The 57,671-nt window shown below is 43.2% G+C and carries 44 protein-coding genes (1 of these 44 only partly in view); 23 read left to right on the top strand and 21 right to left on the bottom strand.

Features of this window, described 5'->3' with window-relative positions; all coding sequences use genetic code 11:
- The first annotated feature begins 417 nt into the window (after positions 1–417).
- The 5 genes from K6Y31_RS08510 (at position 418) to K6Y31_RS08530 (ending at position 5,956) form a co-directional block, all read left to right on the top strand.
- Positions 418–2,091: an ABC transporter substrate-binding protein gene (locus K6Y31_RS08510; RefSeq protein ID WP_233052363.1), complete on the top strand. Its 1,674-nt coding sequence runs from the start codon at positions 418–420 to the stop codon at positions 2,089–2,091.
- Between the two features lie 113 nt (positions 2,092–2,204).
- The gene (locus tag K6Y31_RS08515) at positions 2,205–3,182 is read left to right on the top strand and encodes an ABC transporter permease (RefSeq protein WP_232799569.1); all 978 of its coding nucleotides are present in this window, start codon (positions 2,205–2,207) and stop codon (positions 3,180–3,182) included.
- Positions 3,183–3,214: 32 nt separating this feature from the next.
- Complete coding sequence (locus tag K6Y31_RS08520) at positions 3,215–4,159, top strand: ABC transporter permease (RefSeq protein WP_233052364.1); 945 nt, start codon at positions 3,215–3,217, stop codon at positions 4,157–4,159.
- Positions 4,149–5,015, top strand: a complete 867-nt coding sequence (locus tag K6Y31_RS08525) for an ABC transporter ATP-binding protein (protein WP_233052365.1) — start codon at positions 4,149–4,151, stop codon at positions 5,013–5,015. The genes K6Y31_RS08520 and K6Y31_RS08525 overlap by 11 nt, the downstream gene beginning before the upstream one ends.
- On the top strand, positions 5,012–5,956 hold the full coding sequence (locus K6Y31_RS08530) for an ABC transporter ATP-binding protein (RefSeq protein ID WP_233052366.1): 945 nt from the start codon (positions 5,012–5,014) through the stop codon (positions 5,954–5,956). Before K6Y31_RS08525 ends, K6Y31_RS08530 begins: the two co-directional genes overlap by 4 nt.
- A gap of 101 nt (positions 5,957–6,057) precedes the next feature.
- Here K6Y31_RS08530 and K6Y31_RS08535 read toward each other — a convergent pair whose 3' ends face one another.
- Positions 6,058–7,743, bottom strand: coding sequence for an ABC transporter substrate-binding protein (locus K6Y31_RS08535; protein WP_233052367.1), 1,686 nt, complete (start codon positions 7,741–7,743; stop codon positions 6,058–6,060).
- A gap of 558 nt (positions 7,744–8,301) precedes the next feature.
- On the opposite strand from K6Y31_RS08535, the gene K6Y31_RS08540 reads away from it, so the two are divergent.
- The 5 genes from K6Y31_RS08540 to K6Y31_RS08560 all read left to right on the top strand — a co-directional run bounded on the left by K6Y31_RS08540 (position 8,302) and on the right by K6Y31_RS08560 (position 13,082).
- Positions 8,302–9,318 carry an amino acid ABC transporter substrate-binding protein gene (locus K6Y31_RS08540; protein WP_233052368.1) on the top strand — a complete coding sequence of 339 codons (1,017 nt, stop codon included), beginning with the start codon at positions 8,302–8,304 and terminating at the stop codon, positions 9,316–9,318.
- Positions 9,319–9,373: 55 nt separating this feature from the next.
- Positions 9,374–10,561 carry an amino acid ABC transporter permease gene (locus K6Y31_RS08545; RefSeq protein WP_233052369.1) on the top strand — a complete coding sequence of 396 codons (1,188 nt, stop codon included), beginning with the start codon at positions 9,374–9,376 and terminating at the stop codon, positions 10,559–10,561.
- A 1-nt stretch (position 10,562) separates the two neighbouring features.
- Positions 10,563–11,645, top strand: a complete 1,083-nt coding sequence (locus K6Y31_RS08550; protein ID WP_233052370.1) for an amino acid ABC transporter permease — start codon at positions 10,563–10,565, stop codon at positions 11,643–11,645.
- 26 nt (positions 11,646–11,671) lie between these two features.
- The gene (locus tag K6Y31_RS08555) at positions 11,672–12,400 is read left to right on the top strand and encodes an amino acid ABC transporter ATP-binding protein (protein ID WP_232799759.1); all 729 of its coding nucleotides are present in this window, start codon (positions 11,672–11,674) and stop codon (positions 12,398–12,400) included.
- Between the two features lie 115 nt (positions 12,401–12,515).
- The gene (locus K6Y31_RS08560; RefSeq protein ID WP_233052371.1) at positions 12,516–13,082 is read left to right on the top strand and encodes a glutathione S-transferase family protein; all 567 of its coding nucleotides are present in this window, start codon (positions 12,516–12,518) and stop codon (positions 13,080–13,082) included.
- A 94-nt stretch (positions 13,083–13,176) separates the two neighbouring features.
- On the opposite strand, the gene K6Y31_RS08565 is transcribed toward K6Y31_RS08560, so the two are convergent.
- The gene (locus tag K6Y31_RS08565) at positions 13,177–14,073 is read right to left on the bottom strand and encodes a DUF808 domain-containing protein (protein ID WP_233052372.1); all 897 of its coding nucleotides are present in this window, start codon (positions 14,071–14,073) and stop codon (positions 13,177–13,179) included.
- Positions 14,074–14,168: 95 nt separating this feature from the next.
- Here K6Y31_RS08565 and K6Y31_RS08570 point away from each other — a divergent pair, with 95 nt between their 5' ends.
- Positions 14,169–14,639 carry a YcxB family protein gene (locus tag K6Y31_RS08570; RefSeq protein WP_233052373.1) on the top strand — a complete coding sequence of 157 codons (471 nt, stop codon included), beginning with the start codon at positions 14,169–14,171 and terminating at the stop codon, positions 14,637–14,639.
- Between the two features lie 24 nt (positions 14,640–14,663).
- Here K6Y31_RS08570 and K6Y31_RS08575 read toward each other — a convergent pair whose 3' ends face one another.
- Positions 14,664–15,194, bottom strand: a complete 531-nt coding sequence (locus K6Y31_RS08575) for a M48 metallopeptidase family protein (protein ID WP_233052374.1) — start codon at positions 15,192–15,194, stop codon at positions 14,664–14,666.
- A 69-nt stretch (positions 15,195–15,263) separates the two neighbouring features.
- Positions 15,264–17,357, bottom strand: coding sequence for an elongation factor G (gene fusA, locus K6Y31_RS08580; RefSeq protein WP_233052375.1), 2,094 nt, complete (start codon positions 17,355–17,357; stop codon positions 15,264–15,266).
- A gap of 290 nt (positions 17,358–17,647) precedes the next feature.
- Between fusA and K6Y31_RS08585 the strand changes: the two genes are divergently transcribed.
- A complete protein-coding gene (locus K6Y31_RS08585; RefSeq protein WP_233052376.1) occupies positions 17,648–17,902 on the top strand; it encodes a TIGR03643 family protein in 255 nt (84 codons plus the stop codon).
- A 66-nt stretch (positions 17,903–17,968) separates the two neighbouring features.
- Here the strand turns inward: K6Y31_RS08585 and K6Y31_RS08590 are convergent, their stop codons facing one another.
- The 3 genes from K6Y31_RS08590 to K6Y31_RS08600 form a co-directional block, all read right to left on the bottom strand.
- Positions 17,969–18,364 carry a cytochrome b562 gene (locus tag K6Y31_RS08590; RefSeq protein WP_233052377.1) on the bottom strand — a complete coding sequence of 132 codons (396 nt, stop codon included), beginning with the start codon at positions 18,362–18,364 and terminating at the stop codon, positions 17,969–17,971.
- 205 nt (positions 18,365–18,569) lie between these two features.
- The gene (gene mrtJ / locus K6Y31_RS08595; protein WP_233052378.1) at positions 18,570–19,004 is read right to left on the bottom strand and encodes a JDVT-CTERM system glutamic-type intramembrane protease MrtJ; all 435 of its coding nucleotides are present in this window, start codon (positions 19,002–19,004) and stop codon (positions 18,570–18,572) included.
- Positions 19,005–19,017: 13 nt separating this feature from the next.
- Positions 19,018–21,342: a JDVT-CTERM domain-containing protein gene (locus K6Y31_RS08600; protein WP_233052379.1), complete on the bottom strand. Its 2,325-nt coding sequence runs from the start codon at positions 21,340–21,342 to the stop codon at positions 19,018–19,020.
- 855 nt (positions 21,343–22,197) lie between these two features.
- Between K6Y31_RS08600 and K6Y31_RS08605 the strand changes: the two genes are divergently transcribed.
- The 3 genes from K6Y31_RS08605 to K6Y31_RS08615 all read left to right on the top strand — a co-directional run bounded on the left by K6Y31_RS08605 (position 22,198) and on the right by K6Y31_RS08615 (position 24,792).
- A complete protein-coding gene (locus K6Y31_RS08605) occupies positions 22,198–23,559 on the top strand; it encodes a type II toxin-antitoxin system HipA family toxin (protein ID WP_233052380.1) in 1,362 nt (453 codons plus the stop codon).
- Positions 23,556–24,026: a helix-turn-helix transcriptional regulator gene (locus tag K6Y31_RS08610; protein WP_233052381.1), complete on the top strand. Its 471-nt coding sequence runs from the start codon at positions 23,556–23,558 to the stop codon at positions 24,024–24,026. The genes K6Y31_RS08605 and K6Y31_RS08610 overlap by 4 nt, the downstream gene beginning before the upstream one ends.
- 289 nt (positions 24,027–24,315) lie before the next feature.
- Positions 24,316–24,792 carry an acyl-CoA thioesterase gene (locus K6Y31_RS08615; RefSeq protein ID WP_233052382.1) on the top strand — a complete coding sequence of 159 codons (477 nt, stop codon included), beginning with the start codon at positions 24,316–24,318 and terminating at the stop codon, positions 24,790–24,792.
- A gap of 78 nt (positions 24,793–24,870) precedes the next feature.
- Here the strand turns inward: K6Y31_RS08615 and K6Y31_RS08620 are convergent, their stop codons facing one another.
- The 7 genes from K6Y31_RS08620 to K6Y31_RS08650 form a co-directional block, all read right to left on the bottom strand.
- Positions 24,871–27,501: an ExeM/NucH family extracellular endonuclease gene (locus tag K6Y31_RS08620; protein ID WP_233052383.1), complete on the bottom strand. Its 2,631-nt coding sequence runs from the start codon at positions 27,499–27,501 to the stop codon at positions 24,871–24,873.
- A gap of 127 nt (positions 27,502–27,628) precedes the next feature.
- Entirely contained in the window at positions 27,629–28,108 is a 480-nt protein-coding gene (locus tag K6Y31_RS08625) for a DUF2947 domain-containing protein (protein ID WP_233052384.1), read from the bottom strand.
- A 31-nt stretch (positions 28,109–28,139) separates the two neighbouring features.
- Positions 28,140–28,844: a tRNA (adenine(22)-N(1))-methyltransferase gene (locus K6Y31_RS08630; protein WP_233052385.1), complete on the bottom strand. Its 705-nt coding sequence runs from the start codon at positions 28,842–28,844 to the stop codon at positions 28,140–28,142.
- 93 nt (positions 28,845–28,937) lie between these two features.
- Positions 28,938–30,407 carry a glutamate synthase subunit beta gene (locus tag K6Y31_RS08635; protein ID WP_233052386.1) on the bottom strand — a complete coding sequence of 490 codons (1,470 nt, stop codon included), beginning with the start codon at positions 30,405–30,407 and terminating at the stop codon, positions 28,938–28,940.
- On the bottom strand, positions 30,407–34,945 hold the full coding sequence (gene gltB / locus K6Y31_RS08640) for a glutamate synthase large subunit (protein ID WP_233052387.1): 4,539 nt from the start codon (positions 34,943–34,945) through the stop codon (positions 30,407–30,409). The genes K6Y31_RS08635 and gltB overlap by 1 nt, the downstream gene beginning before the upstream one ends.
- A 485-nt stretch (positions 34,946–35,430) precedes the next feature.
- Entirely contained in the window at positions 35,431–39,312 is a 3,882-nt protein-coding gene (gene hrpA, locus K6Y31_RS08645; protein WP_233052388.1) for an ATP-dependent RNA helicase HrpA, read from the bottom strand.
- A 121-nt stretch (positions 39,313–39,433) separates the two neighbouring features.
- Entirely contained in the window at positions 39,434–39,850 is a 417-nt protein-coding gene (locus K6Y31_RS08650) for a CBS domain-containing protein (RefSeq protein ID WP_233052389.1), read from the bottom strand.
- A 155-nt stretch (positions 39,851–40,005) separates the two neighbouring features.
- Here K6Y31_RS08650 and sbcB point away from each other — a divergent pair, with 155 nt between their 5' ends.
- Positions 40,006–41,433 carry an exodeoxyribonuclease I gene (sbcB, locus tag K6Y31_RS08655; RefSeq protein ID WP_233052390.1) on the top strand — a complete coding sequence of 476 codons (1,428 nt, stop codon included), beginning with the start codon at positions 40,006–40,008 and terminating at the stop codon, positions 41,431–41,433.
- Between the two features lie 58 nt (positions 41,434–41,491).
- On the opposite strand, the gene K6Y31_RS08660 is transcribed toward sbcB, so the two are convergent.
- The gene (locus K6Y31_RS08660) at positions 41,492–41,866 is read right to left on the bottom strand and encodes a hypothetical protein (protein ID WP_233052391.1); all 375 of its coding nucleotides are present in this window, start codon (positions 41,864–41,866) and stop codon (positions 41,492–41,494) included.
- A gap of 249 nt (positions 41,867–42,115) precedes the next feature.
- Between K6Y31_RS08660 and K6Y31_RS08665 the strand changes: the two genes are divergently transcribed.
- The 5 genes from K6Y31_RS08665 (at position 42,116) to purT (ending at position 45,994) form a co-directional block, all read left to right on the top strand.
- Positions 42,116–42,658 carry a hypothetical protein gene (locus K6Y31_RS08665; protein WP_233052392.1) on the top strand — a complete coding sequence of 181 codons (543 nt, stop codon included), beginning with the start codon at positions 42,116–42,118 and terminating at the stop codon, positions 42,656–42,658.
- 164 nt (positions 42,659–42,822) lie between these two features.
- A complete protein-coding gene (locus K6Y31_RS08670; protein WP_233052393.1) occupies positions 42,823–43,170 on the top strand; it encodes a CidA/LrgA family protein in 348 nt (115 codons plus the stop codon).
- Between the two features lie 3 nt (positions 43,171–43,173).
- Positions 43,174–43,860: an LrgB family protein gene (locus tag K6Y31_RS08675; RefSeq protein WP_233052394.1), complete on the top strand. Its 687-nt coding sequence runs from the start codon at positions 43,174–43,176 to the stop codon at positions 43,858–43,860.
- Between the two features lie 18 nt (positions 43,861–43,878).
- The gene (cdd, locus tag K6Y31_RS08680) at positions 43,879–44,754 is read left to right on the top strand and encodes a cytidine deaminase (RefSeq protein WP_233052395.1); all 876 of its coding nucleotides are present in this window, start codon (positions 43,879–43,881) and stop codon (positions 44,752–44,754) included.
- Positions 44,755–44,815: 61 nt separating this feature from the next.
- On the top strand, positions 44,816–45,994 hold the full coding sequence (gene purT / locus K6Y31_RS08685) for a formate-dependent phosphoribosylglycinamide formyltransferase (RefSeq protein ID WP_233052396.1): 1,179 nt from the start codon (positions 44,816–44,818) through the stop codon (positions 45,992–45,994).
- A gap of 72 nt (positions 45,995–46,066) precedes the next feature.
- Here purT and K6Y31_RS08690 read toward each other — a convergent pair whose 3' ends face one another.
- Both K6Y31_RS08690 and mepA read right to left on the bottom strand, forming a co-directional pair.
- The gene (locus K6Y31_RS08690) at positions 46,067–47,305 is read right to left on the bottom strand and encodes a glycosyl hydrolase family 18 protein (protein WP_233052397.1); all 1,239 of its coding nucleotides are present in this window, start codon (positions 47,303–47,305) and stop codon (positions 46,067–46,069) included.
- A 437-nt stretch (positions 47,306–47,742) separates the two neighbouring features.
- Positions 47,743–48,630, bottom strand: a complete 888-nt coding sequence (gene mepA, locus K6Y31_RS08695) for a penicillin-insensitive murein endopeptidase (RefSeq protein ID WP_233052398.1) — start codon at positions 48,628–48,630, stop codon at positions 47,743–47,745.
- Positions 48,631–48,784: 154 nt separating this feature from the next.
- Between mepA and K6Y31_RS08700 the strand changes: the two genes are divergently transcribed.
- Positions 48,785–50,059, top strand: a complete 1,275-nt coding sequence (locus K6Y31_RS08700) for a CinA family nicotinamide mononucleotide deamidase-related protein (RefSeq protein WP_233052399.1) — start codon at positions 48,785–48,787, stop codon at positions 50,057–50,059.
- A gap of 165 nt (positions 50,060–50,224) precedes the next feature.
- Here the strand turns inward: K6Y31_RS08700 and K6Y31_RS08705 are convergent, their stop codons facing one another.
- Entirely contained in the window at positions 50,225–50,443 is a 219-nt protein-coding gene (locus K6Y31_RS08705) for a PRC-barrel domain-containing protein (RefSeq protein ID WP_233052400.1), read from the bottom strand.
- 237 nt (positions 50,444–50,680) lie between these two features.
- On the opposite strand from K6Y31_RS08705, the gene K6Y31_RS08710 reads away from it, so the two are divergent.
- Positions 50,681–51,388 carry a Crp/Fnr family transcriptional regulator gene (locus K6Y31_RS08710; RefSeq protein ID WP_233052401.1) on the top strand — a complete coding sequence of 236 codons (708 nt, stop codon included), beginning with the start codon at positions 50,681–50,683 and terminating at the stop codon, positions 51,386–51,388.
- A 131-nt stretch (positions 51,389–51,519) separates the two neighbouring features.
- Here K6Y31_RS08710 and K6Y31_RS08715 read toward each other — a convergent pair whose 3' ends face one another.
- The 3 genes from K6Y31_RS08715 to pbpC form a co-directional block, all read right to left on the bottom strand.
- The gene (locus tag K6Y31_RS08715) at positions 51,520–52,719 is read right to left on the bottom strand and encodes a response regulator (protein WP_233052402.1); all 1,200 of its coding nucleotides are present in this window, start codon (positions 52,717–52,719) and stop codon (positions 51,520–51,522) included.
- A gap of 31 nt (positions 52,720–52,750) precedes the next feature.
- Positions 52,751–55,948 carry an ATP-binding protein gene (locus K6Y31_RS08720; protein ID WP_233052403.1) on the bottom strand — a complete coding sequence of 1,066 codons (3,198 nt, stop codon included), beginning with the start codon at positions 55,946–55,948 and terminating at the stop codon, positions 52,751–52,753.
- Between the two features lie 558 nt (positions 55,949–56,506).
- On the bottom strand, positions 56,507–57,671 hold the 3' portion of the coding sequence (gene pbpC / locus K6Y31_RS08725) for a penicillin-binding protein 1C (RefSeq protein WP_233052404.1). Its footprint extends 1,022 nt past the window's final position; the window shows 1,165 of its 2,187 coding nt (coding positions 1,023–2,187); its start codon lies beyond the right edge, outside the window; it ends in the stop codon at positions 56,507–56,509.

Consider the following 57,671-nt stretch of genomic DNA (forward strand, 5'->3'; position numbering starts at 1 on the left):
TTTACATTGTTGTAACAAAATGTGAATGCTTGAATAACGTTATCCAAATGCAACTGAGTCTATAACCAATCAACCTGGAGAGGCTCGATTTCAGCAAGATTTTACACGCGTTTAGGCAAGGCATTGATTGCAGGTAATGGCTTTCCCCTTATCAAAATCAATCACGCAGCATAAACGCCTGTAAAACTTGCCCTTTGGGAGCGCCACCGCGTTTCCACTACGTTGTTACGCTAATTTAAAAGGTGCCTACATTCCTGCATTAGCGTGCCTAGTATTGAAAACACGGTGGCGCTCTGAAACATGCATCTTCAAGTTGATTGGGTATAAGTGGTATCAGGGTGTATTGGTCAAGGAGATAAAGTGAAACTTACATCTTCAACCAGTATTTAATGAGACTATTTCAAGGAAGCTTACAAAATGAATAAATTGATGTTAAGTGCAACCATCAGTGCAATTTTAGCTGGCTCTCTCAGTATTTCTGCTATAGCTGCCGAACAAGACGATAAGGCGGTGCTCAATATCGCCCCCGTTCAAGTTACCTCTTGGGTACGAAACTTTAACCCTTACAATCAAACCACTATCTTACCCACCACTAACGAATATATTTATGAGCCTTTGGCTATTTATAATCCCATGCAAGGTGGAAAAATTCATTACCGTTTAGCCGAGAAGATTGAATTTGCCGATGATGCAAAATCGGTAGTGTTTACCTTACGTAAAGGCGTTAAATGGTCAGACGGGCAAGACTTTGATGCTAATGATGTCAAATTCAGCTTTGACATGATTAAAGCAAATCCTGCGCTTGATACTCGAGCCATTTGGCAACGCATTAGCGCCGTTGAAGTGATTGATGAGCAACATGTCAAGTTCAGTTTCCCTGAGCCGGACAGTGGTGCGGCAATTGAAATTGTTCGTGTACCTGTGGTAGCTGAACATATTTGGCGTGAAGTTAAAGATCCAATTACCTTCACCAATGAAAACCCCGTTGGCACGGGGCCATTAACCGAAATTGAACGTTTCACTACTCGAGTTTATGTTCAATGCCGTAATCCGCACTATTGGGACAATTCAACGCTGCAAGTTGACTGCGTGCGATTGCCACAACTAGCGAATAATGATCAAGTACTAGCTGCCGCGCAAAAGGGTGAGTTAGACTGGTTTGGCTCATTTTTACCTGATATAGACAAAACCTATGTTTCTAAAGATGCTAGTAACCATAAATATTGGTTCCCAGCTGACTCGATGGTTGCCTTTAACTTAAACTTAGAAAGTAAAAACCCAGGTAACAAAAAAGCATTCAATGATGTCAACTTCCGCCGTGCGGTATCCATGTCGATGGATCGAAGCAGCATGGTGAATATCGCTGGTTACGGATACCCAACCCTTAATGAATACCCATCAGGCCTTGGCGCTGGCTATCACTCTTGGAATAACGATGAAGTTGATAAGAAGTTTGGCCAGTATTCTCGCTATGATATGAAAGCCGCTAAGAAACTGTTAAAACAAGCAGGATACGAAGATAAAGACGGCGATGGCTATGTTGATAACCCAGATGGCTCTGCCATTGCGTTCTCTATCATAGTACCTAATGGCTGGACAGATTGGGTTAATACCGTGCAGATTGCCGTTGACGGACTGCAAGAAATGGGCATTAATGCCAAAGTCGCAACGCCAGAGGCGGCGTCTTGGACTTCTGCGCTAATTGATGGCTCATATGACGCAGCCATTAACGCCTATTTTTCTGGTGTTACGCCCCACTTAATGTATAACACCGCTTTCCATAGCTCTCAGTTAGATAAAACCCGAATGAGCTCTACACGGTTTACCAACCCTGAGTTAGATGTCTTACTGGATAAATTCTACACCACGACAGACAAAGCCGCACAACAGCAGACAATGGACCAAATACAGATGATAGTGGCAGAAAATATGCCATTCATCCCTGTATTTAACAACCCAAGCTGGTACCAATATAACACCGAGCGCTTTGAGGGGTTCTTTAACGCTGATAACCCAGTGGCAAAACCTCAGCCACACCCTGGCACTCCTGAGCGTCTGTTGCACTTGCTGAGCCTTAAACCTAAATCTTAAGCTCGGTGATATCCAATCACTTTAATAGCCTTTAGCAAGCCGTTGTCAAATTAAGTAGTATTGGCAACGCCCCCCTTGCGCCAACTTCGTTAGACCATATTAAGGAGTCTGATATGGACTTTGTATTACGTCGTCTGGGGTTTTACCTCATTGCATTTTTCTTTGCGGCGACTTTTAACTTCTTTTTACCTCGGCTAATGCCAGGTGATCCCATAACAGTGATGTTTTCATCACAAGGAAATCCACTCCCCGTAGAAAGCATTGCGGCACTAAAAGAAACCTTCGGTTTTGTCGATGGTCCCCTTTATGAGCAATATTTTATTTACTTAAAAAGTGTCGTGACATGGGACTTGGGTAGTTCAGTTAAATACTTTCCACAAACCGTTAATGAAGTGCTGGGACGCTCCATGGTGTGGACCCTATTTTTAGTTGGCACATCTACCCTGATTAGTTTTTTCATCGGATCCATATCAGGCATCATTGCAGCATGGAATCGAGGCGGTTGGCTCGACAGTATCCTTTCACCACTGTCCTTAGTGCTACAGTCTATTCCAGCAGTGGTCTTAGCGTTACTGTTCATGTTTGTGTTTGGTGTCGCCCTCAACTGGCTACCCTATTCCTATGCCTATGATATTGAGCTCGACCCCGCTTTTAGTTGGGAATACATTTCCAGTGTTATTAGCCATGCAACCATGCCGATCATTTCATTGGTTATTGTGCAAATCGGTGGCTACTTACTCACTATTCGCAATAACTTAATTAACTTATTGGGTGAAGATTACATCGTAATGGGCCGAGCCAAAGGTTTGAGCGAAACCCGCGTGATGTTTAACTACGGCGCTCGTAATGCACTTTTACCTTCTATTACCGCCTTTGCGATGACAGTGGGCGTCGTACTAGGGGGCTCACTCATTACTGAAGTGGTGTTTAACTATCCTGGCTTAGGCAATACCTTGTTTGAAGCTATCGTCTCCCGTGATTATCCCGTGATCCAAGGCCAGTTATTAATCATGACACTGGCGATGCTATCAGCGAATTTTGTCGCCGACATGGCTTATGTTTATCTTGACCCAAGATTGCGCCGTGATTAATCAGCGAAACGTCTAAATAGAAAGGAACGATTATGTCTGGATTTTTAAAGATGCTTGGACGCAATAAAAAAGTCAGCTTCGGCTTATTCATTGTGATCACATATTTGCTGATTGCTTTATCAGCCCCTTTACTCACTTCCCATGAACCCAACAAGCGCGTCGCTCGACCGCATCAAGCGCCTAATGCTGAGAATGTCATGGGCACGACTCGAATGGGTCGTGATGTCTACCATTTATTCATTCATGGAACTGCAACATCCCTCGCCGTTGGTTTTGGTGCCGGCTTGATTATTGTGGTTATTGGTACTGCTCTAGGCGTCTCTGCCGGCTACTTTGGCGGCAAGTATGATGAAGTAGTGAGTTTATTGACCAATGTCGCCTTAGTGGTGCCGCAGCTGCCCCTGTTACTGGTGCTGGCAGCCTTTATTGGCGAAGCCAGCCCCATGACCATCGCGATTATTATTGGTTTTACCAGTTGGGCTTGGGGAGCAAGGGTCACCCGTTCGCAAACCTTAACCTTGCGCAATAAAGAGTTTATTCAAGCCAGTGAGTTAGCTTGTGAACCTTCATGGCGTATTATTTTTGTCGAGATTTTACCAAATTTAAGCTCAATCATTGGCTTAAATTTCTTAGGTTCAATTATTTACACCATCATCACAGAAGCCACTTTAGAGTTCTTAGGCTTAGGCGATCCCCTCGCGGTAAGTTGGGGCACCATGTTGTTTAATGCGCAAAACGCGTCAGCGATGACTGTCGGTGCGTGGTGGGAAGTATTAGTACCATGTGTCGCAATTGCCATACTTGGTATGGGCTTAGCGCTACTCAACTTTGGTATAGATGAAATTGCTAACCCAAGGTTACGAACCTTTAGTGGCATAAAGCGTTTTAATAAACGCGTCAAGCAACTAAAAGCAGCCAGCTTAAATACACCTAACAATGCTAAGCAATCTACTAATGGGGTGATTTATGACAACTAGTCAAAGCCTATCTCAAGCAACTGAACAGCCGACACTAGTAATTAAAAACTTATGTGTTGACTACTTATTGGATGAGAGTGAATTCCGGGCGGTGGACAATGTTAGCTTTAACATTAATAAGGGTGAAATCTTTGGTTTAGCCGGTGAAAGTGGTTGTGGCAAAAGTACCATCGCCTTCGCCATTAGTCAGTTACTGCGCCCACCCGCATATATCTCAGGTGGAGAGATATTACTCAATGGCGATAACACCTTAACCATGGATAAAAAAACCATTGCCAAAACACGCTGGTCAAAAGTCAGCATGGTATTTCAAAGTGCCATGAACAGCTTGAATCCAGTATTAACCATCGAAGAACAATTTCGTGACATGTTCTATCGCCATAAAGGCTATGACGAGACTGAGTCGGCAAAGCGGGCGGGACAATTGTTGGAGCTGGTTGGGATCAACCCGAACCGCTTGAAGGACTATCCCCATCAATTTTCTGGTGGCATGCGACAGCGAATAGTGATCGCAATTGGTCTCGCCCTTAATCCTGATTTATTGATCATGGATGAGCCCACCACTGCCCTTGATGTTGTTGTCCAACGCGAGATCCTGTTACAAATTCATGCGTTGAGAAAAGAGTTTGGCTTTTCAGTATTGTTTATTACTCACGATCTTAGCTTAATGACGCAACTGTGCGATCGCATCGGCGTCATGTTAAAGGGAGAACTGGTTGAAGTTGGCAAGGCCAAGGATATTTTGCTCCGACCACAGCATCCTTACACACAAAAACTTTGGCAATCTATTCCCGCCGCTTTTGAGCAAAACATCGCCGAGCAACGCGCAACAAACACTAGGGAGGTATTCGCATGACCTTATTAAACCCACCATCGAGTGATATTTTAGTCACAGTTAAGAACATGACTAAAACCTTTAACACGGGAAAAGGCTTGCATAAAAGGCAGGTTCACGCGCTACGTAATGTTAGCTTTGAACTGAAAAAAGGCCGAGCACTAGCATTGGTAGGTGAAAGTGGATCTGGTAAAAGTACTGTGGCACGGCTACTGACTCGCATGCACCTTCATAACAGCGGCGAAGTGCTGTACCGAGGCCAAGATATTAATGAATTTAATACTCATCGAGAGCTAGCCCAGTACCGAAAGAACATCCAAATGATCTTTCAAGACCCTTATGGCTCACTTAACCCTGCCCATACTATTTATCACCACCTAGCGCGCCCTTTATTTACCCATGGCCACGTGAAGACTAAAATTCAAGCAATTGAAAAAGTTAATGATTTACTGCGTTTGGTTGAATTAGATCCCGAAGCCACCGCCAGTAAATATCCTCATCAACTATCAGGCGGGCAACGCCAGCGTGTTTCTATTGCCCGTACCGTTGCAATTGGCGCTGAAATTATTTTAGCCGATGAACCAACCAGTATGCTCGATGTGTCCATCCGTTTGGATATCTTAAAGCTCTTGAATAAGATGAAAAATGAGCAAGACATGACGTTTCTATACATCACGCACGACATAGCAACAGCAAGGTACTTTGCCGAAGAAATCGCAATTATGTATCAAGGACAGATTGTCGAATGGGGCAATACGAGCAGTGTTATTGACAATCCACAACACCCCTACACACAGTTGTTGCTTTCTGCGGTGCCCAACCCACACATTAGTTTTACTGAAGCGGCTATCGAAGGCAGTGAATTACTTGAACAAGCCAATACTATTAGGGAAAAGAGTATGGCGCCAATTGTAGAGACAGTTGAATACAACAGTCAGCATTTTTACGCGCAACACGATTAACTAATTAACCCGAGTTTTAGATAAGCGAAACAGAGGTTAATTAAACTCAAAAAAAAACCGATACAGCCAAGCTGTATCGGTTTTTTGTCAGTCTTGAACTGTTAATTCATCACAGTATCACTAATTACAGGCTCAAGTGATAGGACATGTAATAAACGCTCAGGTATGTCAGGGTGGATAACCGGAATACCACCTGGGTTCTCTTCGTTAAACCAACCTTTAAAGTTCACATCATCGTATTGATAATTGAAATTTGAACTGATAACGGGAACAGTAATTTGTTGCGCACCAATGCGCTCCTCAATGCGATACATGATATCTAAGCGCACTTCTTCATCATTAGTACGATTAAAGGCATCTATCAATTTATCTAGCATCTCATCGGCATAGTGATGCCCGGCAAAGCGGTTCTTATCAAACTGTGATGAGTGAAATCCAGAGTGATAATACAAATGCGGAGTCGCGCCAGCAAAGTAGTTAGTAAATTGCGCGTCATAGTTACCCGCCTTCACTAAATCGACTAGTTCGCCAAATTCAGGTGTTGCCAGCGAGGCATTAATGCCTAACTCTTGTAGCCCTTCAATAGCAATCTCAACGGTTTTTATATGATCTGACCAACCATTAGGGACCAATATCTCAAAACTAAACTGAGTCCCATCTGGATTGTCTAGCCAGCCATCATTGTCAATGTCTTCAAACCCTACATCCCGTAACAATTTAGCGGCATAAGCTTTGTTATAAGTATTAAATTTACCATATTTCTGTCTCACTAGCGGGTCAGACCAACTTTTAAACTGGTCGCCCAAGCCACTTGGGTAGTTATTCTCAACCCAGTAGCCTGAGCCCGCCTCTTCAACCATGCGTTTTCTGTCCATCGCCATTGAAAATGCTCGACGGAAACTTAAATTATTAAATGCCTTACGATTATTCTCATTGGGTGATTTAAAGTTCATTACAAACGATGCAGAGCCAGCCGCAGGAAACCAATAACGAGTACTGGGATTTTTGCTAAGTAATGCTTCTTCAATGTTAGGAATAAAAGACGAGGTCCAATCTAAACGACCCTTGATGGCAGCAGCTAACAAATCTTTGTTACTGGTAATGATTGGGCTTTGTAAGCAATCAATTTTAAGCTGCTCATTCTGGTAGTAGTGGGGATTTCGGCATTGCATGTAAACTTGCCAAGAAAACATCGGAACCTGAGTAAATGGGCCAGTACCAACAGGGTCAGGGTTGGTAAAATTGGGGATATCTCTTACCATGGAAAAAATGTGCTTCGGCACTATCGGCGCTCTTACAATACGCGTGGCTATCCCGGTGTCGACTTTATTAAGCCTGATGCTCACCCTGTAAGCACTTTCTTTTATAATACTATCGATGTCATCAGCTAAACCTCTTACATCAAGCGCACCACCTCTTGCCGCTAAGCGTAGTGAATAGACTACGTCGTCAGCAGTAAAATTTGTGCCATCTGACCATTTAACGCCTCTTCTCAAATCAAACGTAAGGGTTTTAAGATCTGACGAAAAACGATGATCGGTGGCAAGGCGATAAACAGGCTTGCCACCTTGCAGCTCATTGAAAACGATTAATGGTTCGTAAATAAATTGCATCGTCGTGGGCAAACGATGAGCTGAATTAAAAGGATTAAAATTTCGGACCCAGTTTTGCCTAAATTCAGAGACAATGGTAAGAGAAACATTTTTTGCAGCAGCAATGGTTGGGGTCATTGCAATAGCCAGCCCAAATCCTAGAGCACAGCCAATTCGAGATGCAACTTTAAGCATTTATTGTCCTTGTAAACGCGAGTAATAAATAATTTAGCTAGGTTAAGTTTGCGATATTAATCACAATTGCTGTTTAAGTGACATTTTTATTTCATGTATTTTATATGCAGATAAATAAATGTAAATCAAATACTTTCAAACTGAGACGTTGAAACCGCTCAGATTAAAGCTATCAACATTTGTTAATACAGGGTTGCAAACATTTATATTCTGAATACTCAATATTAAGCTTTGATTTATTGATCTTTTCTATTTTACATTTATAGCTCTTTACGAGCATCCCCCCCGGTATCACGCCAGCATCCTCATTCCTTTGGCTAAATCAAACCACAGTTTTTAATGCCCTAAATTGGCCTATTTCATTTACAAGAACTAAGCTAAACACTGAAATAACAGTCAAAAGTCGTTCATTTATCAAGCAATAATCCATATCTACGACTAATGTTTATGTTTGATTTTTGTTATAACTTTGTTAAATATGTTGTAACCATAACGGCCAGTTTTTAAGTTTCATGGCGTTATTGATAACAATACCTCTGACTTGAAAGGAATAGATTAATGAATAGAACCAAAATTGCTCTGTCACTCACTGCCGCGCTGGCACTTATTCCAATGACCTCTTCTGCTGGCACACTCGAAAACGTAGTAAAAAAAGGCGAACTCAACTGTGGCGTGTCAACGGGTATCCCGGGCTTCTCTGCAACCAACTCCAAAGGGGTCTGGGAAGGTATTGATGTTGATTTTTGTAAAGCCATTGCAAGTGCAGTACTAGGCAATGCCGATAAAGTTAAGTATATCCCCCTCACCGCGAAAGAAAGGTTTACAGCATTGCAAAGCGGTGAAATTGACGTGTTAGTGCGATCATCAACTTGGACATCGAGCCGTGATACTTCACTTGGTCTTAATTTCGCCGGCGTCAATTACTATGATGGACAAGGCTTCCTTATTAACAAAAAGTTGGGTATTTCGTCAGCCAAAGAGCTTGATGGCGCAACCTTCTGTATCCAAGCGGGCACGACCACTGAATTGAACTTAACAGATTATTTCAAATCTCAAAAAATGGAATACAAAGCGGTCACTTATGACACCTCAGGCCAAACTATTGATGGCTTTAAAAAAGGCCGCTGTGACGCGGTCACATCAGATGCATCACAACTGTACGGCTTAAGACTTAAAATGGACGATCCAAATTCGGTCATGGTACTGCCAGAAATTATTTCAAAAGAGCCGCTAGGCCCAGTTGTGCGCCAAGGGGATGATGATTGGTTTAATGTCGTGCGCTGGAGCCTATTTGCTGTTTTAGAAGCAGAAGAGCTGGGGATTACGATGGCCAATGTTGATGCCCAAATGAAATCCGATAATCCAAGCGTCAAACGCTTACTGGGGACGTCGGGTGACGCTGGTGCCAGCCTCGGCCTTGATGCCAAATGGGCTTATAACATGATTAAGCAAGTCGGTAACTACGGCGAAATGTTTGACCGTAACGTGGGTAAAGATTCACCTCTTAACATTGACCGTGGTTTAAACAAACTGTGGAATCAAGGGGGCTTAATGTACCCAATGCCAATTAGATAACCCACCGCAATATGTAGTATCGGGGGGCTTTGCCCCCCTTATAAAGGGAATGGATATGAGTAATCCCCCAAACACCCCCACAAGCTCAGTGAGTTTTTTTAACAACCCAAAAAACCGCGCGATAATATTTCAAGTTCTCGCCCTTGGATTTGTGGTTTTCTTAGCTTATTACTTTGCCAATAACATGTTCGCTAACATTGAGGCCCGCGGCATCGAAACCGGTTTTTCATTTTTAGACCAAGTGGCTGGTTTTGGAATTAGCCAAACTTTAGTCGCCTATGATGATGGCTCGTCCACCTACTCGCGTGTTTTTCTCGTCGGTGTGTTAAATACCTTACTAGTCTCTGGCATCGCCATTTTTTTTACTACTATACTCGGCTTGCTGATCGGTATTGGCCGTTTATCGAACAACTTTTTGGTTGCTAAGTTGTCGATGGTTTATGTCGAAACCTTCCGTAACATTCCAATACTACTGCAAATATTGTTTTGGTATAACGTTGTACTCGCGGCCCTGCCAAGCCCGCGGCAAAGCCTGTCTTACTTTGGTGAATACTTTTTAAATAACCGCGGTTTTCTTATGCCAAGACCAATAATGGAAGATAACAGCGGCTATATATTGGCAGCCCTTATCCTAGCGTGTATCGGGGTATTTTTTTTAGCGCGATGGGCCATTAAGCGCCATGATGACACTGGTGAAGAGTTTCCTATTTTTACTGTCGGCGGTGCCATTATTCTCTTAGCCCCAGTCTTGGTTTACTTCGTTGCAGGACAACCTATTTCAAGTGAGATACCCGAATTAAAAGGGTTTAACTTCAAAGGGGGTTGGGTCATTATTCCTGAGTTACTGGCGCTGGCTTTTGCCTTGAGTATTTATACCGCGACCTACATTGCCGAAGCCGTTAGAGCGGGCATCGAGTCGGTTCCGAAAGGGCAAAAAGAAGCAGCCAATTCTCTCGGCTTGAAAGAACATGTCATTTTGAGAAAGGTCATTTTACCGCAAGCACTTCGGGTAATCATTCCGCCCGTAATCAACCAATATTTAAATTTGGTAAAAAACTCTTCACTTGCCACCGCCATTGGCTACCCAGAAATCGTGACCCTCTTTTCTGGAACGACCTTAAACCAAGTGGGCCAAGCCATTGAGATAATCTTAATGACCATGGCGGTATATCTCCTCTTTAGCATAGTGATCTCATTACTGCTGAACTGGATCAATGCGAAAATGGAAATTAAGGGGCGATAACATGGCTATTTATGACATAAAAGAGGCGAAGCCCGCGCCAATTAATAACCGAGGCCTCGTGTTTTGGCTCAGAAAAAATTTGTTTTCTGACATAAAGAACTCATTACTTTCACTTTTTTGTATTTATTTTCTCTTTATTACCGTTCCCCCGGCGCTGGATTGGCTCATTTTCAGTGCTACGTGGTCAGGCAGCCAAGAAGATATCGTCAAAGATGGCGCGCGTTGGATTTTTATTATTGAGAAGTTTGATCAGTTTATTTATGGCTTCTATCCAGAAAATCTACATTGGCGGCCGCTGTTTGTCGCAGCGTTAACAGTAGCATTTGTTGCAAGTGTAAAACTGCTCAACAATATCAAACTTAAAATAGTCATTATTTTACTCTACCCTTTTGTATCCATTGTGTTTATTCACGGCGGCTTATTTGGTCTAGAAACCGTTGAAACCAACAAATGGGGTGGCCTAATGCTAACTGTCATTGTTGCGGCGGTCGGTATCATTGCGTCATTTCCCATTGGTATTTTATTGGCTCTTGGGCGTCAATCGAATATGCCTATCGTTAAAACCTTGTGTGTTGGCTTTATCGAGTTTGTCCGCGGTGTTCCGTTGATTACTATCTTGTTTATGGCCTCTGTGGTTTTACCTTTATTTTTCCACGATGGCATTGATTTTGACAAGTTACTTAGGGCGTTGATTGGGATCACCTTGTTCCAAGCCGCCTATATCGCAGAAGTAGTACGCGGCGGCTTACAAGCTATTCCTAAAGGCCAATATGAAGCCAGTGAGTCATTAGGTTTAAGCTATTGGCAAGGCATGATTTTGATTATTTTGCCACAAGCATTAAAAATCTCGATCCCAAACTTAGTCGGCTCATTTATCTCGTTATTCAAAGACACAACCCTAGTGTTGATCATCGGGTTATTTGACATTCTCGCCATGGTGACGCTCACCAACAGTGACTCAAACTGGCTTGGCTATGAAGTAGAAGGGTATGTATTCGTCACCTTTATCTACTGGATATTTTGTTTCTCAATGTCGCAATATTCTAAATCTGTCGAAAGACGCTTTAATACAGAACTTAAATAGGTAACGCCATGTCGACAAATGAATTTATGATCCGAATGGAAAATGTTAACAAGTGGTACGGGGATTTTCACGTGCTCAAAGATGTTAACCTTAATGTTAAAAAAGGCGAGAAGGTCGTTATCTGTGGCCCTTCGGGATCCGGTAAATCGACCACCATTCGCTGCTTAAACCACTTAGAAAAGTTTCAACAAGGTAAAATTTTTATTGGTGAAACAGAGCTAATTGAAGATGTGAAAATTGTTCGCCATATTCGCTCAAAAGTGGGCATGGTGTTCCAACATTTCAACTTGTTCCCACATTTATCCGTACTTGAAAACCTGGTCATTGCGCCAACTTGGGTACATAAAAAGCCACGTAAAGAAGCCATAGAAACCGCGATGTATTACTTAGACCGAGTGAAAATATCGGATCAAGCGAACAAATATCCTAATCAGCTATCTGGTGGACAGCAGCAGCGCGTGGCAGTGGCTCGTTGTTTATGTTTTAACCCAGAAATTATGCTATTTGACGAGCCCACCTCGGCATTAGACCCGGAAATGGTGTCAGAGGTATTAGACGTAATGGTTGAGCTAGCTGATGAGGGGATCACCATGATTTGTGTCACCCACGAGATGGGCTTTGCTAAAAAAGTCGCTGACCGCGTGATTTTTATGGATGGCGGGCAAATCATTGAAGAAAACGAACCTCATACCTTCTTTGAACAGCCCGAATCTGACCGATTAAAGCTGTTTCTCGACCAAATTTTATCTCACTAATCCAACTTCGGCTGTGTTAGAAACACAGCCATTTTCTATCGAAAAATCAATCTGTCTGGCATTTACCAGCCATAAGCAGTAATCTAAAAATCTGATCATTTTTAGGATTTCTATTATGCAACTGTTTGGTAGTTTTACTTCGCCTTATGTCCGTCACTGTCGTCTTGTTTTAGCGCAAACAGGGTTGGAGTGTGAATTTGTAGAAACCGATGCTGTGGCTAGCGCCGAGCTTTCACCCACCAAGAAAGTGCCATTTTTAATTGATGGCGCTCTCACTCTGACGGATTCGGTGGTGATCCTAAAGTACCTAAGAGAAAAAGCTGGCCAAGTGTTTTTTTCTGAAATGAAGGATTTTGAACTGTTTGCGATGGTGAACACGGTAATGGACGCAACAGTCAATATCTTCTTTTTGGAAAAGCAAGATAATATCCAAGTGAGCGACAGTCAGTATTTACAACGTCAACAAGGGCGAGTAGAAAGTGGCTTAGCATGCCTCAACCAAGCGGCTCTAACAGATAAACTGCCTCTATCAGATGGACAGCTACGCCTGGCATGCTTCTTAGATTGGGGTGTATATCGCCAACGGATTGATTTAACCCCATATTCTGCTCTAGCCGCATTATTAACATTAGCAAAAACAGATCCCCAGTTTACTGCTACTGCCCCGCCAGAAAATTCTTAATCAATACTCAATCGACTTCAACATGCATACTGAAGTTAAGCATTTCCAGGTTGGGTATTATTTGGCGGCTAACGCCGCCATTTTGCCAGCGCGATTATACATTTCGCGGAAATACTTTTACTGCCAAAGTAACAACGGTGTAAACCATGGCACCTGCAATCACGCCAACTAAGCCATTAATTATCATGGGTAGAATAGATGGAAGAACGGGCACATTCACAATCGCGCCCAATACTGGGTCTATTAGATGATGAAACACGCTGATGCTATGTGTAACTATGCCACCACCAACTAAAAACATGGCAATGGTGCCGACAAATGCGAGAACTCTCATTAAATAGGGGGCAAACTTAACTAAAGCGGTGCCAAGCCAATTTAATAGTCGCCCTGATGGGTATTTTGCAGCCCAGTAAAGACCTGCATCATCCATTTTAACGATTGCTGCGACTAACCCGTACACGCCAACAGTCATGACAAAAGCAATCAAGCTGACAACCATAACTTGAGTCATCATGGCTTGATGCTGTACCGTGCCTAAAGCAATAACGATAATTTCGGCGGAGAGAATAAAGTCGGTACGGATAGCGCCCTTTATTTTTTTTGCTTCAAAAGCCACGATATCAACAGCCGGTTCAACCTCTGCTTCAATTGCTGTTTTAGGCTTGGAATGAAAGACTTTCTCAAAGCCTTCAAAACACAAGAATAAGCCCCCAATTAACAGCATCGGGGTGATCAACCAAGGCGCAATCACACTAATTAAGAGCGCGGCAGGCACTAAGATCAGTTTGTTACGCAAAGAGCCTTTCGCCACCGCCCAGATCACTGGCAACTCTCTGTCGGCATTAACACCCGATACTTGTTGTGCGTTAAGGGCTAAATCATCACCTAATACGCCCGCCGTTTTCTTCGCTGCTACCTTGGTCATTAATGCAACGTCATCTAACACTGCTGCAATATCATCCAATAAGGTTAATAAACTTGCCCCTGCCACTTCGACTCCTTAATTAAACATCAAGCCAATGCAGACTTGCTTTCGGCTTTATCTGGCTATGATATACTGCATTTTCCATTATTGGGACGTATATTATGCCTTTAACAACAAGCTTTACACTTTCAAAACAGTATCTTGAAGAGTGCTTCGATGAGTCACTTCCCTTCAGCAAACATGCTAAACCTCGATACGTATTTATCGTATCGCTATTGTTAAGCGGCCTTTGCCTGCTTATTTTTACCAATCAGCATACAGTAGCAGGCAGTATCTTACTGGGCTTAGGCGTACTGGAAACAATAAGTTTTATTTATCGCCGCACTTGGTGGTTAACGCGTCAAATGTGGAGCCGCAGCGCCAACAGTGAAGTCACCATTATGTTAGATGAGCAAGGCTTTTCCAGCAAAAACCCCTATACCGAAACGACATTATTGTGGCAGGACATCAAAAAACACATAGATACTAAGCGTGGGATTATTTTGCTGGCCCATAATGGCGGCCAAAGCTACATATCTAAATCTGTGCTCACTGATGAAATGATCACTCTCATTAAAGAGCGCTGTTACTAAATAGGGAAAATAGGGCAAGCTCGCCTACTCCGCAATTTTTTTAAACTGTGGGTATAGCGCGCCGTTGAGTTCGAGCTCGGTTAAATACAAACGCGTGTCGAGTTCAACTTGATGGTAATCCGGCTGCATATGTTGGCATAACTGATAGAATGCCTTGTTGTGGTCTTTCTCTTTCAAGTGCGCTAATTCGTGCACTACTATCATCTGCAACATCGCTTCTGGCGCTTGTTTAAACAAACCAGCAATGCGAATTTCTTGCTTGGCTTTTAATTTCCCGCCCTGCACCCGCGATACATAACTATGTGTGCCTAAAGCATGCTTCACCAAGTGCAATTTATTATCGTAGGTAATTTTACTTAACGGCGATGACTTACGAATGTATTGATTTTTAATCTCTTGCACATATTGATACAAGGCTTTCTCAGAGGTGTATATATGGGGCGTAGGGTATTTACTCAGTAAGTATTGACCCAAGCGATTTTGTTCAATTAATCGTGACACGGGTTCAACGATATGAGCGGGGTAATGTTGAAGATATTTAAGTGTTTTATTCATGTTTTTCTAGGCAAAAAATAACCCCAGTTACAAGGTAACTGGGGTTAATGATTAGCTAACTAAGAAATATTACTTCTTAGCGGCAGCTTTTTCTTCTTTAACTTTTGCAATAACAACTTCTGACACGCTGTTAGGACAAGGCAAGTAGTGTTTGAACTCCATAGAGAACTGACCACGGCCTGAAGTCATGGTACGTAGTGAACCGATGTAACCAAACATTTCTGAAAGTGGTACGTCAGCTTTAATACGTACGCCAGTTGCGCCCGCTTCTTGACCCGCGATCATGCCACGACGACGGTTAAGGTCACCGATAACATCACCAACGTGATCTTCAGGAGTGAACACGTCTACAGCCATGATAGGCTCAAGAAGTTGTGCACCCGCTTTAGGGATAGACTGACGGAATGCGCCACGTGCTGCTAGTTCAAATGCTACTGCAGATGAATCCACGGCGTGGAAACCACCATCGTAAAGTTCAATTTCAACGTCTAGCACTGGGAAGCCAGCTAGTACACCGTTATCCATCATACCAGCGAAACCTTTCTCGATTGCTGGGAAGAATTCTTTAGGTACGTTACCACCAACAACTGTTGATTTGAACACGAAACCGGTACCTGGCTCACCTGGTTTGATACGGTAATCAATTTTACCGAACTGACCAGAACCACCAGATTGTTTCTTATGCGTGTAAGAATCTTCAACTGGTTTAGTAATTGTTTCGCGGTAAGCAACTTGAGGCTCACCAACAACTAGGTCAACACCGTAGGTACGCTTAAGGATATCTACTTTGATGTCTAAGTGAAGCTCACCCATACCAGATAGGATTGTTTCACCTGAATCTTCATCCGTTTCAACGCGGAATGTTGGATCTTCTGCAACCATTTTACCGATAGCAATACCCATTTTCTCAGTAGAGCCTTTATCTTTAGGCTTGACAGAGATAGAGATTACTGGGTTCGGGAAAACCATTGCTTCTAGGATGATCGGGTTCTTCGGATCACATAAAGTGTGACCAGTTTGAACGTTAGTTTTCATACCAACGATCGCGATGATATCACCCGCTTGTGCTGAAGTTAGTTCTTTACGCTCATCTGCTTGCATCTCAACCATACGGCCAACACGCTCAGTTTTACCTGTTGCAGCGTTCATGATCGTATCACCTTTGTTCAGTGTACCAGAGTAGATACGTACGAACGTTAGGGCACCAAAACGGTCATCCATGATTTTGAATGCTAGCGCTTTGAATGTTTCTTCTGCAGAAACGATAGCGAATTTACCAGTAGGCTCGCCTTCTTCATCAGTTAGTGGTTGTGGATCAACCTCTGTTGGTGAAGGTAGGTAGTCAACAACTGCATCAAGAACAAGCTGCATGCCTTTGTTTTTGAAAGCAGAACCACAGTAAGTTGGGAAGAAATCCATAGTACGTGTACCTTTACGGATACAACGCTTGATGTCTTCAATAGAAGGCTCTTCACCTTCCATGTAAGCTTCCATTAGGTCGTCGTCTTGCTCAACCGCAGTTTCAACCAGCATTTCACGGTATTCTTCAACTTTATCAACCATGTCCGCAGGAACATCTTGGATTGAGTAGTTTTCTGGAAGACCCGTTTCATCCCAAACGTATGCTTGACGAGTTAGTAGGTCAACAACACCTACGAAATCGTCTTCGATGCCGATTGGAAGAACCATAACTAGAGGATTAGCAGCTAGTACGTCTTTAGTTTGCTTAACAACGCGGTAAAAATCAGCACCCATGCGGTCTAATTTGTTAACGAAGATAATACGTGCAACTTCTGAGTCGTTCGCGTAGCGCCAGTTTGTTTCTGATTGTGGCTCAACACCACCAGAACCACAGAATACACCGATACCACCGTCAAGTACTTTAAGAGAACGGTAAACTTCAACTGTGAAGTCAACGTGTCCCGGAGTATCGATTACGTTAAAACGGTGATCCTTCCAGAAACAACTTACAGCAGCAGACTGGATAGTAATACCGCGCTCAGCTTCTTGTTCCATGAAGTCCGTAGTAGATTCGCCATCATGTACTTCACCTGTTTTGTGGATAGTACCCGTTAGCTTAAGAATACGCTCTGTAGTAGTGGTTTTACCCGCATCAACGTGCGCGAAAATACCTATGTTTCTGTATTTTGATAGATCTGCCATTTGTTCACTCTATAAATTTATATTAAATAAATGCGGCCGGAGTATAGCACGACTAAGCACAAGGAAAATACTCTTATCCAAAAAGCTTCATTTTTAATCTAAAAATTACCTCATTTCACTATGGTTTCACGCCTTTCTTTCCCTTTATCACGGCAAGTATCACTGCAAGGGGTTAATTAACAAGCAAAACATCCCCAGTTAAATACCTAAATAATGAATTTTATTGGTAAAAAAATCCAATCCACAGGTCATAACGTAAGCACAATAAGTCAATAATTTTGGTAAATAGAATGAATAACGTTGATATTTCTCGCATCATTGAAATGGCATGGGAAGACCGAACCCCATTTGAGGCGATTCATGGCCTTTATGGTTTAACCGAGCCAGAAACAATCAAGCTTATGCGGCAACAACTGACATCGCGTAGCTTTAAAAATTGGCGCCAAAGAGTCAGTGGTCGCAAGACCAAACACCTCGCCCTGCGCAGTGATGAAATTGATAGAGGCTACTGTCCAACCCAATACAAGCATTCACGGGGTAAGTAATCGACTAAAATGCAAAACGCAGCTCAATGAGCTGCGTTTGCATAAAAAGCTTTGCTAGAATTAACCTTAGCTAAAAAGGTTTTCCCAAATACTTGGTTTATTCTTTTTATGATATTCCTTTCTTAAGTCATCAATATCACGTAAGTGTGCTTTCAACTCAGGCAAAGGCTTATCATCCATCTCAAGCGTAATTTTTTCTACCACTGCGGAAACCTTGTTCAGCCCTTCCATTGAAACGTCCTTACGCTCAGGTGGAAAAGAGTATGCTTTAGCCTGCTGAAGCAATTGACTGAAAGAAGTAATATGAGATTTAAACTCATCTTTTGATTCTGTTTTATACGCTTGGCTAATTTCAAACTTCATTTTTTTCATCGTAGCTTCTAAATCAATACTACTGTTTGCCAACGCCAAACCTGATAATAAACAGCTAAATACTACGAGCAATGCATTAAAGCGCTTCATTTTTTTACCCTAATTTTTCTAAACGGAAATTATGTTAATTATCTAACCAGCCAGAGTTTAATCCATTCCTTCATTTCATCACAGAACTGATCGAACCCAATTAGCAAGCTCAGTTTATACTTAGCTTGTCAAGCAAACAGCACTAATATAAAAAAAGAGTACGATTAAAACCAGTTAATGCTTAGTAGGGTCTGTTTAGCAATATTCACCAAAGTGATACGGTGAGCAGGCTGAGCAAGTTGTACCAGCTATGCAATAAAATGGGATACAACAGATTACGATGACGTTCAAAAAAATAGCCAAAAATTAATCCCGGAAAAAAGACTAAAAGGACGGCAAGGTCACGAAATACGACTAGATGCGCCATCGCAAATATTAGGTTGGTTAAGCAATTCGACAGCGATATAGCGCCCCATTTTTTTTGCATCACTTGGCGGCTAAGTAATTCGCGCTGAATAAATCCTCTAAAAATAAACTCTTCACAGATAGGGTAAAAAATTACCGAGTAAAGAAATATCAACGAAGATATTCTATCAAGGGATAAGGCTTGGCCGGATAAAAATGCCAAGCCGCAAACAAAGAGTGGCGCGGCCACAATGGCCGCTAGCAATGGTGTTACTTTAAACTGTGTGTCTGTCACCACAGAGCTTAAGCTACCTATTTTTGTAAGGTTTAAGTAGCCGTTTTCGATATATGCCAAGCAAAGACAGCAAAGCCAATATCGCTAGTAATGGATCAATTTTATCTCCACTGCCAACTGTGCAACCGCCACTAGATGAAGCATTGCCTTCAGCTTCTCCATCTGAGGCTGGATTAGTAATATCACCTATTTTAAAATTTTCAACTAGGCCCACAGACGTCAAGCCCCGGGTTTCATCAAAAACCGCTTCACCACTTTCATCGAATGTCACACTGGTAAATTTATAGCTTCCTTCACCATTACCGATTAGCTCAACATCATATTCACTATTTGGCAAAGAAATAAGCCAAGAATAACTCCCATCGTCATGGCGCTCAGGCCAAGCAAAAACGCGTTTATAGTAATACTCATCCATGGTAATTTGTGAGCCAGACGTTTCTATTACAGCGCCGGCAGCGTTCTTAGCGCGAATATCTACAGGACTTTCTGTCCGCAGGATCGTCGAGTCTAATGTGATATTGCAACTTCTTACTTCATCATCTACCGATGAGTTTGATACCAATGAGCCGGTACACCTGATAGTAGAGCCGCCGTTAAACTCGCCCACATTGTCCTGATATAAGCCTTCAAATCCACAGCCTCCGGGCTCTTCTTGTTTCGGCACCCCCGGGAAATTTTTAAATGGGGTTCGATAATACTCACCATGTCCTTGTGTACCAAAGCTAATAAAGCTCTCAGCAAAGCCGAATGATGTGATATGTCCCCCAACGCTTTGCCTACCGCGATTGCTCTGAATATCTAGGTCGACTGGAGACCAGGTTGGCGTGCCATGGATCACTACCCCAGTGCGGCGATAATCTGTTCCCTTCATGTAAACAACCACACCTACATGCCCAGCTGTTAATCGGCCCTCGTTTTCAACTTGCGAGTTTCCAGTAAGCACATTGTAATGTCCTGAAGTCACCCTACCGAATGATAGTTCCGAAAACAGATCTGGCCGTTTTTCTCTTAGTAGGGTTAATTGATCAAATATATCATTCATGTAAACATCACATTGCTTATCAAGTAATGCGTCTGATGATATTTCATAATTAAACGATGTTTCGAGTGCGTCCAGTGCGCGTTGAGTATCAGATAGAGTGCCCGACTGATTCAGATCAATGCGTAAACGCGTTATATCCGTATTGTCTGACGTATTCGTATCATCGACAACACCTTGGATTTCGAACTCAATATCCCCATCTAATTCGGCAATATTAGTGATTCGAACATCGATATCTATAAATTCGACATCCCGACCAAGTGCATCACCACTCTCTGCTAAGCTAAGCCCCTGACAAGTCAAGTTTGGCCCAACAAAGGACCCCAATCGCCCTAACGAGTTGTTATTACTATCCCGTTCAAAACACCGATCATCAGAAATGTCGAGAACGTGGACGACAGAAGGCATTTGGGAACTAACGCGGAAGCTTTCAACCGGTAAACTGCCATTATTGGTTAGTACCAAAGTTATGGTTGCCTCATAAGAGCGAGTATCAGCATTGTAAGTTGTGTTAGAAACAGAACTCTGTATCGCTAGGTCTACTTCTCTCTCGCGCATATCGCCATTAACGGGAACAAAAAATTCAGTTCTAGCACTTCTACCTGGACTTCTGTAATCACCCGTTTCTGCGATACCTACGCCAACGCTCACTTTTACCCAAGTAGGACCCAGTAATGCGTTTGGTCGAGGGCCGTTAAAGCTGATGTTACACTTTAGTGAGTCAGGCCCATATTCACTCCACCTTGCTCCCGTCACGTTTGCGGGTCCGCCATAAACATAAGTTTGAAAGTTCCCTGCCCCCCCGCATCTGTTGCCATCGTCGTTTTTAACAGCAAACAATGAACCGGAGAACTCAACAGTGTCATCATAAAATGCGTCGCGACATGACATTTCTTTAAACTTGCCACCGTCAAAAAGATCGATAACACCGCAAGTACCGACCGTGGGCGATTGAACAGAAGCAAAGCATGGCGAAGGAGACCATGGCAATTCGCTGCCATTGCCGATGTGCATAATGCAGATACCATCAGACGGCGCAGTGGTAATCAACAAAGAAGCCCCCTCAGAAAATTGACCACTGGCCGTGCCACTTAGAGATTCATCAACATCTAAACAAGCACCGACTTCTTCGCCATCAATCACTTCGCATGGGGGTAAAGGCAGGTCTGGAGGAGGACTCTGAGCAAAAGCCGGAATATTTAGTAACCCAAGAGCGAATAATGCCGCTATGTTGAGAATTGTCTTATAGCTTTTAGTGTGATGATTTGAAAAACAACGCTTATCAATTTTTCTCATACTGGAGTTACCATTGTTGAGTATGTCAGATTTTGGGCGGCTAATTGTTTACAACTAAAAGCGACTGTTTTTTAGTTTAGGATTACCGTCTTTTCTGTCAAACAAAATTAGATAACATTGACTTTGCTAAATTCGATACAAAAACAAGCAGTAAATACAATTCACGAGCACGGTTTTTTAAGACCTGAAAGGCAAGTGACTAAATATTGATTGCCTCATCCATCGCGCGCACAAGTATAATGAACAACAACATCAAGTTAGCCAATGCAACATTCAGCAAATGGTGATTGTTTTCATTTATGGTTATTTCAACAAGTAGTAACGCAAGTGTTGCAACAGGTATAAAGTGAAATTTTCGTGACCGCTTCGACTTACCTCTTCACTCATCTGTCGAAAACTTACTCATAATAAGGGCTTAGCCAGAAGACTATCGCCTTAGACGATGATAATAGACAAGTTCGATTCAGTATCGTTTGACCTTGCCGTAAATCATTCCTTTATATAAATGCAGCAAACGTTGCTGCCCATCAACAACATTTAACTTGCTATGGTGCTATCGAGCTGTCTTGTAGAGGCAGTTCCACCGTACCCGGCAATAATATGGCTTAGTACGATGGTTAAATTAGTAAGATGATTAAAAATGTCATCAATCAGCTGCCTAACCTGCTTGGATTGCCATTGGTAGCACAGCTCGCTGCGCGAATATCGCGATTGATGACTTATCCTAAGCCCCTTCCCTAAGCAAGCTCAGGTCTACAAGCTTCCTTATCTATTAATGCGTAACATTTTATACATTAATTGATAAAATTGAGCCTAATGAGTACTATACTACTCATGAATAAAATGGAGTCCTCGATGGAAGAGTTAAACATACAAGCTTTTATCAAAGGTGAATGGCTAGATATTGCTGTCATCTCATTTCCTAAAAGTGAACAGAACAACTTCCGAGTGACTGAACTCAATTACCTCGGCGACTACGCATTAGAGCATCACGAAAAAGATGACTTACACGCCGTATCAATCAACCTGCCTGTATCTTTTTACTTTGACGATATGGGCAGGCCTGGATGGCTAACTTTTCTTGATGACATCATGCCAAGTGGGGCAAGCAGGCGCTATTGGGTCAAGCATCTAGACATAGAGGATTTGTCAATTGATGAACAAAACTATGTTTTACTCAGGTTTGGCACCATGTCGCCTATCGGCAATTTGCGCGTAAAAGACTCGCTGCCGGAACGCTATGAAGAGTCAGACACCCTCTACTTTTCTTTAGACGATGTAAAAAACCGTGCAAGTGACTTTTTAGATTATGCTCAACAAAGAGGCGCTACACCTGGTGGTGCAACCGGTGCAGGAGGTGAAGCACCTAAACTCATATTACGTTGCTCTAACGCAAACACAGAGCAAACTAAAATATGGATAGATCCTTATCAAGATGATAGCACCAACCAAGATCTACACTATTTAGTCAAATATCCGAGAGGCTCAAGAAGCCCAGTTGACTGCAATATACTTCGAGCTGAATTCCATTATTATCACGAACTCACCGCGATGGGTTTTGATACCATTTCAATCCAAAATATGCGACTAGAAGAAGGGCTAAACTACCCTTCCTTATGGCTGCCTAGATTTGACATTCACTTTAACCAAGCGCAACAAATTGAAAAATTCGCAGTAGAGTCGGTTTACTCCATGCTAAATAAAAGTGCAGGAGCAATGTTAGAGCATGAAGCGACTATCAGAGCATTAATAGATAAAATCACTCAAAGCCACATGGTGAAAAATCAAGGGTATGCCTTTGATGTTCCAAGCTTTGTTGTAGAGTGGGTTAAGAGAGACTTACTCAACATCCTATTTGGCAATAGCGATAATCATGGTAGAAACACCTCATTCTTAAAAGGTGATGGTTATATTAAGTTAGCCCCTATCTACGATTTTGCCCCAATGAAAGCCGATCCCGAAGGGATCCCAAGAACGACAAAATGGAAAGCCCCACTAGAAGTTGGCGGCACTTACCATTTTATCGGTATTGCAGAATCACTGTCAGACCTTGTGCCGAGTGAATTGTTACTTCGCGAGCTTAAAGATACGGCTCAAAAGTGCCTTGAGCTTAAACAAAGACTGATAGCTCGTGGGGTTCCAGAGCAGATCATAGAAATGCCAGCGATTGGATTTAATCATATCCCTGAAAAATTGAAAAAGTGGGGGCTGTTATGAGCAATACTACCAAATCATCCAAAGAGTCTGTAAATGACGTCGTCAATCGCCTTCGACAAAATCGCAAACAGACCGCAAGCTCCCAGCAGATACAAAGTGATGACAAGGTCAAAGCTGATGCTATTAACACCCGAGCTCGAACGTCTCAAAGAGCATCAAAAAAGACCCTACCTACAAAAGCAGCCGAACGCAGCAGGATAGTCAATCAAATAGTTAAACAACTACTGTTTGGCGAACTAACTCAAGGTCAGGCATTAAAAGAGCTTCGAATCAATGTGCTAGGTTTAAAGCAAGATGTTTACGCAAAGCTCGTTGATGTGTCCCGAAAAACACTCTCTGATATAGAGAATGATCGTGGTAATTACAAAACAGACATATTGAATAAAGTCTTCAAACCTTTTGGTCTCAGAGTGGGTCTCATACCATCCTCATCGAATATGCTTAACTCATTGCTCGACAACAACTAATCACCTTGAGCTTATTAACCACCACAGTACTGTAGCCATAATCATGAGGTTAAATGGGAGGCGACATCACATATTTAAGTGGGGTAAGACCAATTAATCTTCTCATTGGTGGCGCTTGCCGCTCTTGCTTAATTGATAAATAAATTGTTGTAAGGCTTCAATCTGGTCCTCACTATGGTAGTACAACCTGATTGCCTGCAATTAGTGATTGCAGTTTTAAACTCAGTGCATAAACTGCAATACGATATCAGATTTGCTGTAACAATCTGCAAGGTTAAGGAAAAATTCAATGGTAACCCCACAACGAGACATCACTTTACGCTTTTTAGCCGAGCCCCAAGACGTTAATTTTGGCGGTAAGGTTCACGGCGGCGCCGTAATGAAGTGGATAGATTTAGCGGCATATGCCTGCGCAGCAGGCTGGAGTGGTAAATATTGTGTCACCGCTTACGCAGGCGGCATTAAATTTGTGGCCCCAATCCAAGTTGGCAGCCTAGTAGAAGTTAACGCTAAGGTTATTTACACTGGTAAATCGTCAATGCATATTGCCCTTGAAGTGATTGCCTGTGATCCGAAATCTTTAAATCGCCGCCTCACCACACACTGTATCGTGATCATGGTAGCTGTCGATGAGTTTGGTCAATCGGCTCGTGTACCGACTTGGGTGCCGGAGACAGAAGAAGATATCCGTCAACACGATACGGCGATCAAACTGATGGATATGCGTAAAAAGATTGGCGAAGAGATGCAAATTTACGTGGCATGATATGCTGGTAAATTAAGGGAGCAGCGTTTCCACTGCTCCCTTCACTTATTAATTACGAATTATTGGCTGTCAGTGCTATCAGTCATTGTCTCGAATATGTACCGTTAACTGTTGTTGCTTGCCTAATGCTACACCTTCACTGTAAACCAAGTTCAGCGTAAAGTTTTCTAAACCTTCAACAAGTTGATCATCGTTAATGGTCAATTCAATAAACTGCTGCTCTTGTTTAGCGCCATTTTCTGACTGTGCGTGCCATACTAATCGACCCCAATATGGGCTGGTATAATCATTCCACCCCTCGGCTGTGCCCCAGTGCGTTTCAAAATGCACGGTTGCCTTAGCACCTAATAGCTTACCCATTTGCTTGACTGGAATTTTTATCATTCCCGCTGATTCATCCAGCCAAAGATCACTTTGCGCAAATTCTACTTTCGCCTTGGCAGGCTCTAGTGCAAATGACATTACCACAGGATCATGGTCCGATGAACGATAAGCATCAGGTGCATAGAAGCGCTGTAATTGTGCGTCAGATTTATACTCAACATTGTAATCTAGCACTCTTGGCTCGTCGGCATTGATGTGCCAATCCGTTGCTGCCACCAATTTTCCAGCCAGCGCCTCGTTAACTAAACCATGATCTAAGCTGCCAGCCTGTCCATCGTAATAGTAAGAATACGAATCCTCGGCCATGGTAACAGTATTAAAGCCATAGTCGGCAAAAGTCAGCATCGGGTCTTCTTGGCTATAAGCGTTAAAGTCACCCATTAATACTGCATTACCGGCAATATTTTCATTGATGTATTGCGCCAGCGTTGTTGCGGCATCCGTGCGTAAACCATTACAGTTACCTTGGCCATCACCCAAATCAGGGTCGCCTAAACTGTCACAGCTGCTGCCTTTTGATTTGAAGTGATTCACGGCAACGGTGAATTGCTGACCTGTAGCCAAATGCTCAAAGGTTTGGATCATTGGGATACGGTGTTTTTGCGTTTGCTCATCAAATGGATAAGCCGTTAGCAAGACAACATCGCCCACTGGCTTCACTTGGCTAGGTTTGTAAATAATGCCCACGGTAATGGCATCGGCACCTACACGGTCTTGTGTAGGGCGGATGTAATCATATTGATTTTCTCCCAATTGATTATTCAAGCCACTTACCAGGTCTTGTATTGCACTGTCACTGCCAAAGCCATTATTTTCAAGCTCCATTAAACCAAACACATCAGCGTCAATGGCTTGCAGGGCTGAGAAAATTTTGTCGCGTTGACGCTCAAGCTCAATAGCAGAGTTGGCACCGCGGTATGGCGAGCCTTTTTCGGTGGCTAAATTAACAAAGTAATTAAGCACATTAAAACTCGCTAGCGTTAAGTTGCCACGCTCAGTTAAGGCAGGTTGCGAGGCTCTTGGGTTGGCATCAATAAATTCAACATCCGCAGTTGGGATCAACTGATACTGACCATAAGCGTAATGAATAACGCCAGTTACTTGATTAACCTGGCTACCACTACGCAGTGGCTGGTCAGCAGATAATTGCGGGAAATAACGGATTAATTCTGGATTTTGTTTGCTAGAGCCATCATCGACTAACAGCATATTTGTTTTATTAAATTTAGCTAAGTCAATCGCTTCGCTAGAATTAGCTGGGTAGCGATCAGTCGGCTGGAACACTTTACCTGACGATAACCAAATTTGACCATAACGACTGAAGTTATAATCTAAGGTAACGTGAAGAGGCTGGTTCAGCGTGACCATTTGCCCTTCTAGTAACTCTAATGATTGATCTAATGGCAGAGTTAGGTCAGCCGCTTGCACAACCTCCTCACCACAATCACGCATGCCTTGAATGTCATTTAACTGGGTATTGCCGTAAACCTCGGCCACATCACCCAATAAGCGCACGTGTTGACCGGGACTCACATTGTATTCAGCATTGGCAATAAATAGACCGCGATCGCCGGTTAAACTTTGCACATAGAAGCCGCGCATCTGATCACTGCCTTGTAGTGCAGCGGTCACTACCCCCTCCACTTCAACGGTTTTACCTTTAAGTGGGCTAGTATCTTGTGCTACTTGAATTTGATTAAGGGGCGTAGCCACATCACCACAAGCCCCTAAAGTCACCACTGGGGTGCCGGTATCAGAGCAAGACGTTAAGCCACTGCAGCCGAGTCCCGCAAACTCATTTTTACTAAACTCTTGCCATTGCAGCGATAAATCAAAATCAGCTAACTCATCAGTATCACCTTGTTGGACTTGTTCAAGACGACGTAGCGTGCGATCTTTGCTAGTAATGTTTGAATTGCCCCAAGCACTGCCCGGATCGGTTCCTTTTTGGCCAAACCGGTCGATGGTCAGGTCATTTTGACTAAGCACTAAAACATCATCGCCATTAAAGTTGGTCACTGCCGATAAAAGCTGCGCTTTCTCTTTTAATTCAGATTGGGCTTGAGCGTTAGCAATCACATAACTTGAACCAGGGGCAAGCATGCCAGATAAACGTTGGCTTACCGTAGCAGTGGTTTTACCATTTGAAAAAAGAGTAACTTGAAACTCAGATAAGTCGACGGCGGTGGTGGAAAGGTTGGTTAATTCGATGGCTTTGTTGTTACCACTGCCCTCAACATATTCGGTAAAAAGGACATTCGCCTGTGCATTCACCGTAAATGCAGCGGTTAATAAGGCGAGTTTAGATAAACTTGGGCGTTTCATTTTGTGCTCCTTGCATTAATAGAGCAAGGAACTCTAATGACAACCGTTGACAAAAAGATGCAAAAAGAGTGAATAATTAGCGACAGGTATTAATTATTTTGTAAATAATAGTTGTGATATTAGCATGTTACGAGCCAGGCTTAACACCAACCCGAAACGTGCCATTAGACATAAATTGCACCACTTGTTCACGTTTTTTGCCGATGAGCAAGGTTCCGTCGTCGAGAAACAAGAAGTTTTTCCAACAACGTTGAAACACTTCCCAAGTGGTTTCAATAATACTGTAACGGTCACTGCAGAAAAATACCGTGGTGTTGCCTTGCCAATTAAGGTGATCGGTTATCATTTCAGGCAGTGCGGTTTCTTCACTGTCCCATACCGTCTCCCACTCACCTTGGTCTTGCCAGGTTTGCAATGAAAACGGCCAATCACCTTTTTTGAAAAAGTCAGGGTGATCAACTTGTTTACTGATGGTCATGTTCCAAAAGTTTGCCGCGCGACTTGCTTGCATCGGTTTAATTTGGGCTTTATCTTCGTCACTAATGGGCAGATCTTGACGATTGAAGATCCACGCTTTTTTATGTTCAGCTAAAGCAATATAACTCATAACAATTCCAATCTTAGAAATACACTTGCCATTAATACTCTCCCTCGATTTTATTTAGCGTAGGATGAAGCTTAGCTAACAAGTTCTGATAAGCGGTTATGATACCTGTACTCGACTGCCCACCCAAGCCTAAACGCTGATAATGCTTAATTTTTGCTTGAAGATACACTAAATGTCTTGATTCTGTGTGTTGCCACATCAAACTGCCCACTTCATATAATCTGTGTTGGCCCTGCTTACTAACCACCATAATTTCATAAAAACGACCATTTTCATCAACTAATTGCTCAGCAACTAACTGCAAACCCAGTGCGATTAATCCTTGGCGCAGGGCATATTGATGGTGAACAGGACAAAGTACAAATTCGATATCGTGAGCTGGAAATTGCTCCAGCAATGACGTAACTAGCTGTAAAGTAAGCTCTCCCCCCACCCCTGCAATGATCACACAATGGCGTTGGTTGATTAATGGATGCAATGGCAAACAAGCCACATCAATACAATGTACTTGCCAGTATTGACTGTCGATTGCTTTCAGCTGTAATTGCGAGACCAATGGCGCGGTAATGCTGGCAACGCAATCGACAAAATGTACCTTGGCTGATTTTTCTTGCTCTAGCACCTTATCGAGAATAACGCGTCCCAAATAGCCATGGTCGCAACAGCAATCCCAAATATGTGGATAAGCTACATTCACATGGTCAGCAATCGCAGTTAATCGCTTACTCAGCTTCATTTAACACAACTCCTATTAAAAAATTGCGCCAGAAACAAAAAAGCCAGTCCCTTCGGACTGGCAAAATTGGAACTGGTGTTACTTAAAATTATTTTATGCTGAGCGCATCAGTGAGTTATTGATACATTCTAGGTTGGTGTTACCCATTAAGAATTCATCAATTGCACGTGCAGACTCACGACCTTCATTGATACAACGTACCACTAAAGATTGACCTGTACGCATGTCACCCGCTGCAAATACACCTGCTTGACTGGTTTGGAAACTATCAGTTTTAACGTTTCCGCGCTCATCAAGTTCAACTTCTAACTGAGCAATCACGCCAGTTGGCTCTGGGTGTAAGAAACCCATTGCCAAGAACGCTTTAGTACAAGGAATTGAACGTACTGAACCTTCAATTTCTTTAAAGCCTGGACGCTGACCTGGTTTAGCTTCTTCCCATTCGATGTCTGCTACCACTAGCTCTTTTACGTTGCCGTCTTCATCACCAATAAATTCTTTGGTTAGAATTGACCACTTACGATCCACACCTTCTTCATGAGAAGTCGATGTTTTTAAGATCATAGGGTAAGAAGGCCAAGGCATGTTCTCGGTACGCTTCTCTGGTGGCATCGGCATAATTTCCACTTGCGTGATGCTTGCTGCGCCATGGCGGTTAGAGGTACCCACACAGTCAGAGCCCGTATCACCACCACCGATAACCACTACATGGTCGTCTTTGGCGTGAATTTCTTCACCCTTAAGATCCATGTTGTTAGCGCGGCGGTTGTTTTGACCAAGAAATTCCATGGCAAAGTGTACGCCTTTTAGCTCACGACCTGGAATTGGCAGATCACGTGGCACAGTTGAGCCACCTGTTAGCAATACCACATCAAAGTCTGCACGCAGTTGCTTAGCATCGACGTTAACACCGATATGCGCATTCACTTCAAATTTCACGCCTGCTTGCGCCATTAAATCAATCTTACGATCGATAACCGCCATGCTAAGTTTGAAATCAGGAATACCAAAGCGCAGTAGACCACCAACCTTTTCGTCACGCTCAAACACGGTTACCGTGTGACCGGCGCTGTTTAGCTGCTCTGCAGCCGCTAAACCAGCAGGGCCAGAGCCAACGATAGCAACGGTTTTACCGGTGCGTGATGTTGGCGTCTTTGGCTTGGCGTAGCCTTTAGCGTACGCCGTTTCAACGATGTTTTTCTCGATGTTACAGATAGTGATTGGGTCTTGGTTAATCCCCAATACACAAGAGCTTTCACAAGGAGCAGGACATACACGACCCGTAAATTCAGGGAAGTTATTGGTTGAGCTTAGGATATCCCAAGCTTCTTCCCAACTGTCACGGTAAACCGCATCATTAAATTCAGGAATGATGTTACCGATTGGACAGCCGCTGTGACAGAAAGGCACACCACAGTCCATACAACGAGAAGCCTGTGTTTGGATTTTTGCGCCAAATTCAGCATCCTTGACAAACTCATCGTTATTTTTAATACGCTCTTGAACTGATACCTTTCCTGGTAGTTCACGACCATGTTCTAGAAATCCAGTTGGCTTACCCATTATACGGCCTCCGCTTCTTTCTGCTCTGCTTCCGCTTTTCTTCTTAGTAAAACGGCTTTGTAATCTCGTGGCATCACTTTAACCACCTTCTTAAGACTAATTTCAAAGTCATTTAAGAAGCGCTCTGCTACTTCAGAGCCAGTTAGCTTATGTTGCTTAGTGATCATATCTTTTAGTAAAGCAACGTCTTCAGCTTCTAGTGGGTCTAGGTCTACCAGTTCGTCGTTTAACTTAGACTTAAAGTCGCCGTTCACGTCATAAACATATGCCACACCGCCACTCATACCCGCAGCAAAGTTACGGCCAGTACTGCCTAGAATGATTGCCACACCGCCGGTCATGTATTCACAGCCGTGGTCACCAATGCCTTCAACAACCACTTTAGCGCCTGAGTTACGTACACAGAAACGCTCACCCGCCATACCGCGAATGAAAGACTCACCTGAGGTTGCACCGTAGAAACACACGTTACCTACAACAATGTTGTCTTCGGCAATAATGGTCGATTTTGCATCTGGGTACAGTACTAATGTACCGCCAGACAGGCCTTTACCCCAGTAGTCGTTTGCGTCACCTTCAACTTCAAACGTCACACCTTTGGCTAGGAATGCACCTAAGCTTTGGCCCGCGCTACCTTTAAACTTCACATGCATTGGCTGTGGTAAGCCTTTGTCTTTGTAAACTTTAGAGATTTCATTCGACAGCATAGTACCGGCAGAGCGGTCAGTGTTGATGATGTCAAATTCAGCGTTAACCGCTTTACCTTCTAGTAAGGCAGGTTGTGCAACTTCAATCAGCTTACGGTCAAGTACCGTGTCTAAGCCATGGTCTTGGTCGCGTTGCTTGAACATGCCATCTTCATCACGTGGTAATGCTTTATGCAGTACAACGCTTAAGTCTAGGTTTTTGTATTTCCAGTGTTTGATGTCTTCACGCACTTTAAGAATGTGTGATTGACCCACCATCTCATTGATTGAGCGGAAACCTAGCTCAGCCATGATTTCACGTAAACCTTGCACCATGTATTGGAAGAAAGTAACAACATCTTCTACACGGCCATCAAAACGGTCACGTAATGTTTTGTTTTGCGTCGCGATACCAACAGGACAGGTGTTCAAGTGACACTTACGCATCATGATACAACCTTCAACCACTAGTGCTGCTGTTGCTACGCCCCATTCTTCCGCACCTAATAGTGTGGCAATGGCTAAATCGCGCGGTGTTTTCATCTGACCATCAGCTTGAACCACGATGCGGTTACGCAGACCGTTTTTCAATAGCGTTTGGTGTGTTTCAGCTAGACCGAGTTCCCACGGAAGACCCGTGTGGCGAATAGATGAAATAGGTGATGCACCAGTACCACCGTCATAACCTGCAATCAGTACCACGTCTGCTTTCGCTTTCGCTACACCTGATGCAATAGTACCTACGCCCGCTTCTGATACTAACTTAACGTTAACGCGGCCTTTACGGTTGGCGTTTTTCAAATCAAAAATCAGCTGCGCTAAATCTTCGATTGAGTAAATATCGTGATGCGGCGGTGGTGAAATAAGACCTACACCCGGTGTTGAGTGACGTGTAGCACCAATCCAGTCATCAACTTTATGACCGGGCAGCTGACCACCTTCACCTGGCTTAGCACCTTGTGCCATCTTGATCTGAATTTCTTCACAGTTGGTCAAGTAGTACGAGGTAACCCCGAAACGACCTGATGCAACCTGTTTGATTGCAGAGCGTTCCCAATCGCCGTTCGCTTTTGGTTCAAAACGTACTGGATCTTCACCCCCCTCACCCGAGTTCGACTTAGCGCCAATACGGTTCATCGCAATCGCTAGTGTCGAGTGCGCTTCGTGAGAGATAGATCCAAATGACATCGCACCAGTAGCAAAACGCGTCAGGATATTTTCCGCAGACTCAACTTCATCAATTGAAATTGGTTTTAGCTGCGCTTGGTCAAATACAAATTGGCTACGCAGCGTTACCGCGTTATCACCTTGTGCATTGACCGCGTCAGCGTATTGCTGGAACATACCGTAGTCACGGTTACGCGTTGATTGTTGTAGCAATGAGATAGTCTCAGGGCTAAACAAATGCTTCTCACCACGTTGTTTCCATTGATATACGCCGCCCACATCCAGTGTTTTCACTGGAATTTCACGTAGTGGGTAAGCAAAACGATGACGTACTAATGTCTCGCTTGCGATGTCATCAATAGACAGACCTTGAATACGAGAAACCGTACCGGTGAAGTATTTATCAACCACCGCTTTGCTCACACCAAGTGCTTCAAAGATTTGTGCGCCGTGGTATGACTGAACCGTTGAGATACCCATTTTAGAGAAGATCTTCAATAGACCTTTATCTACCGCTTTACGCAGGTTTTCAAACAGTTTGTCCGCAGTAACGCTGTTATCTAGCTTGTTACGTTTTTGTAATTCAACAATCGTTTCAAGTACAAGATAAGGGTTGATTGCGTTAGCGCCGTAACCTATTAAGGTTGCAAAGTGATGTGTTTCACGCGCATCACCCGTTTCAACAACAATGTCCGCTTTAGCACGTAGGCCATTGCGAATAAGGTGGTGATGTACCGCGCCGGTGATCAGCATGGCTGGGATAGCGGCGTGATCTGAGTTTGCGTTACGGTCAGAAAGGATAATGATTGAGTAACCTTCCTCAACTGCATCTTGTGCGTAGCGACAAACCTTATTAATGGCTTTTTCTAGCATGCCAGGTTCACCGTTGGCGGTGAATAGGATGTCTAACGTTTTAGCTTGTAAGTGTTTGTGGTCAACACTGCGAATTTTTTCTAATTGCGCGTTAGTCAGAACTGGTGATTCCAGTTCAATCTTATGACAGTGCTCAGGTGTTTCAGCCAATAAGTTTTGGTCTTTACCTAAGTAAGTCTTAAGTGACATCACCATGCGCTCACGAATTGGATCGATTGGCGGGTTCGTTACTTGGGCAAACAATTGCTTAAAGTAGTGCGATAAATGCTGTGACTGGTGAGATAGTACGGCCAAAGGCCAGTCAGCACCCATTGCGCCTAGTGGCTCACCTGAAGTGCCTGCCATCGCCACAATAATTTCGTTCAATTCTTCAGACGTAACACCAAACGCTTGTTGCTTATGCAGCAATACGTTAGCAGGAGGTTGCTCGTAGTTGTTCGCCGTTGCTGGCAGAGAATCAAGCGTAATAAGATTATCTTTGATCCACTGCTCATAAGGCTTAGATTTTGCAATACCGTCTTTTACTTCATCATCAGAAATAATACGGCCTTGCTCTAAGTCAGCAACAAAAATACGACCCGGTTGTAAACGACCGCGGTATTCAACGTTTTCTGGTTCAATCTTAACCACACCTGACTCAGATGCCATTACTAGGAAATCATCTTTAGTCACAGTGTAACGTGATGGACGCAGACCGTTACGGTCGAGTGTCGCGCCTACTTGTACACCATCGGTGAAACATACTGACGCAGGGCCATCCCATGGTTCCATAATGTTCGCGTGGTATTGGTAGAACGCACGACGGGCTGGATCCATGTTTTTGTTTTCTTGCCATGCTTCTGGGATCATCATCATTAATGCATGTGGCAATGAGCGGCCAGACAATACGATTAATTCTAATGCCATGTCGAAGTTAGCTGAATCTGACATACCGTCTTTACAGATAGGTAATAACATGTCGATTTCAGCAGGGCTGAATAGGTCTGACTCAAGGATCGCTTCACGCGCCTTCATCCAGTTAATGTTACCGCGAACAGTGTTAATTTCACCGTTGTGCGCGATGTAACGGAATGGTTGTGCCAAACGCCATCTTGGGAATGTGTTTGTTGAGAAACGAGAGTGTACTAACGCCAGTGCCGTTACCATGCCTGGGTTTTGTAAATCAAGGAAGTACTGTGGTACTTGCTCAGTGGTTAACTGACCTTTGTAAACAATCGTTTTGTAAGAGAACGAGTTGATATAGAAGTTATCTTCAATACCAGAAACAGACTCTAAACAGATACGTACCGTATAGTTACGTAGTACGTATAATTTACGCTCTAGTACCGCTGGGTCGCAATCCGCGCCGCCGGTAATAAATACGTGTTCAAAATGCGGTTCGGTGCTTAATGGATCCGCGCCTAACATAGAGTTGTCGGTTGGCAATTCACGGTAGCCAATGACTTTTAGGCCTAAACGTTCTACGTTGCGCTCTAAAATTTCGCGACACTGTTGACGCTGGTTTGCATCTTGTGGAAACAACACAACACCCACGCCGTATTGATCAAATGCAGGAAGAGTAATCCCTTCTTTAAGCGCTTGCTCAACTAAGAATTCATGTGGCTTTTGCAGTAAGATACCTGCACCATCACCACTACAAGGATCACAACCCTGTCCACCCCTGTGCTCCATGCGAGCTAACATGTCTAGGGCTTGCGTTACAATCTCATGAGACTTACGGTTTTTTAGATGAGCTACAAATCCGATACCACATGCATCGTGTTCCATTTCTGGCACATATAGACCCTGTGCGCTCTGTTCTCTATTTGTCATAGACACGTCCTTCCAATTAAACAGGCAAAAGCCGACTAAGGCGATTCTTTGCCCAAGCTTTTATTGTTTGAAATTTTTACACCTACTTACAGCTATCGGACTTCGTCCGGATTTCGGTGTGAATTCCTAAAAAAGTCTGCCCACAGTTGAAAAATCCTTTCACTGTCGCAAACCAATCTCCACAGATAATTATTCGATATAATCGCTGCGGTTTAATAAGGATGGGATTTACATCACTTTCTTATATATTTTTTTATTATTTTGAAAAAAGCCCATATGCTGGACTTTTTTCGCAGGTATCCTACCGTTTTAGCCGTCTAAAAGCCACTCAAAGTTAGCGTTTAGCCGTAAAATAGCAGAGTTATTTTACATATATGCGCACTAAATGTGAATTAATATTCACGAGTTGGTAAATAAAATTTACATATCAGCAGCTTACACACACTAGACTAAAGTCTAATGTGTGTAAGTTTCATTAAGGAAGGCTAGCGAAGCGACTCGTTTATTTCGTTGATCAGGTTTTTTACTCGCTTGGCTGACACTGGCACGGCGGTGCCAAGTTGCTGAGCATACAAAGACACCCGTAACTCTTCCAGCATCCAGCGCAGCTCAATCACTTGCTCTGGGACGGCAGCGCCCTTAGGTAAGCTTTTGATAATTGAGTGATACTGTGACTGCAGCCCTTCCATTTCTAAGGTGTGTAAGCGGTCTTTACTGGGATCAATTGGCAGCTTTTCTAAGCGTCGTAATACCCCTTTTAAATAACGCTCTATATCAGGCAACTTGCGGTAACCAATGTCGCTAACAAAGTCTTTATAAACCAAGCCCTCTAGTTGCGATTTAATATCACCATGAGCCATGATCATATCTAACCCAACCTTACCTTTTAACTTTTTGTTAACACTATTAGCAGCGGTGAGCACTTTTTCAACCACATTGGCAATGGCTAAGGTTTGCTCGTTTAACTCGGCGCGTACAAGCTCTCTTGCTTGCTCATATTCTTGCTCAGTTCTTGGCAGTGGGCGTTTTTCCAACAAGGTATCAACAGCAGCGGCAATACAATCATCAATCAAGTCTTTTACCTGACCAAATGGCGTAAAGTACATGGCCAATTTGGCTTTGTTTGGTAACGATTTTTGCAAGTATTTAATCGGTGATGGCACATTCAGCAGCACTAAACGGCGCATCCCAATGCGACTAGCTTGTAGCGCTCTATCTTCACTATCAAACAGCTCAATGGCCACGCTGCTGCGTTTATCCACCAGCGCGGGGAAGGCTTTTACTTCATAACCACCGTGGTCTTTAACAAACTCTTTTTTCAGCTCACCAAAGTTCCAATCAACAATATCCGTTTTTTCGATGCCTTTATCGGCAACCGTTGACAATGCTTGTTGTACTTCGCCTTGTAATTGCAATTGCAATTCACCTAGCTGCTTGCCTTGAGCGAGTACCTTGCCCTTTTTATTGAGCACCTTAAACTTCATTTGTAAGTGTTCAGGAATGGCATTGAGATCCCACGCATCGGGCTCCACTCGCACGCCCGTCATACGCAATAGTTGTTTTGCTAAACTGTCCGTTAAGCGGCCATCATCTGGTGACATATTCGCCAACGCTGCTGCAGCATAATTAGGCGCCGGGACAAAATTTCGGCGCAATGATTTAGGCAATGATTTAATTAAACTCACTACCAACTCTTCGCGCAGCGCGGGGATCAGCCAATCAAATCCTTTGTCTTCTAACTGGTTAATAATTGCCAATGGTACATTAAGGGTAATACCGTCATCAGCTGCGCCAGGCTCAAAGTGATAATCCAAGTTCAATTTAAAGCCGCCTTGGTGCCAAAAATCTGGGTAAGCGTTGCCGGTGATGTGCTCGGCGTCATGCGCCATCATTTGTTCACGCTCAAAATTTAAATATTCCGGCAAGCGTTTGCTTTGTTTACGCCACCAAGCATTAAAGTGCGTGCCTGACACCACGTCTTGGGGAATTTTTTTATCGTAAAATTCATATAATACTTGGTCATCAACCAAGATATCGCGGCGGCGCGACTTATGCTCTAACTCTTCAATATCTAAACGCAACGCTTGATTTTGCTTGAAGAATTCAAATTTAGTGTCAAATTCGCCTTCCACTAGCGCACTGCGAATAAATAACTCACGACATAATTGAGGGTCAATGTCGGAATATAATACTTTGCGGTTAACCACCACAGGAATGCCGTAGAGCATTTGTTTTTCAAGGGCATAGACCGCATTTTGTTTTTTCGACCAATGGGGTTCACTGTAACTGCGCTTAATTAAATGTTGCGCCAGTGGCTCAATCCATTCCGGCTGAATGCGTGCGCCAATGCGGCCATAAAGTTTCGACGTTTCAACCAGCTCAGCCACCAATAGCCATTTTGGTTGCTTTTTATATAAGCCAGAGCCGGGAAATAAAAAGAATTTACTGTTACGCGCGCCCAAATACTCTTGGTCTTTATCTTTAAAGCCAAGGTGAGACAACATGCCTGGGATCAACGCACAATGAATGGCATCGTAGTCTGCAGGCTCAGTGTTAATGGGAATATTGAGCTCTTTGATCACTTGCCGGATCTGAGTGTAAATATCCTGCCATTCACGTACGCGCATGTAGGCTAAAAATTCCTTCTTACACATTTTGCCAAACTGACCACCAGACAAGGACTTTTGCTGCTCTTTGAGGTATTGCCAAAGGTTTAAAAAGGTCAAAAAGTCTGAGTCTTTGTCATGAAAGCGGCGGTGTTTTTCATCAGACGCTTGCTGCTTATCCAGCGGCCGTTCGCGTGGGTCTTGAATGCTCAGGGCGGCCGAAATCACCATGACTTCATTTACACAGTTAAAATCTTGCGCCGCTAATATCATTCGCGCTAAACGTGGATCAACGGGCAGTTTAGCCAGACGCTGACCTATCATGGTCAGGCGTTTTCTTGGGTCACGCTCTTGGCTGTTAACCGCGCCAAGCTCTTCAAGTAGTTTAATACCATCATTAATATTGCGCGCATCAGGGGCCTGTAAAAATGGGAACTTTTGAATTTCACCAAAGCCCAATGCCAGCATTTGTAAAATAACCGAGGCTAAGTTAGTACGCAGTATTTCCGGATCGGTAAATTCACTGCGGTTGTTATAGTCATCCTCACTGTATAAACGAATACAAATACCTTCACTGACACGACCACAACGACCGCTACGTTGGTTCGCACTGGCTTGAGATATCGCCTCAATAGGCAAGCGTTGTACTTTGGTGCGATAACTGTAACGGCTGATACGCGCCGTCCCCGGATCAATCACATACTTGATCCCCGGCACCGTTAAAGACGTTTCCGCCACGTTGGTCGACAATATAATACGACGACCCGAATGGGGGGCAAATATGCGGTTTTGCTCAGCGGCACTTAGTCTCGCAAATAAGGGCAGCACTTCGGTATGACGCAAGTTACGTTTTTGCAGCGCGTCAGCGGTATCTCGAATTTCTCGCTCACCGTTAAGAAAGATAAGGATGTCGCCATTACTTTCACGGCCCAGCTCATCCACCGCATCCATGATGCCATCGAGTTGATCGCCATCTGTATCTTCAAGTGGACGGTAACGCACTTCAACAGGAAAGGTACGGCCCGAAACTTCAATGATCGGAGCATCATTAAAGTGATTAGAAAAACGCTCCGGATCGATGGTCGCCGATGTAATGATCACTTTTAGATCTGGGCGTTTAGGCAATAAACGCTTTAAATAACCCAAAATAAAGTCGATGTTTAAACTGCGCTCATGGGCCTCATCGATAATAATGGTATCGTATTGATTCAAAAAACGATCGGACTGAATTTCGGCCAGCAAAATACCGTCGGTCATGAGCTTGATATAAGTTTCGTCACTCACCTGATCAGTAAAGCGCACACGATAGCCTACGGTTTTGCCTGGCTCACTGTTGAGCTCTTCAGCAATACGATTTGACACACTGCGCGCAGCCAAGCGTCTTGGCTGGGTATGACCGATTAAGCCATTCACGCCCCGGCCAAGCTCTAAACATATTTTTGGAATTTGCGTGGTTTTACCTGAGCCAGTTTCACCGGCAATGATCACCACTTGGTGATCGCGAATGGCATTCGCTATATCTTCACGTTTTTGCGTTACGGGTAATGCTTCGGGGTAAGTAACCTTAGGTAGGTTGTCGCTGCGCCATTGGCGAATAGCACTCGAGCGCTTGGCATCTTGCGCTATTTTTTCGAGGATTTTATCGCTGTTTTGGCCAGCGGATTTTTTCAGCGCACCATCCATGCTTCGTAACAAACGAAACTGATCTTTTTTAAGACAAAGGGAAATTTGCTGTTTAAGTGCGTTAACTGCGTCTGACAAAACTCGGCCCTCATGAAATTTAGGTCGCCGATGCTAGCAGAAATCAAGAAATTGATAAATACAAAGGGCCGTTAAGCCCTTAAATTGACGTGGTGAAATAATCAGCCTATTAAAAGCCAGGCTAGGCTGTTTTGACATAACAAGCAGACAAGTGCACATCAATCGCTTTAAGAATGTCACGGCGAGTGATAATGCCCACCAATCGACCTTCATCTACCACCGGATAAGCTTTAGGCTTTGGCTGCAGCATTTGCTGAGCCACATCTAAAATACTGGCATTAGCAGGTAACGACAACACATCGGTTCGCATCATATCTTCAACTAAAGCGGCGCTTTCACAATGATAGCTCGACTCAATCATTTTTTTTAAACAATCTTGTTCTGAAATCCAGCCTATGACTTTCTTTTCTGCATCCAATACTGGACCACCAATTTGATTTGACCTTAGTAATTTTTCGACTGCGTGAGCGACGGGGTCGTCCACTCTGAATGTCACTGGCCGTTTATTCATATAACTAGCAATGGTCAATAGTTCCATAACGTTTCTCCCTGCACATTTTCTATCTTTAAGATTAGCCCTAATTATCGCTGATGATAGATTTTGTTAACGAATTGAGTAGAAATTATCATCTCTCAGCCCTACTTCAGGTATGATGCCAAATAAATTTTAACTGTTTGAATCAAGTGACTTGCATGATAGACCCTGCACCATCTCTGCTTTGGCACGACTATGAATCTTTTGGCCTTAACCCTGCCACCGACCGACCGTCGCAATTTGCCGCAATCCGCACGGATTACGACTTAAACGAAATAGCTGCTCCCGTCGAGATTTATTGTCAGCCGCCAAGTGATTACCTGCCCCAACCCATGGCTTGTTTAATTACTGGGATCACCCCACAACGCGCCATGGCAAAAGGGGTAAACGAAGCAACCTTTATCAAGCAAATTCACAATGAAATGAGCCAAGCTAACACCTGTGTGGTTGGTTACAACAACATTCGATTTGATGATGAAGTGACCCGTAATTGTCTATATCGAAATTTTTACGATCCCTACGAGCGTGAATGGAAGAACGGCAATTCTCGCTGGGACATTCTTGATATGGTGCGCGCTTGCTATGCGCTGCGCCCCGAGGGAATTAATTGGGTGGTTGATCAAGATACTGGTATTCCTTCGTTTCGCCTAGAATTATTAACCAAAGAAAATGGTATCAGTCATGAAAGTGCCCACGACGCGGTATCTGATGTGCGCGCGACTATCGCCATGGCTAAACTAATCAAACAAGCGCAACCTAAGTTATATGATTATCTGTTCAATTTGCGCAACAAGAAAAAAGTCGGTGAAATCATTAACCAGTCTTTAATTAAACAATCGCCTTTGGTGCATGTATCTGGCATGTTTCCAGCACTGCAAGGCTGCGCTTCCTACGTAAAAGCCATTGATTGGCATCCAACCAATCGCAATGCCGTTATTCTGGTGGATCTCAACAAAGACCTGAGCCCCCTATTGCAAATGAGCGTGGCGGAAATTCAGCGTTATTTATACAGTAAAACGGAAGACTTACCGGAAGGCATTGCAAGGCCACCATTAAAACTGCTGCACGTTAATAAATGTCCGGTTATTGCTACGGCCAAAACACTCACCGAACAACGGGCTGATGAGCTGGGTATCGACCGCCAACAATGTCGTCAGTCACTCAATTTGTTAACTCAGCATCCTGAGCTCAAGCAAAAGCTGATTGAGGTGTATCAACAGCCGCCCACGCCAAATGAGACTCAAGATCCTGATTGCATGATTTACTCGGGTGGATTTCTTAGTCAGGGCGACAAAAGTTTACTGACAGTAGTTCGCGATGCTGATCCCATTAACTTAGCGGCGATGGAATTTAATTTTGCTGATCCACGACTACCTGAAATGTTGTTTAGATATCGTGCCCGTAATTTTCCTCATACCTTAAATGAAGAGGAACTAATACGTTGGCAGCATCATTGTAAAGCCTACTTTGATCAGCAAGGGCCGAAATTTATTAGCGAATTAGAAGATTTGTTTATTGAACATCAGCAAAACGAAAGCAAGTGCAAAATAATCAAGGCCTTGCATCAATATGCGAGTGAGCTATAGCCAACGTCAAAGCAATGAGTGTAGCTAACGCTGCACTCATTGCCATATTGCCTACCTTTTATTCCCAATAAACACGCTTAACAACGGCTATCTCATCACTCGCTAATAGCTCGCTGAAATGCTCACGGTATTTAGGAACATGAGTTGAGCCAATCACCAGCACTTGCTCTCCTTTACCATCAGCTCGTACATCGCAATCTATTCTTCCACGGCTAGCCGCCATAAATTGTAAATCAGGATAAGAGGCCTTTACCTGCTCCATCACAGCATCGCTATTTGCAACGCAAAATTCAAAGTCGACCGCCACGCCATTCAGCAGTCCATGCGCATCCAATGCTTTAATGTCAAAATCAGCCTTGCCTAACTGATTGATTTTTCTATCACAACCAAATGTACCGGCAGCAATCGACAATATTACGACTAGTTGGCACACGAATTGAATTCTTTTAAATGGGCTCAGCGAATATTCGTTGGATAGCATAAGAATTAATACCTAGTTGTGTCAATTTAAGTAAGAGTGATGAATTGCTGCATCGTTAAGCAATATAAAGAATATGCTCTGATATAAAAAATCAGTCATTTGTGATCCAACTGACAGATCGTATTCAAACATTCACGAAGTGGCCATATTTTTATTCAACTCCTTCTGTATATTGAGCTGATGGTATTTGGAGAGTTAACCATGAGTAACTTAAAAAACACGTTTCATTGTGCTTTACTACTAGTAGTGACTGCAACCTGTTCACAAGCTAACGCTGCAGAAGAAAACGACAGCTTTGATGTGAAATTGTTAAAAACGAAAAGCTATTTGCTTAACTTGCCTACTGCTACCTACCGCGATCTATCCACTACTTTTGCGCAGCTATACAATAAAACCTTACTCACCACCGATATTACTAACAGCGCGTTTAACGATACCACGCTTTATGATTTAGTGGCTTTTCCACTCCTATCTACGCCAACCAACAATCTTCAGTTTGAAGTATTTGGTCAGTTATACGATAAAAAGAACATTGCCTATAGCCAAATGTCCCACTCTCACGCCATGTATGAGTTTTACAGTCAAAATAAACAAATAAATCAAAAGAAAGAAAATGTTGCGGTAGGCTTTGGCATGAGCTTTGACCTCGAGAAAGATGTGCAAGTTAAAACCCTTTACAGTACTGGACAAATCCCAGGTTATGGCGACAGCCAATTGAGCCTTGGTGTTGAAGTTAAGTACTAAATTCGTTAAATCTTGAACGGTTAAATATTGTCCGAACCTCGCAAAGCTTACACCCTCAACCCAACTCGACAGTGTTTGTATCGCCTGATTTACTTATAATCGGGTCGCTTAGCGGCCAAGACTCTTATACAATCTCCTCTCCCTTCGTTGATAGACGCTATTTTATGTTTTCAATTATCCGAGCATTTGCCATCATTTTAATAGCCCTACTGGGCGGGAAGGCGATTGCTTATTTACTCCCATTTAGTTTTCCTGCCAGTATTATTGGTATGTTATTACTGTTTATTGCGTTTAATACTGGTCTTATTAAGGTGCACTGGGTTCAGTCTGGTGCACACTATTTGTTAACTTACATGGCCTTGCTGTTTATTCCCATTGGTGTGGGCTTAATTAATTATTTTGATTTAGTGATTACACAATGGCCGGCCTTGTTGGCCAGTATTACCTTTGGCACTCTGATTGTGATGGCGATTGTTGGCCATGTTTTTCAACGATTTAATCCAAGAGACTAGATTATGTTTTGGTTAGCGCTCCCCCTTACCTTGCTGTGTTTTTTCAGCTTTCGAAAACTCTATCAATTGTTTCCCTTTCCGCTGTTCAACCCAGTATTATTGTCATTACTAAGCTTAATTGCGCTGCTTGTTATCCTTGATATTCCCTATACCGATTATGCAACGGGCAGCGCCCCACTTTCTTGGTTGCTTGAGCCAGCAGTGGTCGCCCTTGCTTTACCGCTATATCAACAAGCGCAACAAATTCGTAAGCAGTTGAAGCCCATATTTATTGCCTGCACCATTGGCGTAACATCATCATTATTGATCGTTATTCCATTGGCCTGGGTAATGGGAGCCGACCAAAGTGTGATCGCATCATTAGCGCCGCAATCCGTCACAACACCTGTTGCAATGGGTATCACCCAATCTCTGGGTGGCATCCCCGCACTAACAGCTGCAGTCGTCATTATTGTCGGCATCGTCGGCGCGGCTTTTGGTTTACCTTTTTTAAATCGAATAGGTGTGAAAGATGACGCATCACAAGGCTTGGCGATGGGCGCAGCCGCTCATGCACTTGGCACTGCGCGAGCCATAGAGCACAGCGAACAACACGGTGCTTACTCGTCCTTAGCCCTCATTTTATGTGCTGTGCTAATGGCATTTCTTGCACCACTGATTTTTGCTTTCTACATGCTTTTTTTACCTTAACAATTTTCGAGGTAGTCAATGAACAATACTCGCTTAACTCAGGCTTTAGCCACTCTGACACCGGACGTCGCGCTAGCGCTAACCACCTCGCTTGGTCAGCAAGGTTTTACCGGCAAGATCCCTGCCAGTATTATTACGCCAGTACTGAACCAACCAGAAAAACTGATGCCATGGCTTACCTTTGCCGCGCAATTTGCTATCACCCCAGTATCAAACTTCAACGTTGGCGCGTTGGTCATCGGCAATAGCGGCGCTGCATACATAGGCGCGAATATGGAGTTCGCTGGTCAAGCCTTAAGTCAAAGTGTCCATGGTGAGCAAGCGGCAATAAACAATGCTTGGTTGCATGGTGAAACAGGCATTAGCCATTTGTTTGTTAACGCCAGCCCATGCGGCCACTGCCGCCAATTTATTCGCGAAATTGCTCAGCATCAACAATTACAAGTTTATGTGCTAGGTAAAGATAAAATTGCGTTCAACCAACTTCTGCCCGACAGCTTTGGCCCAGATGATTTAGGTAATAAGTTTGCGTTATTTGAACAGCCGCAACAGGTATTCGTAGCGTCTGAGCAAAGCCCTGTTATCGACGAAATTGTTGAACATGCCAACGCAAGTTATGCGCCTTACACCGGTTACTATCACGCTATTGGACTGATCACATCTGACGATCAGCTATTCGTTGGTCGATATGCAGAAAACGTTGCTTACAACCCAAGCTTGCCCGCGCTGCAATCAGCGCTATCTCAGCTACGGTTTACCGGCTATGACGTTACTGATATTAAACGCAGTATTTTGGTTCATAAAACTGGACAAAATATTGATATGGCACAACATTATTCAAGCCTATTGAGACAGCTCAATGCCCTTAATTTAGACTTGGTCGAACTCAGTTAATGCTACAAATAATGGATTAATCCAGATAAAATACACACAATTTTCACAAGGGATAATACAAATGATAGGCACCGCAAACAGTACCAATGCCACGCGCGCGTTATTATTAGGCTCTGGAGAGCTTGGCAAGGAAGTTGCTATAGAACTACAACGTTTTGGCATTGAAGTGATCGCCTTAGACCGCTATGAAAACGCGCCAGCAATGCAAGTTGCGCATCGCGCATACACCGTCGATATGCTTGATGGTAACAGTATCGAAGCCATTATCGAGCAAGAAAAACCAGATTTTATTATCCCCGAAATTGAAGCCATAGCGACCAGCAAATTGATCGAGCTTGAAGAAAAAGGATTTAACGTGGTGCCTACAGCACGCGCCACGTCTTTAACCATGGATCGAGAAGGCATTCGTCGCTTAGCCGCTGAAGATTTAAATGTGCCTACCTCGCCTTATCAGTTTGTCGATAACAAGGCTGATTTTGACCAAGCCATAGCTGAAATTGGTTTGCCGTGCGTGGTCAAGCCGGTGATGAGTAGTTCAGGCAAAGGTCAAAGTGTAATCCGTGAAGACTTTGATATTGATATCGCTTGGACCTACGCCCAAGAAGGCGGGCGTGCGGGCAAAGGTAAAGTGATTGTTGAAGGTTTTGTACCATTTGATTATGAAATCACCCTGCTAACCATTCGCGCTGTTGACGGTATCCACTTTTGCGCCCCGATTGGCCATCGTCAAAAAGACGGCGATTACCGTGAATCTTGGCAGCCACAAATCATGGCTGACTACGTACTCGAAAAAGCACAAGCCATGGCTGCAAAAGTGGTCGACAACTTAGGTGGCTATGGCCTGTTTGGCGTTGAGCTGTTTATAAAAGGCGAAGACGTTTACTTCAGCGAAGTCTCACCACGCCCTCATGACACCGGCATGGTCACTATGATCTCACAAGATTTGTCGGAATTTGCCTTACACGTACGCGCTATTTTAGGCCTGCCTATTGGGGAAATAACTCAATACGGACCAGCCGCATCGAGTGTGATCATGGGCGAAGGCTATTCTCACAATATTCGTTTTAACAATGTCGCAGAGGCATTGGAGCAAGTGAAAGGCGCGCAAATTCGCTTATTTGGTAAGCCAGAAATTGCAGGAGGACGTCGTTTAGGTGTGGCGCTGTGTCGCGGTGAGAGTACCGATCACGCGGTCGAATTAGCTAAATCTGTGTCCGATAAAGTGAAAATTAATTACTAATTTTACTTTATCCAGCGTGCCGATTGCGTGACATCATCAATCGGCACGGTAACTCAATCCATTAACTGGCAATCACAACTCTACAGGATTTTCTAACATCCCCAGTGCTTTGGCTGCGTGTAAAAACACATCACTGGTTTGACTAAAATGCCGTTCCCCTTGATTGTCATATTCCGGTACAAAGTCCGAATCGTCCTGACAAGGGCTTGAATAACTCCAAAAGCTAGCGCCGTCTTGGGGGCGACCAAACTCAGCAATGTAGCCGTACAAATAACCTAACCGCTTTGGTGTGTAAGCAAATTGTGGCCAAGCCTCTTTACCGACATGACAGCCATGAGCAATAGCAAAGCCGGGTTGATTAAAACGGGCTAAATATTCCGACACACTGCGATGCGCTTCGTAACATAATACGCGTGCTAATACGTTAGCGGTGCCCATGTTATAAGCCTGATAAATCACCAAATCTAGCATATGACCAATCAGTGGATAGCGCTGCGCTGATATTGAGTCTTCATTTTTTGCTAAGAACACTTCAGCCATTTTACCGGTAGACGGAAAATCAAAGGCACTGGCAACAGTACCAACATGGCAATGCCCTGCTTGGCGGTATGTCGATGATTGGCCCATCTCGCCCAAAGCGAGCTCTTGCTCTTGTTCATCAGGTGCAATCAAACTGGCTAAGTTGCGTATCACTGAGTTGCAATTCTCACTCAATAACGAAAAGTGTGAGGCATCAAAACGAAGTAAATTAGGCTCAGTTATCTCAAGATGTTGATAAACGTCCTGCCCACCTAATAGGCCAACACCAGTTGGCGCACAACTAAGCATGTAATGCTGCTGAGTGATGGCGGTTTGCTTATCTAACGCAGCGCGAAAACCAATAATTATTTCTTGATAACGTTTTATTTGCGCCGCCGTTGCGGTCATTAAGCCCGCTGGCTCATAATCTATGTCAATGCCATCGAGTCCTAAACTGGCCACCAGCAAGGCAATATTGTCATATTGTGCATCATCAAATTCACCGCCTATTTCACCGCCAACCGAGATCAGCACTTTTTGGCCATGGGCTTGCTCAATACAAGCTTTTAACTGTTTTAAGGTTTCACCTGTGCTTAAGTTAGCGGCTTCGCCTTCAAAAAAAATGTCGCTGATCGGCGCGTTCAAATCACCATCAAATTGCAGCTGAGGCGAAACAAAAGACAAAATAATGTGGCTAATATAATCAGGCACACTGGCAAGCTTACTGTGCGCAGGTTTGTGCCAGTTAAGCTGAGTTTGCCACATGGGGAAATACGTGATTTGAATAGCCATAAAGGTCTCGAAGAATACTAATAAGGACAAATTATATTACTCAGGCCAAGTGAAAACACAAGTTACCGGATCACAACCCTCACGTTTGGTAAAAGTTTAAACTTGAGCTGTCAAAGCAACTGTATGCAAAGGGCCTAATCAAAAAGGTGATCGGATTAAAATTTATACAACAAAATATTCTAGAACCATTAAATCATGATCTAGATTAATAAATGACGAATAGAGGTGCTTTTAAGATGAGACAGCTGTAACCACACAGCCACATTTAACAAGGATGAAGATCATGGCTAAATTACAAACTCAGTTTTTTGTTGCCGTTGTTATATTAACCATCACCGCGGTGTATCTGATGTATCACCTATAGCTTATTGTTAAATTTATATGATTAATACATGAAGCCAAATATTGGCTTCATGTACTGGCGTTACTTGCACAGCTTATTTCAACGTACCATTAATCAAATCTTGGCAACGCAGCGGTTTCAGTTTTAGGTTATCTTTATATACTGGTTTTTTCGGTTTTGTCTTAGTCGTGCTTTTAGCCAGCAACAACTGCTCTTGCTCCTTGGCTTTTTCTTGCTCGGTTTTTGGTTTTGGCCACCAAGAATATAATTCTTTACCGCAACCATCCCCAGGTGGTGGCGGCAATTGTGCGGTACATGAATCATCACCCTTCGGGCAATTTAACCTTACGTGCATGTGATAATTATGCCCAAACCAAGGTCTGACTTTACGTAACCAATCACGGCCATCAGGCCAATCGGCTTTACATAACGTTTCTTTGATCACTGGATGAACAAAAATGCGTGCTACCCGTTTGTCACTGGCGGCCAACTCGACCATTTTGGCGTGCTCGTCAGTCCATTTTTGCGCTTTGATTTTATAATTTTTCATGTCTACAACGTTATAAGGAGACAACTTCTCACGCGCTTTACGGCTGTATTGTTTATCACCAATACGCAGCCAAATATCCGCATCTAATCCCGTTTGATGACTGGCATGGCCAGAAGTAAAGCGCCCACCTCGAGCCATCGACATATCGCCAATCAACAAATCACCATGTCCAAGGCGCTTGTTTTCTTTCGCTAGTTCAACTAAATAATCAACCATCACCGGGTTAGCGTAATAACGCTCGCGTGAGGTGCGAATAACTTGATAACCATCGCCCTCTAATGGCAACGCCTCTCCGCCCACTAAACAACCATTAGCATAGCTGCCAATTGAACTTGCTGGGCCAGTAGCAGGCTCTGCAAACTTTTCCCATGGATTGGCAGCCAATGCCGCTGTACTGAATACTAAACTGATAATTGCGCCAATAAATCTCATACAACTTCCCTATGAATGCGGTCCCGGACAATGCGAGCGGCTAAAGTTGATAACAAGTTTAGCAATCAATTAACCCTAACTGTATTAATACTTGCTATCACTCGCTAATTAATTAATCTAAAAGCATATTTAGTTACGCTAATTTGAGAACGGCATGAAAATAGAAATTATAAGCACGGGCGATGAGCTGATCACGGGACAGATCTTAGACACTAACGCTAACTGGCTTTGCCAGCAGCTATTTAGCCAAGGTTTACAACCGCAAAGATTACATACCGTTGCAGATAATTTAAACGATTTGGTCACCTTGTTTACCGAAGCATCACAGCGCAGCGATATTGTCTTGGTCAATGGCGGTTTAGGGCCAACCAGCGATGATTTATCAGCGCAAGCAGCAGCGGCAGCGATGCACGTGCCGGTTGAGCTAAACCAAGCTTGGCTCGACGTGATGAAGCAAAAATTCGCTGAGCGCGGCCGAGTGATGGCGAAAACCAATATCAAACAAGCCATGTTGCCCCAAGGTTGTGATGTAATAGACAACGCCAACGGCACCGCGTGTGGCTTTAGTTTCACCTTTAATCAAGCGCGATTTTATTTTACGCCGGGCGTACCCCACGAATTTAAGCACATGTTCAGCACCCAAATTTGGCCCGATATTGCCACACGTTTTGCACTGAATAATAAGCTAGTGCAATACAAGATCACGACCTTTGGTTTGGGTGAGTCAGCCATTGACGCTTTGATTCAAGATGTAACAATCCCAGCGCAACTGCATTTAGGTTATCGCACCGCATCGCCTGAAATTGAAGTGAAATTAATCAGTTCAGATGCCGATATCATTAAACAAGTCGCGCAACAAATCGAACAAAAACTTGCCGATTACGTGATATTTACCAGTGATGAAAGCGACAGCAGCGCAGAGAAAATCCAACACTTAATGCTGGCCAAACAAGCCACGTTAGCATTAGCTGAGTCTTGTACTGGCGGCATGATAGCGTCAAGTTTAGTTGCCATTGCTGGCAGCTCGGGCTATCTAGACCGCGCCATGGTCACCTACTCTAACCAAGCCAAACAAGATTTAGTGCAAGTCAGCGCTGATACATTATCAAGCCACGGCGCGGTAAGTGAAGCGACTGCGATTGAAATGGCGCAAGGGGCGAAACTATCAGCAAAAAGTGATTATGCATTATCAGTCACCGGCATTGCCGGCCCAGGTGGCGGCAGTGCGCTAAAACCGGTCGGCACAGTCGCCTTTGCCCTTGCCACACCAACTGAAACCTATAGCCAAATGTTAGTGCTACCGGGTAAGAATCGAACCATGACCCGCAAGATTGCCTGCGCCATCGCTCTTGATATGCTGCGCCGTCATCTGCAAGGTTTAGCAGTCTATGGTCATTATGATTTTGCGCCAAAATGGCAAGCTCACTAAGCAAAGAAAAAGAGTCTAGCAAAGAAGCTACTCCACCAAGGTGTTTGAAATAAACGTCGTACACCTTGGTTTGATAGTCTACCGAAACACCATCGCTGGCGTCCAACGCCAACGATGGTCTTCGCAACAGCATTTTAATGCTTAACTCTGTTTCACCTGCTCTCTTTAGATAGAGACCGTCATGGTCTTACCTTCTTGATCAATCTCTTTAATCGCAATAGGTGACAACAGTACTTTTCGACTGGCTAACCAAGAGCCTGTTTCAACCACTAAATACCTAACCGCCCATTGTTTGTCATCAAAATAAAAATCTTTGGTGTGACCGATGTCGCCATCAGTGGCGTTAATGGCAAAATTCTCTAAATCATTGAGTGAATGTAACATTATGTTTTTACTACAGATTGAAGAAATAACAAGCAGTAACTCATTACTTGAAAAAGCTCATAACAATCACATTGCGCTTAATCGTCGTAACAACCTGTTCGTTGTCGCACTTAAGGCATAATAAAATTATTAATGTTATGTCTTCACACTTAACTTTAAGAATCTCTGTTATATTCAAACAGCCAAATATCTTCAGTCGTCCCTTAAGGCACCTCAACAAATAAATAAAGGTTGTTCATGAAACTTCCAAATGAGAATAAATTACTCAGAGTGCTGCCCAGTGACACCAAAATGCGTTTATTACCGCAGCTAAAACGAATAGCTCTACCTTTAGGGCAAGTTCTCTACGAAGCAGGCCAACATATTGATAATGTGTATTTCCCCATCGATAGTATTGTCTCTTTGCTGTACGTATTAGAAGATGGGTCTTCGGCAGAAATATCCGTTGTTGGCAATGAAGGCTTGGTCGGTATTGCCGTATTTATGGGCGGAGAAAGCACACCAAACCGCGCAATAGTTCAAAGTGCGGGAGACGCTTATAAACTGCCCGCCTCAGTGTTACGCAGTGAGTTTAATAATAACCAGAGTATCCGAGCATTGCTGTTACGCTATACCCAGACCCTAATAGCCCAAATGGCACAAACGGCGGTGTGTAACAGACATCACTCTATTGATCAGCAACTATGTCGTTGGTTATTGCTGTCGTTAGACCGGCTAGCAACCAATAACCTCACCATGACCCAAGAGTTAATCGCCAATATGTTAGGGGTAAGACGAGAAGGCGTAACGGAAGCCGCGGGTAAATTACAAAAGCTTGGCGTAATAAACTATAAGCGCGGCCACATTACCGTGACTAATAGAGAAAAACTTGAAGAGCTCTGCTGCGAATGCTACGCCGTAGTAAAAAGTGAAACCGACCGCCTTGAAGCGTATTTACCGCAATAACTTCCCAACAATACCTTGTTAATACTTATTCAATAAACCTATTAGGCAATGGTTACAATTAGCCATTACCCGTCGGTTTTCGTGCTAGTGTTACATGCAAAGGAACAATCGCAATCAAGCAGATTAAATTATTAGTCATACTGATCTATAACGGCGTGAACTTTTTTAAGAAGCGTTTCAGCGTTAGTAGGCTTAACTATGTAATCAATCGCGCCACTCTCCAAACAAGTTCTAAAATGTTCTTTATCAGAATAACTGGTCAGCATAATAATGGGTATCGTCGATAAGTTTGGTATTTTCTTACATGCTTTAATGGTCTCAATCCCATCTAGTATCGGCATATCGATATCAAGTAACAATAATTTGGGATCCGACACTTTTGCCTTCATGATAGCTTCCGCTCCATTAGAAGCAGTTTCAACTTTGAAGCCTTTCGGTTCGAGCATTGAGGCTAAAATTTTAACTAAAACAGGCTGATCATCGGCAATGACAATGGTTATTTTCTTTAGCGGTTTTATTGCCCACATTGGCGACTTCACTACACCCGTTTTTGCTACTTTATTTTTAGTTTTTCTTACAGGTTTAGCCGATTCTTGCAAGGCCTTGAACATCTGCTCAGTATGCTGCTTTAGCTTATCAAGCTCAGGTGATACCGATATGGAGCGAAGCATGTCAAGTAATCTTGCCACTTCCTGCTCCGACAGTTTTCCTGCCAATTTTTCCAATGACTGACTAAGTTCATCTTTAATTGCACTGCCAATAAGCCCATCGAATTTGCTAATCACTTCATCTAATTTACTAGATTGTTCACTGCCTGCGTGACGAATTTTATCACATAAGGCCTTTAATGATTGGTCACTACCTTCTTGTAACTCATCAAGTTCTCTCGATTTTTTCAGCAATGCCATGTCTAGTGATATTTTTTCCACTGCCCGCTTAAGTGATAAATTTAGTTTTTTATTGTCGTATATCGGCTTAATTGTTTCGTAACTATAAAACTCACCCTTCTCGCATAATTGGTAAGCTAGCTCGCGATGGCTTTTATCACACAATAGAAAGTTTTCATGATTAATATTAAAAATAGGCGCGAGCGACTCATTTTTACATAAGCTTTTTTTTAACACCCATGAGGTATGTGGATTATCAAAAGCAAAAATAAATAGAAAGCTATGATGATGCTGTCTAAAACAGTTAAGATATTCTTTCGGCTCTAACCTTATATCTGCATAAAATACATTGCTAAAACGTGTTTTTAGTAACGATGACAACGCATCCACCGTTTCATGTGACTCGTGAAAGACGATCAAACTTGTCGATGTTCTTTTATCCATGATGAGCCCATTGTTGTTATTTGAACATTATTTACTTTATGATGCCCTGTGTTTGAAAATAGCGCTTCATCTGTACGGTTAATAAATTAATTTGCTCCATGAGTTGTTCCGCTTCAACCCAATCACCACCAAACTCTTCAAGCGCCTTAAATAACTTGGCATGTTCAAAAGCACCACTTGAGTGAGAGGCTCCACGCGCACCATGGGCGATATGTTTCAACTTTTCGCCAGCTTTTGTATCGATTATTTGGCGCAAGTTACTCACGTCATTAACAAGGCCATCCCAGAACATGGCTAAAATTTCGCTAATCAAAACATGATCTTCACTGCCCATCATGTCATGCAAGTGATTATAGTTGATAATATTAATATTAGATGCTACCTGATCAATTGGTTGCCTGATTTCTTCCTGAACTGACAAAGCCTTATCTTCTGAGCCGGTTGCTCGAGTCCATTTTGCAATCACATTTTCAAGTATATTTAGTTCAAGAGGTTTAACCATGTAATCATTCATTCCAACTGCTAACCCTGCATCAACCTCATCCGACATCCCATTTGCTGTGATAGCAACGATCTTGGTACTCGGTCTGTTTTCTTTCAATTCAGTTTCCCTGATCTTTTTAGTCAACTGTAAACCATCCATTTTCGGCATATGCCAATCAGTTAGTAGTAGCGAAAATTTTCCTTTTAACCACTTTTCATAAGCGTCTAATCCATTCGAACACAACACATATTGATAGCCTAGATGGGATAGCTGACCTTGAATAACCTTAAGATTTGTTGGGTGGTCCTCAGCGACCAAGATAGGCAATATCGCAGTCCGCTCATTCCTTTTTGTTTGTTTTTTATCTAATGGACCGTCTGCCCCTTTACTAAATTTTAGTGGTTCACCAATTAGCGAATGGAGTGCATTAATAAATTGAGTTGGCTTGATAAAGCGCGCTGATAGTCGATACGTATTCTGGTCTACCCAACCAGATACCAGTTTAGAATAAGGTTTTATTTGAAGGACTTGCATAAAATCTGAATGTTTATAGTGTCCGTCTGTTAGTACAATAACTCTTGGAAGTATATCCTGAAATATTATCTCTTTACGCTGTACAACCTTATCAGAACATCCGATTCCTTGAATAATCGTTAAGCAGACCTGCTCAAGCTCTTTATCGTCGCACTCAACAAGAAACCACCATTGTTTAAGAGGGTTCAAGATTGGATAAAGTGGCGTTTGCAGAGCCACCTTAGCCGGTAGCTTAGCTCTGAATATAGCCCCGTTTCCTAACTCGCTTTCAACATCAACCTTTCCTCCCATCATAGTTACTAATGAGTGTGTAATTGACAAGCCTAGCCCTGTTCCACCAAACTTACGGGTTGTTGAATTATCAGCCTGAATAAACGGCGAAAACAAATCTTTTAATTGAGCGGTAGACATACCAACCCCATTATCTTCCACTTCGAATACAATATTGCTATTCGAATCATCAATTTGGTCCTTAAAGTATTGAGCTCGTAATATTACTTTTCCTTTTCTTAAACCATCTTGCTTGCTAAATTTTATGGCATTACCAACAAGATTAATCAGTATTTGTCGAACTCGATTAGGATCCATATATATTGCTTCAGGAATCGATAAATCAACGTTGATAAAAATACTTACACCATTGTTGTGCGCACTAACCGACAGCACATCAGCTGTTTTCTCTATCAGTTCTAACACTGAAATAGGTAAACGCTCTAAAGGCATTTTTCCTGCTTCAATTTTTGAGAAATCAAGAATATCATTGATTATATTTAGTAGGGCAAATGACGAGTCACTAATCGTATCCAACATGTCAATTTGCTCATTTGACATCTCCGTTTCTCTAAGTAGTTCAATCATTCCTATCACACCATTCATCGGTGTTCGGATTTCATGGCTCATGGTTGCTAAAAAACGAGACTTTGCCTGATTTTCTTGTTGTGCCTCAATCGCTTCTTGGGTTAATAATTTATTCAACTCATGCTCTTGTGTGACATCTATATTCACACCAAACGCTTCACTGGGTTCATCGTCTTTATAAACAACATAGGCTGATGCTTTTACCCAACGAATATCGCCAGTCTGTTGATTAACAATTCGAAATTCATACTTAAATGGGCAGTTATTAGCAATAGCAGAAAAAAATGCAGACTCAGTAGCAACAAGGTCATCAGGATGAAGTGTGTCTCGCCATGCCTGATACGTAAGGTTTTCTTGAAATGGTACCCCGTACATCTTGTACATATGACTATCCCAATACAAAGCTTGGGTTTTAATGTTAATAGACCAGTTACAGATTCCGCCGGCTTCAGAGGCAAGAGTGCGGCACTCGAGTAAATGATCTCGCTCTTGTTTAGAGCGCAACAACTCTGCTTCTGCGTGTTTGATTGATTCAATATCATCAATAATAACAGTAAAATATTTTGGTTTATGATCTTGATCTGTAACAACCGACACGGTGAAATTTGCCCAAAAAGCACGCTTGTCTAGGGTTATAAATTGCAATTCAAGGTTGAATGACCCCTCTCGTTTTTGAACCAACTCCAGCATTTGCGCTTTTAGTGTATTTTGAACAACGTCTTGTTGAAGTGTCACATCACCTATATTCATTTCAAGAAGCTTTTGCTCCTTATAGCCGAGATACTGACAGAGCTGTTCGTTGACTTCTATAAACAGTCCACTTAGGTCTAATCTTGCAATGCCCACCGCAGCTTGGCTAAAAGCACTCTGAAAAAGTCGCTCTCGTTCGGTTAGCTCTTCTAAGAGAAATGCGGCTACTGATGGTTCATCTGAGCAACTTATAATACTTTTAGGCGAGGTTTCAGCCGTTATTCCAGCTTGAAAAGGTACAGTGTTAAATTGCAGTAAAAATTGTGCTACCGGCTGTGATGATTCATAGAGTGGAGTGACACTGACATTTAACTCCTCATTGTAAAAGCTCTGTTTCGATAGTTGGCTCTCCTGCAACCCTTGCCTAAGCGCAATAACCCCCTCAGGATTGCATTTTTCGTTTAACAATTGTAGGCAAGGCTTATCTATAATTTGATCGGCGGCTTCTTCACACATGGATTCAAAGGCAAAATTCACGTAAGTAATTGGAATATGAGAAATCATTGCGTCGCATATCAAAATCGGGCATGTCATCGCATTAAACACCCGAGTCTCAATCAGGGTTTCAATCTGACTACCCACTTGGAAATCGGTTTGGCTCATATTCATTACGCCCCTTTTAGTCACTTTCTACCCGAGAGAAATAAATTTAAAAAACAACAATCTAATAATAAGTAACCAAATAAAAATAACCTTTTCCACTATTCAAAGATAGAAGTAATACTTTTTAAATCAAATAATATCGCTTAAATAAAACAACCTTTAATTAATAACTAATTGACACTTTGCTACTTTTTGGCGGGATTACCCAGTCAGTGACATGGATAGGTGATAAAGCAGTAGAGATAGTCAACAAACGTACCTAATAAAATTCAGTTAGCCCCGCGGCTGTGAGCATTTTGCTCACTAACGGATGAAGTATATTTTTATCGCAAAATTTCGTTTTCAGGGATGAAAACGCAAAGCGTATAGGGATATATACCCAAACAAGCTTAAGAACTTCTGGTTGATAATTATTTACAGGGTCTTGTTTGGGTCTATTCAAAGCGTTTTTGCAGCAAAAATAAAAGATTCCGTCTATCCAGAACTCGAGTTAGGTTAGAAAATTGCCAAACTTTGCAATGAGAGTAGTCTCATCCAGCTATATGAATACAAGGGCAACTAATAAACCGCTATCGCCACAGAGTCACAGCCAGACTGATCGCAAGCGGTGAGTTTGTGGCTCCCTCGCCTCAAATCATCAAGATCAAGAGCGTCACCTTCGATATATTTATCGTTTAAGTACCATTTTGCTTGCGCCACATTGCTCTTAAGCAGCAGACGCTGCTTGGTATAGGAGAAAATACTGGTTTTATCACGCGGGAAGATAATTTTGACCTTGGCTCGCTGAGTCGAATTAATCGCTGTAAATGGGGTTTGTTGCTGCCAGATTTGCATCGCCAGTGGCCACTGATGTAAAGCTTGCCCACTGCCTCGCTGCTTTAAAGTGGCAGGTGTTAAGCCGTTAATGGTCCAAGCCTTGTGTTTAGTTAAGCAGTTTTCTTCACGTACTAATGCGCTATTAAGCCCTGATGGCCAGCAAATCTGTTGCTTTACCACACTCGCTGGACGGGTGATCTTTGTTTTATCGGCGGGCAGCAAATCAAAAGTATCAAATAAAATAGGGCCAGCTTGGTTTGCACCTGTTTGACCGACATGAGGCGCGCCATCGGGACGCCCGATCCAAACGCCGACGGTATAATCGCCGCTTACGCCAATGGCCCACGCATCACGAAAACCATAGCTAGTGCCGGTTTTCCAGCTAATACGGCGACCATAAGCCGCTTTGGCGCGATCAGGCGGTGGAATTTTACTTAAGGTATCGGCAATGATCCACGCCGCCCCTTCAGACATTAATGGCTGTACCTGTTTCGCTTTTGTTAACCCTTGGCCATGTCTAAAAACAGGTTTCACCATCTCACCTTGGCGCGCTAAGGCAGAATACAGGCTGATTAACTCACGCAAGGTAATGCCATTGCCCCCTAATGCTATGGCCAAGTTCGGTTTGGCTACCCGTAAATCTATTCCTTGCTTAGTAAGCTGGTCGGCAAAATAATCCGGCGTAATGGCTTCCATCACCTGAACCGCAGGCACATTTTTTGAGGTGCGCAGCGCCATGTCTAAACGCATGGGGCCGGCAAAGGCGTGACTAAAGTTAGTCGGGCTATAATCGCCAAAGCTACGCGGCACATCGGTAAGCAAACTGGCTGAATGCACTAATCCACGATCGAGCGCCATGGCATAAATAAAAGGCTTTAGGGTAGAGCCCGGCGAGCGTACGGCTTTG

This window comes from Motilimonas cestriensis (assembly GCF_021295315.1).
Classification (GTDB): Bacteria; Pseudomonadota; Gammaproteobacteria; order Enterobacterales; family CBDFNC01; genus Motilimonas; species Motilimonas cestriensis.

What these genes read in the sequence shown, in the direction of transcription:
- K6Y31_RS08520 (WP_233052364.1), top strand. Translation starts at nt 3,215, where the DNA reads ATGTCTGGATTTTTAAAGATGCTTGGACGCAATAAAAAAGTCAGCTTC.
- mepA (WP_233052398.1), bottom strand. Translation starts at nt 48,630, where the DNA reads ATGAGATTTATTGGCGCAATTATCAGTTTAGTATTCAGTACAGCGGCA.
- K6Y31_RS08555 (WP_232799759.1), top strand. Translation starts at nt 11,672, where the DNA reads ATGATCCGAATGGAAAATGTTAACAAGTGGTACGGGGATTTTCACGTG.
- K6Y31_RS08670 (WP_233052393.1), top strand. Translation starts at nt 42,823, where the DNA reads ATGTTTTCAATTATCCGAGCATTTGCCATCATTTTAATAGCCCTACTG.
- K6Y31_RS08515 (WP_232799569.1), top strand. Translation starts at nt 2,205, where the DNA reads ATGGACTTTGTATTACGTCGTCTGGGGTTTTACCTCATTGCATTTTTC.
- K6Y31_RS08530 (WP_233052366.1), top strand. Translation starts at nt 5,012, where the DNA reads ATGACCTTATTAAACCCACCATCGAGTGATATTTTAGTCACAGTTAAG.
- K6Y31_RS08605 (WP_233052380.1), top strand. Translation starts at nt 22,198, where the DNA reads ATGGAAGAGTTAAACATACAAGCTTTTATCAAAGGTGAATGGCTAGAT.
- K6Y31_RS08545 (WP_233052369.1), top strand. Translation starts at nt 9,374, where the DNA reads ATGAGTAATCCCCCAAACACCCCCACAAGCTCAGTGAGTTTTTTTAAC.
- K6Y31_RS08620 (WP_233052383.1), bottom strand. Translation starts at nt 27,501, where the DNA reads ATGAAACGCCCAAGTTTATCTAAACTCGCCTTATTAACCGCTGCATTT.
- K6Y31_RS08560 (WP_233052371.1), top strand. Translation starts at nt 12,516, where the DNA reads ATGCAACTGTTTGGTAGTTTTACTTCGCCTTATGTCCGTCACTGTCGT.
- K6Y31_RS08635 (WP_233052386.1), bottom strand. Translation starts at nt 30,407, where the DNA reads ATGGGTAAGCCAACTGGATTTCTAGAACATGGTCGTGAACTACCAGGA.
- K6Y31_RS08615 (WP_233052382.1), top strand. Translation starts at nt 24,316, where the DNA reads ATGGTAACCCCACAACGAGACATCACTTTACGCTTTTTAGCCGAGCCC.
- K6Y31_RS08510 (WP_233052363.1), top strand. Translation starts at nt 418, where the DNA reads ATGAATAAATTGATGTTAAGTGCAACCATCAGTGCAATTTTAGCTGGC.
- cdd (WP_233052395.1), top strand. Translation starts at nt 43,879, where the DNA reads ATGAACAATACTCGCTTAACTCAGGCTTTAGCCACTCTGACACCGGAC.
- K6Y31_RS08610 (WP_233052381.1), top strand. Translation starts at nt 23,556, where the DNA reads ATGAGCAATACTACCAAATCATCCAAAGAGTCTGTAAATGACGTCGTC.
- K6Y31_RS08585 (WP_233052376.1), top strand. Translation starts at nt 17,648, where the DNA reads ATGAATAACGTTGATATTTCTCGCATCATTGAAATGGCATGGGAAGAC.
- fusA (WP_233052375.1), bottom strand. Translation starts at nt 17,357, where the DNA reads ATGGCAGATCTATCAAAATACAGAAACATAGGTATTTTCGCGCACGTT.
- K6Y31_RS08550 (WP_233052370.1), top strand. Translation starts at nt 10,563, where the DNA reads ATGGCTATTTATGACATAAAAGAGGCGAAGCCCGCGCCAATTAATAAC.
- K6Y31_RS08700 (WP_233052399.1), top strand. Translation starts at nt 48,785, where the DNA reads ATGAAAATAGAAATTATAAGCACGGGCGATGAGCTGATCACGGGACAG.
- K6Y31_RS08720 (WP_233052403.1), bottom strand. Translation starts at nt 55,948, where the DNA reads ATGAGCCAAACCGATTTCCAAGTGGGTAGTCAGATTGAAACCCTGATT.
- K6Y31_RS08630 (WP_233052385.1), bottom strand. Translation starts at nt 28,844, where the DNA reads ATGAAGCTGAGTAAGCGATTAACTGCGATTGCTGACCATGTGAATGTA.
- K6Y31_RS08715 (WP_233052402.1), bottom strand. Translation starts at nt 52,719, where the DNA reads ATGGATAAAAGAACATCGACAAGTTTGATCGTCTTTCACGAGTCACAT.
- K6Y31_RS08600 (WP_233052379.1), bottom strand. Translation starts at nt 21,342, where the DNA reads ATGAGAAAAATTGATAAGCGTTGTTTTTCAAATCATCACACTAAAAGC.
- K6Y31_RS08570 (WP_233052373.1), top strand. Translation starts at nt 14,169, where the DNA reads ATGCCTTTAACAACAAGCTTTACACTTTCAAAACAGTATCTTGAAGAG.
- K6Y31_RS08590 (WP_233052377.1), bottom strand. Translation starts at nt 18,364, where the DNA reads ATGAAGCGCTTTAATGCATTGCTCGTAGTATTTAGCTGTTTATTATCA.
- K6Y31_RS08525 (WP_233052365.1), top strand. Translation starts at nt 4,149, where the DNA reads ATGACAACTAGTCAAAGCCTATCTCAAGCAACTGAACAGCCGACACTA.
- K6Y31_RS08540 (WP_233052368.1), top strand. Translation starts at nt 8,302, where the DNA reads ATGAATAGAACCAAAATTGCTCTGTCACTCACTGCCGCGCTGGCACTT.
- K6Y31_RS08625 (WP_233052384.1), bottom strand. Translation starts at nt 28,108, where the DNA reads ATGAGTTATATTGCTTTAGCTGAACATAAAAAAGCGTGGATCTTCAAT.
- K6Y31_RS08665 (WP_233052392.1), top strand. Translation starts at nt 42,116, where the DNA reads ATGAGTAACTTAAAAAACACGTTTCATTGTGCTTTACTACTAGTAGTG.
- purT (WP_233052396.1), top strand. Translation starts at nt 44,816, where the DNA reads ATGATAGGCACCGCAAACAGTACCAATGCCACGCGCGCGTTATTATTA.
- sbcB (WP_233052390.1), top strand. Translation starts at nt 40,006, where the DNA reads ATGATAGACCCTGCACCATCTCTGCTTTGGCACGACTATGAATCTTTT.
- gltB (WP_233052387.1), bottom strand. Translation starts at nt 34,945, where the DNA reads ATGACAAATAGAGAACAGAGCGCACAGGGTCTATATGTGCCAGAAATG.
- K6Y31_RS08690 (WP_233052397.1), bottom strand. Translation starts at nt 47,305, where the DNA reads ATGGCTATTCAAATCACGTATTTCCCCATGTGGCAAACTCAGCTTAAC.
- K6Y31_RS08675 (WP_233052394.1), top strand. Translation starts at nt 43,174, where the DNA reads ATGTTTTGGTTAGCGCTCCCCCTTACCTTGCTGTGTTTTTTCAGCTTT.
- K6Y31_RS08575 (WP_233052374.1), bottom strand. Translation starts at nt 15,194, where the DNA reads ATGAATAAAACACTTAAATATCTTCAACATTACCCCGCTCATATCGTT.
- K6Y31_RS08535 (WP_233052367.1), bottom strand. Translation starts at nt 7,743, where the DNA reads ATGCTTAAAGTTGCATCTCGAATTGGCTGTGCTCTAGGATTTGGGCTG.
- K6Y31_RS08710 (WP_233052401.1), top strand. Translation starts at nt 50,681, where the DNA reads ATGAAACTTCCAAATGAGAATAAATTACTCAGAGTGCTGCCCAGTGAC.
- K6Y31_RS08650 (WP_233052389.1), bottom strand. Translation starts at nt 39,850, where the DNA reads ATGGAACTATTGACCATTGCTAGTTATATGAATAAACGGCCAGTGACA.
- K6Y31_RS08705 (WP_233052400.1), bottom strand. Translation starts at nt 50,443, where the DNA reads ATGTTACATTCACTCAATGATTTAGAGAATTTTGCCATTAACGCCACT.